The organism is Gardnerella rara, from assembly GCF_055452355.1.
The window spans coordinates 115,343-173,013 of record NZ_JBVBJP010000004.1 but is presented as its reverse complement, the minus strand read 5'-3'; the positions used below and the strand labels follow the sequence as shown (position 1 = coordinate 173,013).

Annotated in this window: 52 protein-coding genes (2 of these 52 running past the window's edge); 44 read left to right on the top strand and 8 right to left on the bottom strand. The window is 44.4% G+C overall.

Annotation, left to right across the window (positions count from 1 at the left end; all coding sequences use genetic code 11):
- On the top strand, nucleotides 1–78 hold the 3' end of the coding sequence (locus ACZ0NX_RS05115; RefSeq protein WP_464405918.1) for a glutamyl-Q tRNA(Asp) synthetase. 957 nt of this gene lie to the left of the window's left edge; the window shows 78 of its 1,035 coding nt (coding positions 958–1,035); the start codon falls outside the window, past its left edge; it ends in the stop codon at nucleotides 76–78.
- A gap of 34 nt (nucleotides 79–112) precedes the next feature.
- On the top strand, nucleotides 113–925 hold the full coding sequence (locus tag ACZ0NX_RS05110; RefSeq protein WP_464405916.1) for a YggS family pyridoxal phosphate-dependent enzyme: 813 nt from the start codon (nucleotides 113–115) through the stop codon (nucleotides 923–925).
- 23 nt (nucleotides 926–948) lie between these two features.
- Here the strand turns inward: ACZ0NX_RS05110 and ACZ0NX_RS05105 are convergent, their stop codons facing one another.
- A complete protein-coding gene (locus tag ACZ0NX_RS05105; RefSeq protein WP_464405914.1) occupies nucleotides 949–1,764 on the bottom strand; it encodes a fumarylacetoacetate hydrolase family protein in 816 nt (271 codons plus the stop codon).
- 219 nt (nucleotides 1,765–1,983) lie between these two features.
- Here ACZ0NX_RS05105 and clpB point away from each other — a divergent pair, with 219 nt between their 5' ends.
- From clpB to ACZ0NX_RS04915, 38 genes are all read left to right on the top strand, one after another.
- Nucleotides 1,984–4,578 (top strand): ATP-dependent chaperone ClpB, encoded by a 2,595-nt coding sequence (gene clpB, locus ACZ0NX_RS05100; RefSeq protein WP_464405912.1) that lies wholly within the window; start codon nucleotides 1,984–1,986, stop codon nucleotides 4,576–4,578.
- Nucleotides 4,579–4,758: 180 nt separating this feature from the next.
- Complete coding sequence (locus ACZ0NX_RS05095; protein WP_464405910.1) at nucleotides 4,759–6,099, top strand: DNA recombination protein RmuC; 1,341 nt, start codon at nucleotides 4,759–4,761, stop codon at nucleotides 6,097–6,099.
- A gap of 58 nt (nucleotides 6,100–6,157) precedes the next feature.
- Nucleotides 6,158–7,087 (top strand): type I phosphoribosyltransferase, encoded by a 930-nt coding sequence (locus ACZ0NX_RS05090; protein WP_464405909.1) that lies wholly within the window; start codon nucleotides 6,158–6,160, stop codon nucleotides 7,085–7,087.
- A gap of 51 nt (nucleotides 7,088–7,138) precedes the next feature.
- On the top strand, nucleotides 7,139–7,945 hold the full coding sequence (locus ACZ0NX_RS05085; protein WP_464405907.1) for a TrmH family RNA methyltransferase: 807 nt from the start codon (nucleotides 7,139–7,141) through the stop codon (nucleotides 7,943–7,945).
- Between the two features lie 111 nt (nucleotides 7,946–8,056).
- Nucleotides 8,057–9,064, top strand: coding sequence for an ATP-binding cassette domain-containing protein (locus tag ACZ0NX_RS05080; protein ID WP_464405905.1), 1,008 nt, complete (start codon nucleotides 8,057–8,059; stop codon nucleotides 9,062–9,064).
- A complete protein-coding gene (locus ACZ0NX_RS05075) occupies nucleotides 9,061–10,050 on the top strand; it encodes an ABC transporter permease subunit (protein ID WP_464405902.1) in 990 nt (329 codons plus the stop codon). The genes ACZ0NX_RS05080 and ACZ0NX_RS05075 overlap by 4 nt, the downstream gene beginning before the upstream one ends.
- Before the next feature lie 119 nt (nucleotides 10,051–10,169).
- Entirely contained in the window at nucleotides 10,170–10,466 is a 297-nt protein-coding gene (gene gatC / locus ACZ0NX_RS05070) for an Asp-tRNA(Asn)/Glu-tRNA(Gln) amidotransferase subunit GatC (RefSeq protein WP_004114131.1), read from the top strand.
- Between the two features lie 2 nt (nucleotides 10,467–10,468).
- The gene (gene gatA, locus ACZ0NX_RS05065; protein WP_464405900.1) at nucleotides 10,469–12,010 is read left to right on the top strand and encodes an Asp-tRNA(Asn)/Glu-tRNA(Gln) amidotransferase subunit GatA; all 1,542 of its coding nucleotides are present in this window, start codon (nucleotides 10,469–10,471) and stop codon (nucleotides 12,008–12,010) included.
- A gap of 32 nt (nucleotides 12,011–12,042) precedes the next feature.
- Nucleotides 12,043–13,542 carry an Asp-tRNA(Asn)/Glu-tRNA(Gln) amidotransferase subunit GatB gene (gene gatB / locus ACZ0NX_RS05060; protein ID WP_464405898.1) on the top strand — a complete coding sequence of 500 codons (1,500 nt, stop codon included), beginning with the start codon at nucleotides 12,043–12,045 and terminating at the stop codon, nucleotides 13,540–13,542.
- A gap of 178 nt (nucleotides 13,543–13,720) precedes the next feature.
- Nucleotides 13,721–14,686, top strand: a complete 966-nt coding sequence (locus tag ACZ0NX_RS05055) for a GNAT family N-acetyltransferase (protein ID WP_464405896.1) — start codon at nucleotides 13,721–13,723, stop codon at nucleotides 14,684–14,686.
- Nucleotides 14,683–14,997, top strand: a complete 315-nt coding sequence (locus tag ACZ0NX_RS05050) for a DUF2469 domain-containing protein (protein WP_004105898.1) — start codon at nucleotides 14,683–14,685, stop codon at nucleotides 14,995–14,997. Before ACZ0NX_RS05055 ends, ACZ0NX_RS05050 begins: the two co-directional genes overlap by 4 nt.
- Nucleotides 14,998–15,117: 120 nt before the next feature.
- Nucleotides 15,118–16,737 (top strand): NAD(P)/FAD-dependent oxidoreductase, encoded by a 1,620-nt coding sequence (locus ACZ0NX_RS05045; RefSeq protein WP_464405894.1) that lies wholly within the window; start codon nucleotides 15,118–15,120, stop codon nucleotides 16,735–16,737.
- Between the two features lie 174 nt (nucleotides 16,738–16,911).
- Nucleotides 16,912–18,795, top strand: coding sequence for a transcription termination factor Rho (rho, locus tag ACZ0NX_RS05040; RefSeq protein WP_464405892.1), 1,884 nt, complete (start codon nucleotides 16,912–16,914; stop codon nucleotides 18,793–18,795).
- A gap of 261 nt (nucleotides 18,796–19,056) precedes the next feature.
- The gene (locus ACZ0NX_RS05035; RefSeq protein ID WP_464405890.1) at nucleotides 19,057–19,554 is read left to right on the top strand and encodes an Lrp/AsnC family transcriptional regulator; all 498 of its coding nucleotides are present in this window, start codon (nucleotides 19,057–19,059) and stop codon (nucleotides 19,552–19,554) included.
- 31 nt (nucleotides 19,555–19,585) lie between these two features.
- The gene (locus tag ACZ0NX_RS05030; RefSeq protein WP_415689258.1) at nucleotides 19,586–19,945 is read left to right on the top strand and encodes a chorismate mutase; all 360 of its coding nucleotides are present in this window, start codon (nucleotides 19,586–19,588) and stop codon (nucleotides 19,943–19,945) included.
- A gap of 35 nt (nucleotides 19,946–19,980) precedes the next feature.
- Nucleotides 19,981–21,036 (top strand): class II fructose-bisphosphate aldolase, encoded by a 1,056-nt coding sequence (gene fbaA / locus ACZ0NX_RS05025; protein WP_060787054.1) that lies wholly within the window; start codon nucleotides 19,981–19,983, stop codon nucleotides 21,034–21,036.
- Nucleotides 21,037–21,167: 131 nt separating this feature from the next.
- Complete coding sequence (locus ACZ0NX_RS05020) at nucleotides 21,168–22,469, top strand: adenylosuccinate synthase (RefSeq protein ID WP_464405887.1); 1,302 nt, start codon at nucleotides 21,168–21,170, stop codon at nucleotides 22,467–22,469.
- Nucleotides 22,470–22,542: 73 nt separating this feature from the next.
- The gene (locus tag ACZ0NX_RS05015) at nucleotides 22,543–23,100 is read left to right on the top strand and encodes a fluoride efflux transporter FluC (protein WP_464405885.1); all 558 of its coding nucleotides are present in this window, start codon (nucleotides 22,543–22,545) and stop codon (nucleotides 23,098–23,100) included.
- Complete coding sequence (locus ACZ0NX_RS05010; RefSeq protein WP_464405883.1) at nucleotides 23,097–23,516, top strand: fluoride efflux transporter FluC; 420 nt, start codon at nucleotides 23,097–23,099, stop codon at nucleotides 23,514–23,516. Before ACZ0NX_RS05015 ends, ACZ0NX_RS05010 begins: the two co-directional genes overlap by 4 nt.
- A 111-nt stretch (nucleotides 23,517–23,627) precedes the next feature.
- Nucleotides 23,628–24,986, top strand: a complete 1,359-nt coding sequence (locus ACZ0NX_RS05005; RefSeq protein WP_415695455.1) for a ClC family H(+)/Cl(-) exchange transporter — start codon at nucleotides 23,628–23,630, stop codon at nucleotides 24,984–24,986.
- Nucleotides 24,987–25,116: 130 nt separating this feature from the next.
- On the top strand, nucleotides 25,117–26,322 hold the full coding sequence (locus ACZ0NX_RS05000; RefSeq protein ID WP_464405881.1) for a CpaE/TadZ family protein: 1,206 nt from the start codon (nucleotides 25,117–25,119) through the stop codon (nucleotides 26,320–26,322).
- Nucleotides 26,303–27,337, top strand: a complete 1,035-nt coding sequence (locus tag ACZ0NX_RS04995) for a TadA family conjugal transfer-associated ATPase (RefSeq protein ID WP_060787133.1) — start codon at nucleotides 26,303–26,305, stop codon at nucleotides 27,335–27,337. The genes ACZ0NX_RS05000 and ACZ0NX_RS04995 overlap by 20 nt, the downstream gene beginning before the upstream one ends.
- Before the next feature lie 28 nt (nucleotides 27,338–27,365).
- Nucleotides 27,366–27,992 carry a type II secretion system F family protein gene (locus ACZ0NX_RS04990; RefSeq protein ID WP_415688828.1) on the top strand — a complete coding sequence of 209 codons (627 nt, stop codon included), beginning with the start codon at nucleotides 27,366–27,368 and terminating at the stop codon, nucleotides 27,990–27,992.
- A 71-nt stretch (nucleotides 27,993–28,063) separates the two neighbouring features.
- Entirely contained in the window at nucleotides 28,064–28,681 is a 618-nt protein-coding gene (locus tag ACZ0NX_RS04985; protein WP_060787047.1) for a type II secretion system F family protein, read from the top strand.
- A gap of 119 nt (nucleotides 28,682–28,800) precedes the next feature.
- Entirely contained in the window at nucleotides 28,801–29,076 is a 276-nt protein-coding gene (locus ACZ0NX_RS04980; protein ID WP_060787046.1) for a DUF4244 domain-containing protein, read from the top strand.
- Nucleotides 29,077–29,311: 235 nt separating this feature from the next.
- Complete coding sequence (locus tag ACZ0NX_RS04975) at nucleotides 29,312–29,686, top strand: TadE family protein (protein ID WP_060787132.1); 375 nt, start codon at nucleotides 29,312–29,314, stop codon at nucleotides 29,684–29,686.
- Nucleotides 29,683–30,087: an Rv3654c family TadE-like protein gene (locus tag ACZ0NX_RS04970; protein WP_060787045.1), complete on the top strand. Its 405-nt coding sequence runs from the start codon at nucleotides 29,683–29,685 to the stop codon at nucleotides 30,085–30,087. Before ACZ0NX_RS04975 ends, ACZ0NX_RS04970 begins: the two co-directional genes overlap by 4 nt.
- A 129-nt stretch (nucleotides 30,088–30,216) precedes the next feature.
- Nucleotides 30,217–32,478, top strand: coding sequence for a DNA polymerase III subunit gamma and tau (locus ACZ0NX_RS04965; RefSeq protein WP_464405878.1), 2,262 nt, complete (start codon nucleotides 30,217–30,219; stop codon nucleotides 32,476–32,478).
- A 3-nt stretch (nucleotides 32,479–32,481) separates the two neighbouring features.
- Nucleotides 32,482–33,090, top strand: coding sequence for a recombination mediator RecR (gene recR / locus ACZ0NX_RS04960; RefSeq protein ID WP_415695451.1), 609 nt, complete (start codon nucleotides 32,482–32,484; stop codon nucleotides 33,088–33,090).
- 168 nt (nucleotides 33,091–33,258) lie between these two features.
- Entirely contained in the window at nucleotides 33,259–34,023 is a 765-nt protein-coding gene (locus ACZ0NX_RS04955) for an aspartate kinase (protein ID WP_415688826.1), read from the top strand.
- A gap of 82 nt (nucleotides 34,024–34,105) precedes the next feature.
- Nucleotides 34,106–34,687 (top strand): ACT domain-containing protein, encoded by a 582-nt coding sequence (locus ACZ0NX_RS04950; RefSeq protein ID WP_081090960.1) that lies wholly within the window; start codon nucleotides 34,106–34,108, stop codon nucleotides 34,685–34,687.
- A gap of 85 nt (nucleotides 34,688–34,772) precedes the next feature.
- A complete protein-coding gene (locus ACZ0NX_RS04945) occupies nucleotides 34,773–35,843 on the top strand; it encodes an aspartate-semialdehyde dehydrogenase (protein WP_060787041.1) in 1,071 nt (356 codons plus the stop codon).
- A 51-nt stretch (nucleotides 35,844–35,894) separates the two neighbouring features.
- Nucleotides 35,895–36,515 carry a DUF5701 family protein gene (locus ACZ0NX_RS04940; protein WP_060787040.1) on the top strand — a complete coding sequence of 207 codons (621 nt, stop codon included), beginning with the start codon at nucleotides 35,895–35,897 and terminating at the stop codon, nucleotides 36,513–36,515.
- Between the two features lie 51 nt (nucleotides 36,516–36,566).
- Nucleotides 36,567–37,268, top strand: a complete 702-nt coding sequence (locus ACZ0NX_RS04935) for an ABC transporter ATP-binding protein (RefSeq protein WP_119529093.1) — start codon at nucleotides 36,567–36,569, stop codon at nucleotides 37,266–37,268.
- Between the two features lie 19 nt (nucleotides 37,269–37,287).
- A complete protein-coding gene (locus ACZ0NX_RS04930; RefSeq protein ID WP_464405874.1) occupies nucleotides 37,288–40,038 on the top strand; it encodes an ABC transporter permease in 2,751 nt (916 codons plus the stop codon).
- Between the two features lie 65 nt (nucleotides 40,039–40,103).
- Nucleotides 40,104–41,576, top strand: coding sequence for an amino acid permease (locus ACZ0NX_RS04925; RefSeq protein WP_060787037.1), 1,473 nt, complete (start codon nucleotides 40,104–40,106; stop codon nucleotides 41,574–41,576).
- A gap of 42 nt (nucleotides 41,577–41,618) precedes the next feature.
- Entirely contained in the window at nucleotides 41,619–42,383 is a 765-nt protein-coding gene (nucS, locus tag ACZ0NX_RS04920) for an endonuclease NucS (protein ID WP_464405872.1), read from the top strand.
- Nucleotides 42,384–42,678: 295 nt separating this feature from the next.
- Entirely contained in the window at nucleotides 42,679–44,313 is a 1,635-nt protein-coding gene (locus ACZ0NX_RS04915) for an ATP-binding protein (RefSeq protein WP_060787035.1), read from the top strand.
- Nucleotides 44,314–44,387: 74 nt separating this feature from the next.
- On the opposite strand, the gene ACZ0NX_RS04910 is transcribed toward ACZ0NX_RS04915, so the two are convergent.
- Nucleotides 44,388–45,755: an ATP-binding protein gene (locus ACZ0NX_RS04910; protein ID WP_415695447.1), complete on the bottom strand. Its 1,368-nt coding sequence runs from the start codon at nucleotides 45,753–45,755 to the stop codon at nucleotides 44,388–44,390.
- A 272-nt stretch (nucleotides 45,756–46,027) separates the two neighbouring features.
- Between ACZ0NX_RS04910 and ACZ0NX_RS04905 the strand changes: the two genes are divergently transcribed.
- The 3 genes from ACZ0NX_RS04905 (at nucleotide 46,028) to upp (ending at nucleotide 48,834) form a co-directional block, all read left to right on the top strand.
- Nucleotides 46,028–47,224: an NUDIX hydrolase gene (locus ACZ0NX_RS04905; protein ID WP_464405869.1), complete on the top strand. Its 1,197-nt coding sequence runs from the start codon at nucleotides 46,028–46,030 to the stop codon at nucleotides 47,222–47,224.
- A 46-nt stretch (nucleotides 47,225–47,270) separates the two neighbouring features.
- Nucleotides 47,271–47,933, top strand: a complete 663-nt coding sequence (locus tag ACZ0NX_RS04900) for a hypothetical protein (RefSeq protein ID WP_060787032.1) — start codon at nucleotides 47,271–47,273, stop codon at nucleotides 47,931–47,933.
- Between the two features lie 262 nt (nucleotides 47,934–48,195).
- Entirely contained in the window at nucleotides 48,196–48,834 is a 639-nt protein-coding gene (upp, locus tag ACZ0NX_RS04895; protein WP_004120306.1) for a uracil phosphoribosyltransferase, read from the top strand.
- Nucleotides 48,835–48,933: 99 nt separating this feature from the next.
- Here upp and ACZ0NX_RS04890 read toward each other — a convergent pair whose 3' ends face one another.
- The 6 genes from ACZ0NX_RS04890 to ftsY form a co-directional block, all read right to left on the bottom strand.
- On the bottom strand, nucleotides 48,934–49,740 hold the full coding sequence (locus ACZ0NX_RS04890) for a type 1 glutamine amidotransferase (RefSeq protein ID WP_464405866.1): 807 nt from the start codon (nucleotides 49,738–49,740) through the stop codon (nucleotides 48,934–48,936).
- 14 nt (nucleotides 49,741–49,754) lie between these two features.
- Nucleotides 49,755–51,131 carry a DUF1727 domain-containing protein gene (locus tag ACZ0NX_RS04885; RefSeq protein ID WP_464405981.1) on the bottom strand — a complete coding sequence of 459 codons (1,377 nt, stop codon included), beginning with the start codon at nucleotides 51,129–51,131 and terminating at the stop codon, nucleotides 49,755–49,757.
- Nucleotides 51,115–52,578, bottom strand: coding sequence for a replicative DNA helicase (gene dnaB, locus ACZ0NX_RS04880; RefSeq protein WP_060787028.1), 1,464 nt, complete (start codon nucleotides 52,576–52,578; stop codon nucleotides 51,115–51,117). Before dnaB ends, ACZ0NX_RS04885 begins: the two co-directional genes overlap by 17 nt.
- A 102-nt stretch (nucleotides 52,579–52,680) precedes the next feature.
- The gene (locus tag ACZ0NX_RS04875; RefSeq protein WP_464405864.1) at nucleotides 52,681–54,036 is read right to left on the bottom strand and encodes an MATE family efflux transporter; all 1,356 of its coding nucleotides are present in this window, start codon (nucleotides 54,034–54,036) and stop codon (nucleotides 52,681–52,683) included.
- 322 nt (nucleotides 54,037–54,358) lie between these two features.
- Nucleotides 54,359–56,074 (bottom strand): ammonium transporter, encoded by a 1,716-nt coding sequence (locus ACZ0NX_RS04870; protein WP_464405862.1) that lies wholly within the window; start codon nucleotides 56,072–56,074, stop codon nucleotides 54,359–54,361.
- 176 nt (nucleotides 56,075–56,250) lie between these two features.
- A complete protein-coding gene (ftsY, locus tag ACZ0NX_RS04865) occupies nucleotides 56,251–57,390 on the bottom strand; it encodes a signal recognition particle-docking protein FtsY (RefSeq protein ID WP_415695438.1) in 1,140 nt (379 codons plus the stop codon).
- A 194-nt stretch (nucleotides 57,391–57,584) separates the two neighbouring features.
- On the opposite strand from ftsY, the gene ACZ0NX_RS04860 reads away from it, so the two are divergent.
- Nucleotides 57,585–57,671: the 5' portion of a mycoredoxin gene (locus ACZ0NX_RS04860; protein WP_060787025.1), read on the top strand. It continues 177 nt past the right edge of the window; the window shows 87 of its 264 coding nt (coding positions 1–87); it begins with the start codon at nucleotides 57,585–57,587; the stop codon falls past the right edge of the window.

The following is a 57,671-nucleotide window of genomic DNA, read 5'->3' as shown; positions in this document are numbered from 1 at the left end:
TTGTTTAAAAACGACGAAACGCCGTGGGACTCTATTCGCGCAAACCTAGCCGACAAATCCGTGCCCTTCCTCGACTAAACTATGTGTTTATACCGATAGATTGGGGCAATAAATGGCATATATGACGCAAAAAGATTTAGCGAATACTGAGGTTGATTGTGTTCGTGCGCGTCAAATTGCCGATGGTGTGCACAGCGTGCAAGACGCCATTGCTCAAGCCGAATCGCATTATGGGCGCAAACCTGAGTCGGTTACGCTGCTTGCTGCAACTAAAACGCGCGATGTTGGGGAGATTATGGCGGCGCTTAAAGCTGGAGTGCGCGTAATTGGGGAAAATCGACCGCAAGAAATTGTTGCAAAAGCCGAGATTTTACGCAAGGAAGCTGCTCGCGAGAATTTAAGCGTTGGCGTGAATGGCAGTATAAATAGCGAAATTCCGCTCTATTTAATAGGTCAGCTGCAAAGCAATAAAATAAACAAAGTTTTGCCACTCGCAAATGGTATTCAGTCGGTTGATGGCATTGATCTTGCGCAAAAAATATCTGCTCGCGCGCAAAATTTGGGACTTTGCGTAGACGTTATGCTGGAAGTGAACGTTTCGGGAGAAGTTACAAAATCGGGGTGCGCGCCAGAACGCGCAATTGACGAAGCTCTCGCGGTATCCAGCTTGCCAGCGCTTAATTTGTGCGGATTTATGACGCTCGGAGCGCGCGTGAATGATGAAAAAATAGTTAGAAGCGGTTTTGCTGCATTGCGAAAAATCAGGGATTGTGTAAGTGAGCAACTCTCGCAAGATCATGATGGAAACTCTACAAAACTGGAGCTTTCAATGGGAATGTCTGGCGATTTTGCGTGGGCGATTGCCGAAGGCTCAACAATAGTTAGGATCGGTTCGGCAATCTTTGGCCCGCGCGCATTTGTGTAGTCTTAAATCAAATCAATAATTTCTCACGCATGCATAATCACATTACGCAGCGAACCAATGCCGTCTACGTGCACAATCGCTTCGTCGCCAGCGTGCAAAGTTCCTGCTGGGTACGGCGTTCCAGTCAAAATAACATCTCCTGGAAGAAGCGTTGAGAAGCTTGAAATCGCAGCAATTTGCTCTGGAATGCTGTGAATCAATCGTGCTGTAGTGCCGCTCGCTTGTGGCACATCTTTGCCATTAAGCGTAAATGAGATATGGGAATCGCGCCAATTTAGCTCGGTTGTAATCCATGGACCAAGAGGGCAAGACGTGTCGAATCCTTTTGCACGCGTAAACATTGGGTCGCTGCCTGCGCAATCACGCAAAGTTACGTCATTTACACATGTAAAGCCAAAAACGTAGTCCATTGCCTTATCTACCGACACATTTTTGGCGATTTTGCCCATAACAACAGCCACTTCTGGCTCAAAATTCATATCGTTCGAAAAAGCAGGAATAACAATCGGATCGTCAGGTCCTATTACAGATGTGCTCGGCTTTGTAAAAATCACCATGTCTGCTGCAGTATGCGACGCGGCCGCAGCAGAAGATGCGCGCTCTTCAGCAGAACGCGTATCGTAGTTTTTTGCCAATCCGTAGACTTTTGAAGGAATCACTGGTGCAAGCAGGCGCACTCCGTCGGCGTCTAACTCGTAGCGCTTACCTGTTGGTTTAACTCCTTGAGGGCTTAGTGGATGGCCTTCCAGCGCTACTAAATAATCCTTGCCGTCTGCTTCGTCTTTTTGAACGAAAGCGTACTGCGGAACTTCATTATAGGAAAAACGTGCAATTCTCATATTTTTAAGATTACGACATATTTGATACTTAGGAAAATACTTAGAAAAAGTCGCAAGCTTACAAAGATTTAAGGAAACGCCACAAACATCTTGAAAACAAAACTTGAGTGTAGTAGACTCAAGTTTTAGAAATTGACAGAATGTGGTTTGAGCGCAATTGCAAAAAGTGCACGCAAATCACCTAAAATCCGCAGAATAGCGGTGCAAATGGGGGTAAATATGGAACAAAAGTTTACAACCTTAGCGCAAGATGCATTAAGCGATGCTGTACAAAGCGCGGCGGCGGCTGGCAATGCGCAAGTAGATACGTTACATTTGGCAGATGCCTTACTTCGCCAAGAGCAAGGCGTAGTGCGCGCGCTAATTGCTCAGGCAGGGGCGGACGCGCAACAAATCGGAGCCGAAATTCGCAACGCATTAGTGGCATTGCCTTCATCTACTGGCTCAACTACAACTAAACCAGATGCAAGTCGTCAGCTTTTGGCTGCGCTAAGCCAGGCAGAAAAAGAAATGCGCGCAATGGCAGATGAATACGTTTCTACAGAGCACATGCTTATTGGCATAGTTGCAAGCGCGCCGAATGCTGTTGCAGATATTTTCAAAAAGCACAATATTTCTGCAGACGCGTTGCGCAAGGCTGTGCCAACTGTGCGCGGAGGTGCGAAAGTTACCAGCCCAGACGCGGAAGGCAACTACAAAGCGCTTGAAAAATATTCGGTTGATATGACTGCGCGCGCTCGCGAAGGAAAGCTCGACCCAGTAATTGGACGAGACCAGGAAATTCGCCGCGTGATTCAGATTCTTTCTCGCCGCACAAAGAACAATCCTGTGCTAATTGGCGAGCCTGGCGTTGGTAAAACGGCAGTTGTAGAAGGATTGGCTCAGCGAATTGTTGCAGGAGATGTGCCTACAACTTTGCAAAACAAGCGTCTTATAAGCCTCGATTTGGCTTCGATGGTTGCAGGTTCGAAGTATCGCGGCGAATTTGAGGAACGCTTAAAGGCAGTGTTGAAGGAAATTCAGCAATCGGACGGTCAAATTATTACGTTTATTGACGAAATTCACACTGTTGTTGGAGCAGGATCCGCAGAAGGTTCAATGGATGCTGGCAATATGCTTAAGCCAATGCTCGCGCGCGGTGAGCTGCGCTTGGTTGGCGCAACTACGCTTAACGAGTATCGTGAGCATATTGAAAAGGATTCGGCGCTTGAGCGCAGATTCCAGCAAGTGTTTGTTGGCGAGCCGTCTGTTGAAGACACGGTGACGATTTTGCGCGGACTTAAGCAACGTTACGAAGCGCACCACAAGGTGACTATTAGCGACGATGCAATCGTAGCTGCAGCAACACTTTCAAACCGCTATATTACTGGCAGGCAGCTTCCAGATAAGGCGATTGATTTGGTGGATGAAGCGGCAGCTCACTTGCGTATGGAGCTTGATTCTCAGCCAGAAGAAATCGACGAATTGCAGCGCAAAGTTACGCGTCTTGAAATGGAAGAAATGCAATTAAAGAAAGCGGAAGATGCTGCTGCGCGCGAACGCTTAGAAAAGTTGCAGGAAGAATTAGCAAACTCGCGCGAAAAGCTTACTGGTTTGAAAGCGCGTTGGGATGCGGAAAAAGCTGGCCATAACAAGGTTGGTGATTTGCGAGCGCAACTCGATGCTAAGCGCGTAGAAGCCGACAAATTTACGCGTGAAGGCAACTTGGAACAAGCAAGCCGTATTTTGTATGGCGAAATCCCAAGCATTCAAAAAGCTTTGGAAGAAGCGGAGTCCGAGGCTGCTAATGCTAAGAGTGAAGAAAAAGAGCCGATGGTTCCAGACCAGGTTGATGCTGATTCTATTGCAGGAGTCGTTAGCGAATGGACGGGCATTCCTGTTGGTCGCTTGATGCAAGGCGAAAATGAGAAGCTGCTCAACATGGAAAAGGAGCTTTCTAAGCGCGTTGTTGGCCAAAGCGAAGCAATTCAGGCTATAGCGGATGCTGTGCGCAGAAGCCGTGCTGGAATTGCAGACCCTAATCGCCCAACTGGTTCCTTCTTGTTCTTGGGTCCTACTGGCGTTGGTAAGACGGAGCTTGCAAAGGCTCTTGCCGACTTCTTATTTGACGACGAGCGTGCAATGGTTCGCATTGATATGAGCGAGTACATGGAAAAGGCTTCTGTTTCTCGTCTTATCGGTGCTGCTCCTGGTTACATTGGCTATGAGGAAGGCGGCCAGCTTACTGAAGCCGTGCGTAGGCGTCCGTATTCTGTAGTGCTTTTTGACGAAGTTGAGAAGGCACATCCAGAAGTATTCGACGTTTTGTTGCAGGTTTTGGACGATGGTCGTTTGACTGACGGTCAGGGTAGAACGGTTGATTTTACGAATACGATTTTGATTATGACATCAAACTTGGGTTCGCAATTCCTTGTGCAGGAGGGCTTGGACGATGCTGCTAAACGCAAGGCTGTTATGAATGCTGTTCATGCTGAGTTTAAGCCAGAGTTCATCAACCGTTTGGATGAGCTTGTTATGTTCCATCCGCTTACTCGCGAAGAGCTTGGTGGAATTGTGGATATTCAAGTTCGTCAAGTGGCTGCACGCTTGAGTGATCGCCGTATTAGCTTGGATGTGAGCGATTCTGCTCGCGCTTGGCTTGCGGAGCATGGCTATGATCCAGTTTATGGTGCTCGTCCGTTGCGTAGATTGGTTCAGACAGAAATTGGCGATCAGCTTGCGCGATTGTTGCTTTCTGGAAAGGTGCATGATGGTGCTCGCGTAGTTGCGGATTGTGCAGAGAGCGACGACCATGTGACCCTAAAGATTGCGTAATATATGCATTATTTAATGTAGTCAAATAATGTAGTCAAATCGAACAAAGCGTGCTGTTTATTGGATTATTTTCCAGTAGACGGCACGCTATTTTTGTTGCATAACGCTTATTTTTCTATGCAATAATGCGCGTGTCTAGTTATGCTTCAAAAGTCGAATCAATAGTGTTTAATAGAACGTATGTTCGATAATATTGTGATGCTTGTTTTAATGGTGGTTGCTGTTGTAATAACCGCCATTGTTGTGCTGGTTATTGTTAAGCACAACTCTGGAACGCAAGGCGCTAATGGCGTAAACCAGCGCGAATTTAACGAATTGCGCTCGCAGTATGAACAAGCGCGCGCTCAAGCTCAAGAAAATGGCAATCAGGCTATACGGTATCGCACACAAGCAGAGCAGCTTGCTGAGCGATTGAAATTTGTTGAAGCAGAACTTGCTAAAGCGCAGCAGGCAGAGCAATTGCGAGTGAATCGCGAAGAACAATTGCGCACAGAGCGAGAAGAACGCGAACGGTTAAATCGTGAGAAAACTTTGAAAGAGCAAGGCAAAGTTTTGGAAGCGCTTGCTCCAGTAAAAGACAATCTCGAAGCATTGAAGAATAAAGTTTCGCAGATTGAAGAAGGGCGTAAGCAAGAAATGGGCGTACTGAGCACTCAGCTTAAAGGCTTAAGTGAGCAGCAAACAAGGCTTGACCGCGAAACAAGTTCGCTTTCTGCAGCATTGCGAAATAATAAGGTTCGCGGAGCTTGGGGCGAGGCTCAACTAAAAAATATTGTGGAATCTGCAGGCTTGCTTGAGCATGTTGATTTTGATACGCAGGTTGTTGTAACGGGAGTAAGTGGCGAGCAGCAGAGACCAGATATGGTTGTGCATCTGCCAGGAGGCAAAACAATTCCAGTTGATGCAAAAGTTCCGTATGCAGATTATCAGCGCGCTTGCGAAATACCAGATAATGCAAGTGACGAAGAATTAGCTAGAAGGAGCGAGCTTCTAAAAGCGCATGCTAAGGCTTTGCGAGAGCACGTTAGAGCATTAGGAGCTAAAGCATATTGGCAGGCTTTTGAAACAGCGCCAGATTTTGTAGTTGCATTTATTCCAAACGAAGCGTTGCTTCAGGCAGCTCTTGAGGCGGATCCAACGCTTATGGATGATGCTTTTGCACAAAAAGTAGCACTCACTTCACCAGTTACTTTGTGGGCTGTGCTTAAGTCTGTTGCGTACGCATGGCAGCAGCAAAGTCTTACAGATGATGCAAAAGAACTTTTCGATTTATCTCGAGAATTGTACGATCGCTTTGCGGTTCTTGGAGAAAATGCTTCAAAACTTGGCGTATCTTTGGCAAGAACAGTCGCAGCTTACAATAAGTTTGCTTCCTCACTTGAGTCTAGAGTGTTGGTAACAGCGCGTAAACTTCAGAAGTTAGACCAAAGTAAAGTTATTGCTTCAATAGATCTTATAGATTCCGATAAAGCTGATGTTAAAGAGCTGAGCGCTCCAGAAGTATCAGTAGAAGATCGTTAAGCATAAAAACATCAAAGCATCAAAAATTGAACAACTCTAAACGCTAAGGAGTGTAATAATGACGGAATTACAAGAGGAACGCGCGGAACTTAAGCGCATGCTTTGTGCGGATATGAGTGCGAAACCATTTAGCGAACTGTTTTCTGTTACTTTTGCTCAGCGCGGCTCCAAGTTGGTTGGTGATGTTCTTTTTGATGCAATTGAGAAAGCTGGGTATTCGTTAGAACGCGATGTTGACGCAGTTGGAGCGTTAACTGCTGCTGCAGTGCCTATGGTTTTTGCGCTTATTCATGCTGCAGAACGTAAAGGAATTGCACTCGATGGCTTTGTTATGGATTTTGTTTTTCCTGCAACAAAAGGTCCGTCAGTTAAAGGCAAACGAGTATTGTTGCTTGACTCTTGGCTTTCTGAAAAATCGTATGTTCAAACTTCTTCGCTTGTGACTTTACGCAACGGCAATGAATTAAGTCTTGATTTTGGCATTGTTAATCAGCAAGGCGCGCAAATTCTTGCTATAGTTGCATTAATTGGTGGTGTTGACGCCGACGAAGAAGGCACAAGGCATCTTCAATTAGTAAATCCAATAAGTGAGGAGAGTACTAAAATGGCATTTGTTCAAGCTTTCGGTGAAGAAGAATTACGTGCAGATGCAGAACACGAAGATTGCTGCAACGATCATTGCTGTGGCGGTCATTGTGAGGTTAAATGCACGGGAGATTGTGCTAACGATGGTTGCACTGAGCCATGCTGTGAGGATAATTGCTGCGGTGGCCATTGCAAAGTAGAGTGCACTGGTGATTGCAAGCATGACGGTTGCACCGAGCCTTGCTGCGAAGATAATTGCTGCGGCGGTCATTGCAAAGTAGAGTGCACGGGCGATTGCGCTCACGATGGCTGCACGGAGCCTTGCTGTGAAGATAACTGCTGTGGCGGTCACTGCAAGTCAGGTTGCACAGGAGATTGCGCAACTGACGGCTGCCAAGACTAGTTGCCAAGCCTCAAGCGCAAATTGATACTTTAAGTGGATCAAAACTCACACATGCACGAACCGAATCCAATTACTTTGGCTGCAAAAGCTTCCGATGAGCCAGAATTCCGACCTATAGGAGTTGGCCCGTGGGAAGAAGAGCATCCAGGTGAGCCTCGTCCAGATAATCCAGAATCGCCAAATTATGATGCGCGATTTAGCACTGAATTACTAAACGAAGGCGACCAGCGTAATGTTCTAGACCGTTATCGGTACTGGAAAGTAGAAGCTATAAAAGCGGATCTCGATTCTAAAGGCCGTCACGAGTTTGAAGTAGCTGTAGAAAATTGGACTCACGATTTCAACATAGGCTCTATGGTTCGCACTGCAAACGCATTTACAGCGAAAAAAGTGTATATTGTAGGGCCTCATAAATGGAATCGTAAAGGCTCGTTAATGACTGAGCTTTACCAATACGTTGAGTGCTGCCCAACTATTGAAACTCTAGTAACTAATTGGCGCGAAAATATGCTTAAAGAAGCAGAAGAAGCGCATCAACTTTTGCTTAAAGCACAAGCAGATGGCAATAAAGAAGCCGAACAAATCGCAAATACGCAGGAACAAGACGCTAAAAATGCGCGCGTTATAGCGCTCGATATTATTCCAGGCGCAGTTGCTATGGAAAACTACAAGTTCCCTAAACGCTGCCTTATGCTTTTTGGTGCGGAAGGTCCAGGTCTTTCTAAAAAAGCACTAGAAATGGCGGATGACGTTGTTTATATTTCGCAATTTGGCTCTGTTCGCTCGCTAAACGCAGGAGCTGCTGCGGCTGTTTCCATGCACGCGTGGATTGCGCAACATGCAGCAACAAATTGCTGATACAAGCTACAAACAAGCAAATAAACAATCGCATTACAAAATGCAGCAGCCTGTACTCATAAACACTTACATTTTAGGTGTATTTTTTTTTATTTGTGATATTGTTAATTTATGTTAGAATTTCAACATATTACAAAGCGTTTTGGCGAAAAAACAGCGCTTAATGACGTTTCTTTCGTCGCCGAAGACGGTAAAGTCACTGGCTTTTTAGGCCCTAACGGCGCTGGTAAATCTACTACCATGCGTTGTGCGTTAAATCTTATTCATGCCAATAGTGGCACTTCTCTTATTGACGGCAAACCTTACGCAAAAATTACCTCTCCAATGACGGAAGTTGGAGCAGTTCTTGATGCAAAGTCTGCTCACAGGGGCCGAACGGCTTACAATCACCTGTATTCACTGGCTTTAACTCACGGAATATCAAAAAAGCGCGTTGACGAAGTGATTGATATTACTGGTTTATCAAGTGTTAAAACCCGCAAAGCAGGCTCCTTCTCGCTCGGTATGAGCCAGCGTCTTTCCATTGCTGCAGCGCTTTTAGCAGATCCACACAATCTTATTTTGGACGAGCCAATTAACGGCTTAGATCCAGAAGGCGTTAAGTGGGTTCGCGAATTGTGCAAGTATTACGCAAGCGAAGGCCGCGCAATACTACTTAGCTCGCACTTAATGAGCGAAGTTGCGCTTACTGCAGATAACCTTGTGATTATTGCTCATGGCGAAATTTTGGAGCGCACAACAGTACAAGACTTTGTTGACGCACATTCGCAGCACGCTGTGCGACTTGTAACTCCAGAAGGCGAAAAACTAAAGTCTGTGCTTGCTCAAAATAATCCTGAATGCAAGATTTTGCAAGATACTCGCACTCCTCAAGATGTTCAAGAAGGCGAGCTTTTTAGGGTAACAGGTTGTGAGCTTAATCAGCTTGCTCACGAAATTGCGGATAATCAGATTTTGGTATATCAGCTAAATCAAGAGCACGCATCACTTGAGGAAGCATATTTGGCTCTTACGCATGGCCAGGAGCAGTACGTTACTAAGACTGTTCCTAGCAGCGATTTAAAGCCAGACAGCAAGCAGCATGCAGAGCAATCTAACAATAAGGAGAGTGCAAAATGAGTGAGCAAGTAGCAAATCAACAAGTGCAATCTTCTGAGTCCAACGCACGCCAATCCAACGCGTACAAGACTGGCCGCAGCATGAACGCTCAGCACTTACGCCTTACATTTATGCACACGCTTAAATCCGAGATTGTTAAGTTGCGCGGACTTGCATCAACATGGTGGTGCATGGCATTAGCTATTGTTTTGCCAGTAATCTTTAGCTTTATTATCGCGATTGTGCAAAAAGCAATGTCTAAAGTTGACATTAAGAATGGAGCAAATCAAGGTAGATCAAGCGCTGCAATTACTGTTGGGCCGAGCAATAAAGGCAGCCTTATTGCATCTCAAGATAGCATTTTCCACTTAGTTATTAGTTTTGCTTCTGTATCTTTGATTGTTTTGTCGATTTTTGCAGTGCTCGCTGTAACCGCGGAACATTCTACGACTTCAATTCAGGCTTCTCTTACTGCCGTACCTCGAAGGGGTATGTTCTTTACGGCTAAGTTTATTGCGGTTGCAATCTACGTTTTTGTAGTGCAACTTATTGCAATGGCAGTTTCGCTAGGCGCTGCAGAATTAGCTTTTATAGGAGATAGCACTTCTGGATTATCTGGAAGCAACGCGTGGAAATTGCCTCTTACGCTGTTCCTTGGCTCTCCTGCAATTATGGTTGTTGTAGCAGCAATGGCGTACGGTTTTGGCATGATTTGCAAGTCAACTGCTGGCGGAATTATGTGTGTTATTGGAGCTGTGATGATTTTGCCTAGTGTCGTTAGCATTATTATGTTTGCGAGCAATTTCGCGAAGTGGAATTCAATACTTATTCAGATTTTGCCAGCCGCAGCGGTGGAGAAATTCTTAGGCAGCTCCCCTAACTCGGGTGCACAGCTTCCACCAAATGCATATATTTTCACATGGTGGCAATCAGGCTTGGTGGTTCTAGCTTGGGGCGTAATCATGTATGCAATTGGCCACGTTGTTGAAAAGCACCGCGATATTTAACTGCAAATAATTTTGCAAAAACAATAAGGGCTTTATCTCGTAACCGACTACAAGATAAAGCCCTTTTTGCATAATTTTTGCTATAGCAAAGGTCACGCATCACACATATAGTTGAGGTTATGCCAACATTCACACGCGAAGAAATTGAGCATTTGGGCGTTTTGTCCCAGATTGCGCTTAGCGACGAAGAAATCAGTCGCTTGCAAGGCGAATTAAACGTCATTGCAGAATCTATTAACAAAGTGCAGGAAGTTGCTGGCGAAGATGTGCCACCTACTGCAAATCCAGTACCTCTTGAAGCGTATTTGCGCCCAGACGAGCCTGCTACGCCATTGACTCAAGAAGAAGCGCTTTCTGGCGCTCCTAGAAGTGAGTCTGGCATGTTTGTAGCACCTCGAATTTTGGGGGAGGAATAAACATGACTAATACTCAAGATTTAGTAAAGCTTTCTGCTGCCGATATGGCAAAAGCTGTAAAAGCTAAAGAAGTTTCTAGCCGCGAGCTTGTTGAAGCTCACTTGGCAGTAATCGAAGCAGCCGAACCAGAAATCAAAGCATTCTTGCATGTTTCTGCAGATGTTGCACTTGAACAAGCAGATGCTTTTGATAAAAAGAATGCTAATGGAGAAGCTGAAGGCTTACCTGAGCTTGCAGGCGTTCCAATTGCCATTAAAGACATGATTGTTACTAAGGGCATTCCAACCACTGCAGCATCTAAGATTCTTGAAGGCTGGGTTCCACCGTACGATGCTACTGTTATTGAAAAGCTCAAGGCAGCTGGCATGCCAATTCTAGGCAAAACTAACCTAGATGAATTTGCTCAAGGTTCTTCTACCGAGCATTCTGCTTACCAAACTACTTGCAACCCTTGGGATACTGAGCGCGTTCCTGGCGGTTCTGGCGGCGGTTCTGCTGCGGCCGTGGCTGCATTCGAAGCTCCTATTGCTTTGGGTACAGATACTGGTGGCTCCATTCGCCAGCCAGGCGCTTTAACTGGTACAGTCGGCGCAAAGCCAACTTACGGCGGAGTTAGCCGTTTTGGCGCAATCGCCATGGCAAGCTCGCTTGACCAGATTGGCCCTGTTTCTCGTACCGTTCTTGACTCTGCACTTTTGCAAGAAATTATTGGTGGCAACGATAAGCGCGATTCAACTTCGATTCCAGCTCCTGTTCCTCCAATGGCTAAGGCTGCGCGCGAGGGTGCTCGCCGCGATTTGAAGGGCGTAAAAGTTGGTCTTGTTAAAGAGCTTAGTGGCGAAGGCTTCCAGCCAGGCGTTGAAGCACGCTTTAATGAGGCTGTGCAATTGCTTAAAGATATGGGCGCAGAAGTAACAGAAGTCTCCTGCCCTCACTTCCCTTACTCGCTGGCTGCATACTACATAATCATGCCTTCCGAAGTTAGCTCCAACTTGGCTCGCTACGATGGCATGCGCTACGGTTTGCGCGTAATGCCACCAGCAGATAAGCCTCAGACGGCTGCAAACATGATGGCTGCAACTCGTGAAGCTGGCTTTGGCGACGAAGTAAAGCGCCGTATTATTCTTGGCACTTACGCACTTTCCGCTGGCTACTACGATGCTTGGTATGGCTCTGCACAAAAGGTTCGTACGCTTATTATTCGTGACTTTGAAGAAGCGTTTAATAAGGTAGATGTTCTCGTTTCCCCAACAAGCCCTACAACGGCATTTAAGTTTGGTGAGAAGATGAACGATCCACTCTCCATGTACATGAACGATATTGCTACGATTCCTGCAAACATGGCTGGCGTTCCAGCTTTGAGCCTCCCAGCTGGCTTAAGCGACGATGGCCTGCCTGTTGGCATTCAGATTATTGCTCCGCAATGCCATGATGAAAAGATGTACAAGCCTGCAGCAGCGTTGGAAGCAGCGCTCGAAGAAAAGTGGAGCGGCCCAATCTGGAAGTCGCTTAAAGCTGGCTGGCTCGATTCATTGGCTAAGTAAAGTTAAGCAAAGCTTAAGTAAGAAGGATTCTCATGGCTGAAAAACTTATGAAATACGCCGATGCTGTGGAGCAATTTGACCCAGTTTTCGGCTTGGAAACTCACGTTGAGCTTAGCACTTGCACAAAGCTGTTCTGCCCAGCGGAAGTATCTTTTGGCGGCGAACCAAACACTCAGCTAACACCTGTAAGCCTTGGTTTACCAGGCTCTTTGCCAGTTGTAAACAAGACTGCAGTTGATTACGCGATTAAGCTTGGCTTAGCGTTGCATTGCGAGATTGCCGAGTGGAGCCAGTTCGCTCGTAAGAACTACTTCTACCCAGATATGCCTCGTGATTACCAGATTTCCCAGTACGATAAGCCTACTAATGGCAACGGTTACTTGGATGTTGAGCTGGAAGATGGCACTGTGTTCCGCGTTCCGATTGAGCGCGCTCACATTGAGGATGATGCTGGTAAGAATACTCACGTTGGTGGCGCTGACGGCCGTATTGAAGGCGCAAATCATTCTTTGGTTGATTACAATCGCGCAGGTGTGCCTTTAATCGAGATTGTAACTAAGCCAATCGAAGGCGCTGGAAGCCGCGCTCCAGAAATCGCAGGTGCATACATGCGCGCTATTCGCGATATTGTTCGAGCTCTCAACATCTCCCACGCTCGCATGGAGCAGGGCAATATGCGCGCAGACGTAAACGTTTCGCTCCGCAGAAAGCCAACCGATCCATTCGGCACGCGTTCCGAAACTAAGAATGTGAACACATTCCGCGGAATTGAGAAGACGCTGCAATACGAGATTCGTCGCCAGGCTGCTATTTTGAGCGAAGGCGGCGAGATTTTGCAGGAGACACGCCACTGGGATGAGGCAACTCAGACTACTGCTGGCGGCCGCGTAAAGTCCGACGCCGACGATTATCGCTACTTCCCAGACCCAGATTTGGTTATGCTCCACATTACTAAAGAGCATATTGAGCAAATGAAGGCACAAATGCCAGAAATGCCTCGCGAGCGCCGTAACCGCTTGCAAAGCGAATGGGGTATTAGCGATCTTGAAATGCGCGATATTCTTAACGCGGATGCTCTTGATTTGGTTGAAGAAACCGTTAAGGCTGGTGCAACTGCAGCAGGTGCTAAAAAGTGGTGGCTTGGTGAGCTTGCTCGCGAAGCGAACACTCGTGGAGTCACTTTGGAAGAATTGCCTATTACTCCGCAAGATGTTGCGCAAGTCGAAAAGCTTATTGCAAGCGGCAATCTTAACGATAAGCTTGCTAAGCAAACTGTTGCAGGCGTTTTGGCTGGCGAAGGCACTCCAGATGAAGTTGTTAAGAAGCACGGCTTTAAGGTTATGAACGACGACGGCGCTTTGGAAGCCGCTGTTGATGCTGCTCTTGCAGCCGATCCAGAAGTTGCCGAAAAGCTCAAGGCTGGAAACATGAAGCCGATGGGTGCAATTATTGGCGCTGTTATGCGCGCAACTAAAGGTCAGGCAGACGCTAAGGCTGTTACTAAGATTGTAATGGCAAAAATCAAAGGCTAGTTTAGATTAGCTTTTACTTTGCACTTTTTGCGCTTTATACTTTGCTTTTTAACCTTGTGTTTTATAGCATTGTATAGGGTGCAAAAAGTGTGATTTTATATCACGGTTTTTTACTAATCGTTGTACGCTTTTTGTATGCTTTTGCAACACGTAAGTCGATTCTACGGAAAAGGTGAATATGCAGGGATTCAATGCTGATTCTACAAGCCGCCGAGAGCTTCCAGAAAGTATTGTGATTCCGCCAATCCGCGGCGAAATGGCACGACTTAGGCCAGCAGCCATCGAAGATTTGGCGAAGATGGACGCATTGCATGCTTTTGACGGAGCAGCCGTTATAACCGGCAAGGATTCACAGTCGGAACGCGCAATGGTTCATGCGTGGGTAAATCGTTCGGTGCAGTGGTCTTCGGCTGGAAGCACTGAGGAAAAATCTAATCAGAATGCCTCCGCTGGCGACGCTCAATCGCGCCCAACAATCGCATGGTCGATTGTGCCAGATTTTATTGATGATGCTAAAAACACCAATGGCGATATTATTGGAATGATTTTTTTGATTGACATTGATGGTTGGTCTAAATCCGCTAGAATTCAGGTAATTCTAGGACGCGATTATAGGGGTCGTGGGTATTCCAGAGATGCAATGCCTAGAGTTATGACTTACGGCTTTGCACCAAGCGAGGTTGGTCTTGCATTGCATAGAATCTGGGTTGGTGTTCCAGCAGCAAACACGCGCTCGCTTTCGGTATATCAATCGCTTGGATTTATGAAAACGGGAACTGCTCGCGACGCTCTGTGGGATTCTCAAAACCAAAAATATCAAGATTTTGTAGTAATGGACACTCTTGTAGATGAGTATGATGCCATTCGATCTCTAGACGCTTTTGGGCTCCACGTTATTGAAGATAATCCTGGCGTTTGCGAGGCTTTAAGCGCACACGAGCATTCGATTGCGATTCCTGTTAAAAATGGCGATTCTAACAAATCATTAGGCTACGAACCTGCTGAATCTAACGCTAAGCAGGCAGACGATACCTCTAAGCGCGCATGGTGGCGTATTATAGGACGAGGCCGCAAACGCAATCAAGCGAGCGAAGAATCAACTGCAACAGATGCAAAAGATGCAACAACGGAGGGGAATCTATGAGCGCCGAAGATCTCGACAATTACGAAACCGACGCCGAGCTTGCGTTGTATAAGGAATATCGTGACGTTATTAAGCTTTTTACATACGTTGTAGAAACAGAGCGCCGATTTTACTTGGCAAATAAGGTTGATTTTAACGTGCGTTCCGCGGGTCAAGATGTGTACTTCGACGTTCAATTAACAGACGCTTGGGTGTGGGATGTTTACCGACCTTCGCGATTTGTAAAAAACGTTCGAATTGTTACGTTTAAAGACGTAAATGTGGAAGAAGTTCAAAAAACGGATATCGATATTCCAGAATCTATCGCGTGATAAGAGTATGCTACGTATGGATTGGCTTGAATTCTAAGTAGTAGATATTCTAACAGCAGATGATTGTTTGTAATTTGTTGTTTTAGACTTTGAAAAATTGTTTTTAGGTATGGAGGAAAATTGACTGATACACAATCCCAGAAACAATCTGTAGTGATTATTGGTGGCGGTCCGGCAGGGTTGACGGCCGCTTGGGAGCTTGTAAAAGATGGCGGCGCTAGCAAGTACGATGTAACCGTTCTTGAGGCAACTAGTGAGTTCGGCGGCATTTCGCGCACCGTAAAATATAACGGAAACCGAATGGATATTGGCGGTCACCGATTCTTCTCTAAAGACGATCGCATTATGCAGTGGTGGCGTGAAATGTTGCCATTGCAGGGCGCTCCTTCTTACGATGACAAGAAGCTTGGCAGGCATCATGATTTAGAGGCTGGAGGCCCAGACCCAGAAGTCGAAGATGAAGTTATGCTTAAGCGTCATCGCGTTTCTAGAATCTTCTGGAATCACCATTTCTTTGACTACCCTATCTCTCTTTCTGCAGCAACTTTGCGTTCTATGGGCTTTGTGCTGACTATGAAGGTTGGTTTTAGCTACCTTTGGTCCATGATTCATAAGCTTCCAGAAACAAACCTCGAAAACTTTTACATTAATCGCTTTGGCAAAAAGCTTTACTCCATGTTCTTTGAAGGTTATACCGAGAAGCTTTGGGGTAGGCATCCAAGCCAGATTTCTGCCGATTGGGGCGCTCAGCGTGTTAAGGGCCTAAGCATTGTTGAGGTTTTAAAAAACGCTATTTCTAAGCTTATGCCTAAGAATAAGGCAAGCCAGAAAGAAGTTGAGACTTCGCTTATTGAAGAATTCTGGTATCCAAAGCTTGGTCCAGGCCAGCTTTGGGAAACCGTTGAACGCCGCTGCCGCGAAAATGGTGCCACTGTTTTAACTGGCTCTAAGGTTGTGGCCATAAAGCAGGCAGACGGCAAGATTTGCAGCGTTGTTGTTGAAAATCAAAATGGCGAGCGCAGTGAGCTTCATGCAGATCAGTTTATTTCGTCTATGCCAATTAAAGATTTGGTTGCAGCTCTCGAGCAGGGCGCAGATGGCAACAATAATGCGGAAGTTCCACAAGATTTGCAAAAGGTTGCATCAGGCTTGCCTTACCGCGATTTTGTGACTGTTGGCTTGCTTGTTAAGCGCATGCGCTTGCGCAACACAACCGATATTCCAACTCTTGGCAATCCCCCTATTGTTCCAGATTGCTGGATTTACGTACAAGACCCTGGTTATAAGGTTGGACGCTTGCAAATCTTTAACAACTGGAGCCCATACCTTGTTAAAGACGTTGACAACACTGTTTGGATTGGCCTTGAATACTTCTGCAGTGAAGGCGACGATTTTTGGAATATGAGTGACGAAGAAGCTCGCAAAAATGCAATTGACGAGTTGATTCGCATGCAGGTTATTGAAAGCGAAGACGACGTTTTAGATGCTCATCGCGAACGCGTTCCAAAGGCATATCCTGCATACTTTGACACTTACGCTCAGATGCCTGATCTTGTTAAGTATTTGGACGCTTTTGGCAACTTGTATTGCGTTGGCAGAAATGGCCAGCACCGCTACAATAACCAGGATCACTCAATGGCAACTGCTATTGAAGCTGTTCAAAATATTAACAACGGAAAGCAATCTAAAGATAACGTTTGGTCTGTTAATACCGAGAAATCGTATCACGAAAAGAAGTAGCGCTTGGCTTGCCACGCCGTGTTGTTGTGAGTCGTACGAGTGTAGTAGCATACATTTATCGGCGATTAATACACATTGATATGTGTTTATCGTTATATTCACAACGGATTTTCCGTAATCTTCCATGTAAAGCTCCAAGCAGTCTATTTCTTGGAGTTAGGGAAAGGCATAACTGTGGCAACAAGCCAAAATCTTGATGATATGAAGCTTTCGGAGCTTAAGGATCTTGCGAAGCAAATGGGTCTGCGCGGCACGTCTACAATGCGCAAGCCAGATTTGGTTGCTACGCTAACTGCTGCGCGAAATGGTGGGGATGCGCCAGCTGGTGTTAGCGTTCATGTTCCTAAAAACTCTGTAAGAACAAATCGTTTTTCACTAAACGATGATGAGTCTTCTAATTCAAATGATGCGGATAAGATTGTGCATCGTCGCAATTTTGCACGAGATAACCAGCCTCAGCGTTATCACAAAGCGGATGCTGCAGATAGCGCGCGCGAAAATAACTCTCGCGCAAACAGTGGCAATAATTTTGCTAAAGCAGAAGAGTCAGTTGCTGATTTAGACCAGATTCTTGCTACTTTACCAAGCGAAAAGCCTTCTGATTCCGCATCAAACCGAGACTTAGAATCGCGTAGAATGCGCTCTGCTTCTAGATCTAACGAAGAGAATGACTACGATTCTAGAGCAGATAGATCCGATAGAAGCGACAGAGGCGATAGATTCCAGCGCAGATTACGCGGACGAGACAGAAATGACTACGATTCTAGAGCAGAACGCAACTCCGAACGCAATGCAGAACGCAACTCCGAGCGCAATTTGCGTCAGGAGCGAGCCGATATTCGCGAAGAGCAAGAAATTCACGAGCCAGCTCCACGCCGCGAAGAACCAAAAGAAGAGCTCGTTCCAGTTGCTGGCATTGTAGACGTTCTTGACTCCTATGCTTTTGTGCGCACTTCTGGCTATTTGCCTGGCCCAAACGACGTTTACGTTTCTATGAGCCAAATCAAAAAATACGGATTGCGCAAGGGAGATGCTGTTCAAGGTTCCATTCGCGCACCTCGCGAAGGAGACCGCAGAAATCAGCGCCAAAAGTTTGTTCCTTTGCAAAGCGTTGACAGCATTAACGGCATGAGCGTTGAAGAATCTCAGAATCGTCCGCAATTTGCTAAGTTAACTCCTTTGTATCCGCAGGAACGCTTAAAGCAAGAGACTACGCCAAATCGCATGCTTGGCCGCATTATTGATCTTGTAGCTCCTATTGGTAAAGGTCAGCGTGGCTTGATTGTCTCGCCTCCTAAGGCTGGTAAAACAATCACCTTGCAAAATATTGCTAACGCTATTGCTGTTAACAATCCAGAAGTACATTTGATGGTTGTTCTTGTAGACGAACGCCCAGAAGAAGTTACCGACATGGAACGCACCGTTCAGGGAGAGGTTATTTCTTCTACATTCGACCGTCCAGCTACAGACCACACTACCGTTGCAGAGCTTGCGATTGAGCGTGCTAAGAGGCTTGTGGAGCTTGGACAAGACGTTGTTGTGCTTCTTGATTCCATGACTCGCCTTGCTCGCGCATACAATATTGCCGCCCCTGCTTCTGGCCGCATTCTTTCTGGCGGCGTGGACGCTCAGGCGCTTTACCCACCTAAGAAGTTCTTTGGTGCCGCTAGAAACATTGAAAATGGCGGTTCTTTGACTATTATTTCTTCCGCTTTGGTGGAAACTGGTTCAAAGATGGATGAAGTTATTTTCGAAGAGTTTAAGGGCACTGGAAACATGGAGCTGCGTTTGAGCCGCGACTTGGCCGATAAGCGCTTGTTCCCAGCTGTAGATATTAATTCTTCTGGCACGCGCCGCGAAGAGCTGATTACTCCAGCGCAAGAATTGCCGATTATTTATCGCTTGAGGCGATTGTTCGGCGGTTTGGAGCCAGAGCAGGCTTACCAGACTTTGGTGCCGCGCTTAAAGAAGACCGCTTCTAATCGCGATTTTCTTGCGGCGATTGTTCAGCAAGCCAATAACTCAACTAATGGCGGAACAGGCACAGTCGCAGCTTAACCGCGCAAAAATAGTTAAAATCTAGATTAAAAATACCCCTTGGTAAAAATCGAGGGGTATTTTTTATACAAATATCTCAAACCGTCAGACGTTTAGATGTGTAAACATGTGTTAAATAATGTGAAAAACCGTGATTTTTTATCTAATTTTGTTCTTTTTCATTAAAAAATACGATACGATTAGATAAACTGCAGGGGGCGCAGCTAAAGTCGAAGAAGAAAAACAAAGATTTTAGATGCGCTGCATGAGGATGGAGGTCGTATGACAGGAAGCTCTCATAAGATTGAAAACAATATTCCTTCTGGCTTGGAAGCCAGCGCGAGCACAGCTGCTCCAATAGATTCTACAGACGCAATTATTGTAGACATTCTTGAGCACGATGGCCGTGCAACACTAACCAAGCTAGCTAAAGCATCTGGATTATCTGTTTCCGCAGTGCAATCCAGGGTTCAAAAGCTCGAACGACGCGGAATTATAACTGGGTATCGTGCTTTGATTGATTACGAACGCAGAGGTTTGCCTGTAAGCGCGTTCGTAGCGGTTACTCCTCTTGACTTTGAGCAAGAATCTAGCATTCCAAACAAGCTAAAAGACATTGAAGGCATTGAAGCCTGCTATTCAATTACAGGAAGCCCAAGCTTTATGCTTGTTGTTCGCGTTGCAACTCCTAGCAAGCTGGAAGAATTAATTAACACAATTCACCGCATTGTTCCAGTTAGCACGGAAACAACAATGGTTTTGCAAACTTATTTCGACTAGAAATATTGTGTGCAATATTGTGTGCAAAAACATGTGCAACTCTTCTAAAGAATCGATTGACGCGCGCAAGCGTTTGACTGAATCAGATTGTAGCGATGACTGCGATTCAGTAAGCGAGATTTTTGCGTTGCGTCAGTCGATTGACAATATTGACAATGCGATTGTTGCGCTTTTAGCTGAACGTTTTAAAGTCACAGAAAAAGTTGGGGAAATAAAAGCGCGCGCAAATCTTGCTACAGAAGATAAATCGCGAGAAAACCGCCAGGCAAGTCGACTAAAAAAGATTGCCGAAGAATCTGGATTAAAAGAAGAAATCGCACTCGAATATCTACATTTTGTAGTAACTGCAGCAAAAAAACGTCATCAAGAAATCAAAGATAATCAAAAATAGCTAAAAATATGCGCGCTTAGAGCAATAATAAGAGTATGACTATTGCAACCGTTGAACGTTACGCACAAATGCTTGATGCCGCAAGCAAAGGCGGCTATGCCTACCCTGCGATTAACGTTACTAGCACGCAAACATTAAACGCCGCACTCCAAGGATTTGCCGAAGCTCAAAGCGACGGTATTATTCAAGTATCTGTTGGAGGGTCCGCATATTTTTCGGGTCAGTGCGTAAATAATCGCGTTGTTGGATCAATCGCATTTGCGCAATTCGCGCATCAAGTTGCAGCACAATACCCAAATATTAGCGTTGCATTGCACACGGATCATTGTGCAGAGCCTTATTTAGACGATTGGATTAAGCCACTTCTTGCGCACGAGGCAGATCAAGTTGCACACGGCGAAGAGCCGATTTTCCAGTCGCATATGTGGGACGGTTCCACGGTTAAACTTGAGCATAATCTAGATATTGCCGAAGAATTGCTAGAGGCTTCGGCAAAAGCGCACACAATTTTAGAGATTGAAATCGGCGCAGTTGGCGGCGAAGAAGACGGCCACAGAGCAGATATTGACGAAAAGTTGTACTCCACTCCCCAAGACGCTATGCGCGTTGTTGAGCGATTAGGTTTAGAAGACCGCGCAAAATACATGGCCGCTTTTACGTTTGGAAACGTGCATGGCGCGTACAAACCAGGTGTTGTTAAGCTTAGGCCACAATTGCTAGACAACATTCAAAGCGCTGTGTACAACAAGTACAAGCTTGATTTGTGCAATCGCAAGTTTGGTGTGCCAACAAAGCCATTTTTGCTGGTGTTCCATGGCGGGTCTGGCTCTACGGCCGAAGAAATCGCGCAAGCTGTAAAATATGGCGTTGTAAAAATGAATATTGACACAGATACGCAATATGCTTTCACGCGCGCAATCGCAGACCACATGTTCCACAACTACGACTCGGTTCTTAAAATCGACGGCGAAGTTGGGGCAAAAAAGCTTTACGACCCAAGATCTTGGGGCAAAGAAGCAGAAAAAGCCATGGCTCAGCGTGTTGTAGAAGCTTGCGTACAGCTTGGTTCCGCTGGAAAAGCTTTAAAATAGCTTTAAAACAGCTCTAAAATAGCGCAATCGCAAATATTTATTAACATTATTCGGTATTGGCTTTGCGCTAGTCTTAACACGTAGGAATTGTGTTTGTTTGGGCAACGTTAGCCCAAAAATGGAGGTGCAGCATGCCTGGAATTGTGCTTATTGGCGCTCAATGGGGTGACGAAGGCAAAGGTAAAGCAACTGATTTAATTGGTTCTAAGGTAGATATTGTTGCACGTTTTAATGGCGGCAATAACGCTGGCCACACTGTTGTTGTAGGAAACGAATCTTACGCACTGCACTTACTCCCTAGCGGCATAATCAGCGCAAACGTAACTCCTGTTATTGGAAACGGCGTTGTTATAGACCCAGAAGTTCTTTTTGAAGAGATTGACGCGCTTGAATCTCGCGGCGTTGATTGCTCGAGGTTGCTTGTTAGCGAGTCGGCGCATGTTATTACACCGTATCATCGCGTAATCGATAAAGTTACAGAGCGATTCCTTGGAAAGCACAAGATTGGCACAACGGGTCGCGGAATTGGCCCAACTTACGCAGATAAGATTAATCGCGTTGGTATTCGCGTGCACGATTTGTTTAACGCAGATCATTTGCGAGATAAGGTAGAAGCCAGCTTGCATCAAAAGAATCAGATGCTTGTTAAGCTTTACAACCAGCACCCAATTGACATTGATATTGTTACCAGCCAACTTGTAGAGCTTGGAAAGCGACTAAAGCCATACGTTGCCGATACTTCGCTTGTACTAAACCAGGCAATGGAAAATGGCAAAACCGTGCTTTTTGAAGGCGGCCAGGCAACTATGCTAGACGTTGATCACGGAACATACCCATTTGTAACGTCTTCTAATCCTACGGCTGGCGGTGCTTGCACGGGCACGGGCGTTGGCCCTACTCGCATTAATCGCGTAATCGGTGTTGCTAAGGCCTACATTACGCGCGTTGGCGAAGGCCCGTTCCCTACAGAGCTTTTGGACGAAAGTGGCGATTGGCTGCGCGAGCAAGGTCACGAATATGGCGTAACAACTGGTCGCCCTCGCCGTTGCGGATGGTTTGACTCTGTTGTTAGCCGCTATGCAACTCGCGTAAATGGCCTAACAGATATTGTTCTTACAAAGCTAGATGTTTTGACTGGCCTAAAAGAGATTCCAGTTTGCGTAGCTTACGATGTGACTTTAGCAGACGGAAGCGTTGAGCGCGTAAACGAGATGCCAGTAGATCAGTCTCTGTTTGCTAGCGCTAAGCCAGTTTACGAGATGCTTCCAGGCTGGAGTGAAGATATTTCTAAAGTCCACAAGTTTGAAGACTTACCTGCCAATACTCAAAGCTACGTAAAGCGCTTGGAGGAGCTTTCCAATTGCCGCATTTCGGCAATTGGTACCGGCCCTCAGCGCGACCACATTATTAGTGTTCATTCACTGATTGATTAATGCTATTAATGCATTAATGGCTAGTTAAGGCTGATTAAGGCTGATTAAACTTCGATTTAAGGCGGCTAAAGCTATGAGTATTCCAAGCAGAAATCACCCAGACTTGCCCTCAGCACAACCACATAAAACACTTGGTGCAAAAATCTATTTTGTTGTGTTTGTTGGCGGCGTGCTCGGCGCTTTTGTGCGTAGTGAAATAGGCGTTTTTACGCATGGCATGCATTGGGATTCGGGATATTCTATGCTTTTTAGCCGCTTTACTTTTGCAACTCTTTTGTCTAACGTTTTGGCATGTTTTATTCTTGCTTTAGTGAGTTCTCTTGTTGCAAATAGATTGCGCTGCAAAAATAGAGACTTAATAAAATACGGTTTGTGCACAGGATTCTGCGGCGCGCTTTCAACAATGTCCACTTTTGCTTTTGAAGGTGCATACTCCGCATTTAGTGCAATGAACATTGTAAAAGTAATTGCAATTATGGCATTATCTATGATTTTTGGCGTTTTAGCAGTGCTTGCTGGAAGCCTAATCGGAGATAGAATTTTTGCTTTTAATAGCAATAACAGCGTAAAAAATGCTGACGATGCAAAAATCAGCAATAAAATAGACGCTAACAAAGGCGGTGCAAAATGATGTTTTACGCATACGCTCTTTTTTGGCTACCTCTTGTTTTTGCAGGACTTGGCGCCGTTCTTCGTTGCGCAGTATCTGCTGCAGTCGGGCGCGTTTATAACCACGATTTTCCAATCGCAACCTTGCTAATCAACGCTTTTGCATCTTTTATAATGGGCTTAGTTACATCCCTAAGCTCTGCAATTATATACAATTTAACTTTTGCTTCAGCTATTGTTTACAGTTGCGCTTTGGGATTCTTAGGCGGATTCTCAACGTTTTCAACCGCAATCTTAGAAGTCGTAAGCCTGTTTAAGCTAAAGAAAATCAAGCTTGGACTATGGCTTTTTGTTAGCGAACTAATAGTGCCATTCTTGTGCGCATTTATTGCATACGCTGGAACGTGTTTTGTACTGTTTTTGCTTCTAACGTCTTAGTTTTTAATTTTATTAATTGATGTATTTTATTAATTGATATTTATTGTGTTATTAAAAATGTTAGAATGCTTTGTGTATTTGTTTGCGATTTGATTTAAGAATAGGTTTATTGTGACTTTAAAGAACGTAGGCGGTTCTATACGCGATTTTTTGCGCGACCTTTCGGATCGCATTCTTAAAACACTTAAGCATCTTAGATGGAAGATGGTTCTTGCGGGCGCAGTTGTTGGCCTTGTTTCGGGCGCGCTTGTGGCAACTTATAGACTTGGGATTGAGTGCGGAACCGATTTTGCGCGATGGATGTATGCGCGAATGTTGCAAAACATGCTTTGGGTTGTACCGTGTGTGGTTTTTGCGATTGTTGCTGGACTTTTTATTGGCTGGATGAGTCGCAAAGAAAGTATGGCATCTGGAAGCGGTATTCCGCAAGTTGTTGGATATATTCAGCGCGGACTAAAAATGTGTTGGAACACCATTTTGCCTGTACGATTTGTAGGCGGATTGTTGGGGTCGCTGTTTGGCTTGTCTCTTGGGCGCGAAGGCCCTTCGATTCAAATCGGAGCTTGCGGCGCGCAAATGATGTCTAGAATTTTTAGAAAAGGCAATAAAAACGATACACAAGAACACTATGTTGTAACCGCTGGAGCAGCAGCTGGCTTATCTGCTGCCTTTAGCGCACCACTTTCGGGACTAATGTTTGCTATGGAAGAAGTCCAACACGGGCTATCTTCAACAGTTCTTATGGGAGCGGCAGTAGCATCTATTTGCGCGGACTTTGTGTCTCAAACATGCTTTGGACTTCGCCCTGTTTTAGACTTTGGAATGATTCCAGACTTGCCAATGGCACTTCATTTTTGGCTGATTCCGCTTGGCATTTTTGCAGGTCTTGTTGGATCTTTAATGAACCGCTCTTTACTTGGATTACAAACGCTGTATAAATATTTGCCCAAATGGGCTCCTGTATCTGTAGCATGTTTAATCGCAATTCCTGTTGGCTTATATTTGCCAGAGGTTCTTGGTGGAGGCTCAAATCTTGTTAAACTTTCCGAATATGGAAAGGTAAGCATAGCGCTTCTGTGCCTTCTGTTTGTTGCAAAAATGCTGTTTACTTCTACAAGCTTTGGATGCGGCGCTCCTGGCGGTATTTTTATGCCAATTCTGGCTGTTGGAGCGCTTGCAGGCGGCGTTGCTTCGCGAGCAATTATAAACACTCCTCTACTTGGCATTAACGCAAAACTAATGCCGATTTTTACAGTGTGCGTTATGGCTGGCACGCTTTCGGCTTCGGTAAAAGCTCCGCTCACTTCGATTTTGCTAACCGTAGAAATGTCGGGAACAATGATTCACACTCTGCCAGTTGCCGCCTCTGCGTTTATTGCGCTTCTTGTATCCGACATTTTGCACACTAAACCAATCTACGGTGAGCTTCTGGAAAGATATATGGCTTCCAATCCAAAACTTGTACGCTAATGCTTATACAGCAATAAGCTAAAACAGCAATGTGGATAACTTTTTGGCGGAATTGCAACGTTTATTAAGCCTTTAACCACATTTTTACAAAAGTATTGCTTATTTGTTTTGCATGCTATTCAATAGCTGCATGAGCAATATGAATATTGATAATTACGATGCACCTTCGTGCGTGGCTAGGGCACTTAACACGTACCCACCTCAGGCAAGCGCGCTTAAAAACGCGATTAACCAAGCTAAGCAAGTTAACATTGTTAGCCAAGTTAATCAGGCAAATAAGAGTGAAGACTCAACTATTATTGCGTCTTTTAATCGCAGTTATGATTTTCTTGCAAGCCCTGCGGTTAGCAAAGATTTTGGCGTTATAAATAATCGTATGCTTCAAGACAATCGCAATAGTGGCGAAAATTGCAATAATAACAACAATCGCAATAATCATGTTGTTCAAGAAACTATTGGAAGCTTGAACTATTCGCTAAAGCCTTTTCCAAAAAATGTTGTAATTGGTTCTGCCGCAAATAGCGGAATTGGTTTAAGCACTACTCTTGCGCTTCTGGCAAGCAATATAGCTAGTAAAAAATACGTTGTAGCTTTAATCGATGCAGATATTTCAAATGGCGGTTTAGATGTTTTGCTTGGATTAGAGCAAGATGAAGGCAGAAGATTGCAAGAGGTTCAAGCTCCTTTAGGAAGATTAGACGGCTACGTTTTGCGCTGCGAGCTTTTGCACTGGAACAATGTGGATATTTTGGCTTATTCGCCTTGGAAAAATCAGGAGCCTAAGCCATGGGTTATTGAGGCCGCAATTAGGGGTCTTGCTAAAGCTTGCGACGTTGTGATTGTAGACATTGGATCTGGGCTTTCGGCAAGAAAGCTTTTAAAAGATCTTCCAACTTTGGCAGAGGTTCCAACAATTTTTGCAGCAGAGCTTAGCGTTTTAGGCCTTGCACGATTGCGAGCGCATTGGCGAAATCTAGAGTTAGATAATAAAAATTATGCCAAGAATCTCACTTCTATTGTTGCAGGTTTAAACCCACGCGGACTTTCTAGCAGATTTTGCCCTGTAGAAGTTGGGGAAGCTTGCGATTATTTACTTTGCAATGTAGAAGGGCCAATTGGCCACGATTCTAAAATGTACGAAGACATAATTGGCGGGTATGGAATTAGAAGCGTACCTAAATGTGCGCAAGCAACCGTGGGGAAAATCACCACTTGGCTGCTTGGCACTTCTCGCGAATCGGGTTTAATGGCGTCTACTGCGCAAGGCAATCAATCTTGTAAATATGGAAGATTTTCAAAAATATTGGGCGGTAAACATGGTTCTACAAGATATTGATTTTGGCGTTTTGCAAGATCTTGCAAACAATCCTAAAACAACTGATATTGTTGTTACAGATACTGGCCGCGTTTGGGTGGATTTTGGATTAGGCCTACAAGAATACAATCCAAGGATTCCGTTTGATAATCCCAGCGTTTTGCGCGAATATGCTGTTTGGCTGTGCGCTCAATTAGGTAAAAGATTAGACGACGCATGCCCAATTGCAGACGCTTCTAGCCCGCTAGGAGTGCGCATTCACGCGCTTATTGCCCCAATAGTTTTAAGCGGAGCTGCTATTTCGATTCGTTTTCCAGCGCTAAAACGCTATTGTTTAACGGAGTTAAGCAGCAAAGGCATGTTTCCAATTGAGCTATCTAGAATTCTTTATTTGCTGGTTGAAAGCCGCGCAAATATTTTGATTACAGGCAGTACAGGTTCGGGCAAAACAACGCTTATGAAGGCTCTTTTAGCTTCTTGCAATCCAAAAGACAGAATAGTAACTGTTGAAGAAACACGAGAATTGGGCTCTGTTTCCAACGATCACGTTTCTTTAGCCACAAGGGAAGCGAATGTTGAAGGTGCTGGCTGCATTGATTTGCCAGATCTTGTAAAGGCCACTTTGCGCATGCGCCCCGACAGAATTATTTTGGGCGAGTGTAGAGGCAAGGAAATAGCTGATTTGCTGCGCGTTTTTACATGCGGTCACAAGGGAGGAATGACAACTTTGCACGCCGATAAAGTGCAAAAGGTTCCAGCACGATTAATGGCCCTGGGTTTGCTTGCAGGGCTAGAACCAATGGCACTTTGCGCTCTAGCTGCAGATGCATTCGACGTTGTTATTCACGTTGAGCGAGTAAATGGAGCGCGCGTTGTAAAAGAACTTGGATTGCTAAAGTCAAATGATTCTGGCGCGTTAGAAGGTGTTCCTGTTTTAAGAGTTAAAGACTCACAAATAGAGACCACTTTAGCGTGGAAAGATTTTGCAACTAAATGGCATTTGCCTCTAAATTCGCAAATTGTTTTAAAGGCTTAACTGTTAAAAAGCTAACAAAGGATTTGATATGGGTATTGAAGAATCGCTAGCAGCTCTTGTTGCATCTTTAAAATCGGGGTCTTCTTTTGAATCGATTATTAGAGGCAGCGCTGAACGCAATAGCAACACCAGCATCGTAAGCAGCAAGGCGCACAGCCAGCAGATAAATGCAGAATCCATATTAAAGTGGATTAATTCTAGACTAGAGTCAAGCAATAATACCGCTGATGTAGCTAAGTCTTTTAAAAATGCAAAAACTTCTAAAAAGACCAAAGATCAAAAAGATGCGCGTAGAATTGCACAGTCGCTTATGTGCGTGTACAACTTAAGCAACTCAATTGGCTGCCCTATGGCAGATTGCGTTCAAGCTGTTTCGGATTCTTACTACGCAAATAAAAGAGTTGACGACTTAAGCGAGGAGGTTTTTGCAATGCCAAAAGCCACTATAAAGTTGCTTATTGCTCTTCCCTTTTTGTCACTTTTAACAGGCCAACTTTTAGGGGCAAACCCAATATTAATGATTCTTACAAGCTACAAGGGCTATACGCTTTTAGGCGTTGGAATGACCTTTTACACAATTGGCATTATTTGGGTTGCACGCATTCTTAATTCCTCTAAAAAAGCGATGAGCACTCCTTACCTTAGTGGAGCTTAGAGCGAATTGGCAACAGTTACCAACAGTTAAAAGTTTTTACGTTAAAACTTAGAGCTTATATAGGAGGTTAAATGCTAAAGGCAATTATTATTTGGATTATTTTAGTTGCATACATAATTGTTTTGTGCAAACTTTTTTCTAAGCAGGTGGCAGTTAGCTCACTGTATAATCGCGCATGCAAACCTGCTATTTTTATGCAAGAGACTTACGAGTTTAGGCAGAACACAATAAACGATATAGACCCGATTCTTGGTTTGCAAATGATAATAGTGGCGCTAAAAAGTGGTGTTGCAATAACTAGAGCACTTGACGCAGTTGGCTGCGCGCTGCCCGCTTCTAAGGGAATCTGGCTAAAACGAGTTTCTAAAGCGCTTATTTCTGGTAGCACTTGGCGAGAAGCATGGAGCGCGCCACACGTGTACTTTAATAAAAAAGATAAAAACTCTTATTCTTCTTTAGTTTTAAGTGCGTGGCTAAAAAACTCTTTAAGCGAGTCCTGGAGTTATGGAAGCTCGCCAGTTCCAGTGCTTAACGCCGTTTTACAAAACTATGAGCAATCGATGAAGAACATTGCAAAGAAAGAAAGTTCTAGACTTTCCGTTCGTCTTCTTTTGCCCGTTGGATTGTGCTTTTTACCAGCGTTTATTTTTGTTGGAATTTTGCCAACTGTTGCAGCATTTATGCACTAATATCAAAGGTTTTTGCAAATTTATAATCCAGCGCAAAAGTCGCGTATAAAATTTGTGCCCCAAACGGGTACATAAATAAAAAAAAAAATAAACAATAAAAAGAAAGGAAGGTAAGTAACATGAAAAAAATTGCTAACACATTTTCAAACCTTTGTTGCACATTTGCAATAAAGGCAAACGAAGGGCTGATTAAAGCAGAACAAGCATGCAATAGCGTGCAAAATCGCTTGAATCACAACCTAAAGCAGCTAGATGAAGGAGCGGTTACTGCAGAATATGCGGTTGTTCTTATAGCTGCTACGGCTTTTGCTGCTGTTCTTATTGCAGTTGCTAAATCAAATGCTGTACGCACCGCTATTGGCGAACTAGTTAAAAGAGCTTTGCACGTTAGCTAGGGCAATAAGCGATATACCAAAATAGATTACGTGAAACATTGCGTGAAACATTGCGAAGCTCTTGATGATATAAGATTTACAAAATTTGAATTGATTAAAAGCACTAAAGAACTAGCACAAACACTAATAAATGGAGATTTAACTAATGCAAAAGAAATGAGAAAAAATGAAGAATTATATATTTTTGAACATTTTTAATAAGAAGGATGCAAATAAAAAAGATACAGAATTAACTATGCGCACTAAAGTCGCTAAATTTGCTAAAAATATTAAAGATACTAAAGATTTTGGGGCAGTAACCGCAGAATTTGCGATTATTTTGCCTGCAGTTGTAATTCTTACTGTGGTGTTAATTTTTGTAGGGAAATCAGTTGTAAATACAATGAATTGCAACGACGCAGCAGGCCAGGTTGCCTATTATGTAGCATCCACACACGATTCTAAAGAAGCACAAAACATAGTGCATAAAGTATCTGGAAACAATAGTTCTGTAAAAGTTGAATATGTTGGAAATATGGCAAATATTGTTGTTAGTTGCCCAGTTGTGCCAGACCCGCTGAAGGTTTTGCCATTATCTATTGAAGCACGCATTAGTCAGGTTTTAATATGAGATCAAAAAGAACTAAGCGATTAATAACGCAATGTTTTTGTTTTAAGCATTTGAACGGGGCGGATTGCGGTTCTGGAACTATGCTAGGCATAGGATTGGTAACCGCAATCTGCTCTATGCTGGTTCTTTGCGCTGTTATTGGGTCAATTCTTGTTTCTAAACACCGCGCATACGCGCTAGCAAATGCGGCGGCAATATCTGGAGCTGTTGCCATACAAAACATGCAAGGAGACGCCTGCAAAATCGCACAAAACACAGCTAGAGCAAACAATGCAAAAATCGAGTCTTGTGTTGAAAAAGACAACGACATATCGCTAAAGTTAAGCGTTCCTTTACACCTTCCAATGGCAAATAGTATAAGCGTAAGCGCTAAAGCAGGCTTAGTGGATTGTAGCAAGTAAATGCATAATGTAGCATGTAATAGCGTGCGGAAACGTTGCATGTTTGATTAAAAGATTAAAATAAAACAGAAGCTTGCTTAAGCAAGATTAAGTGGATTCAAGTTAATGTCTAGTTGGCGGTAGGTTATTATGGCACTTGCGTTGTATCGAAGATATAGACCAGACACTTTTGAAGGTGTTATTGGTCAGAATCAGGTTACAGTTCCGCTTATTAGAGCACTTGATCAAGGCAAAATAACGCACGCTTATCTATTTTCAGGGCCTCGCGGATGCGGAAAAACAAGTTCGGCACGCATTTTAGCGCGATGCATTAATTGCGAACAAGGCCCAACTTCTAAGCCATGCGGAAAATGCCAAAGCTGCAAAGATCTTGCAACAGGCGGCCCAGGTTCTATAGACGTTGTAGAAATAGATGCAGCAAGCCACAACGGTGTTGATGACGCTAGAGAACTGCGCGAGCGCGCAGGATTTGCGCCAGCTAGAGATAGATACAAGATTTTTATTCTAGACGAGGCTCATATGGTTACTCCGCAAGGCTTTAACGCTTTGCTTAAGATTGTGGAAGAGCCGCCTGAGCACGTTATGTTTATTTTTGCTACAACAGAACCAGATAAGGTGATTGGAACAATTCGCTCTAGAACTCACCACTACCCGTTTAGGCTTGTTCCACCAGAAGTAATGGGTCCTTACTTAGAGAGCATTTGCCAAAAAGAGGGAATTCAAGCACAAAAAGGCGTTCTGCGTCTTGCTATGCGCGCAGGCGGCGGATCAATGCGAGATACGCTTTCGGTGTTGGACCAGTTGATGATTGGCTCCGTAAATGGCGCTATATCATTAGATTCTGCTGTTGCGCTTCTTGGATTTACGCCTTCTAACTTAATTGGAGACGTTGTTGATGCTCTTATTGAAAAAGACGGAGCAAAACTTTACGAAACTGTGCAAAAGGTTATTGTTGGAGGCTTCGATAGTCGCAAGTTTGTAGAAGATTTGCTTGGTCGCTTGCGCGATTTGTTGCTATTGGCTTCTGCAGGAGTTAATAGCGCTAAAAACTTGTTGGGAGATTTATCTCCAGAAGACATGCAAGATTTACAACGCCAGTCAAGTCAGCTTACTTTGAGCAACTTGTCTAGAATGGCAGAAATCGTAAATAATGCTTTTGCGGGAATGGCAAATGCTGTTTCGCCTAGAATGAATCTTGAAATTCTTGTTGCGCGCCTGCTTTGCACTAGAACAGATTCTACCGAAAATGCTCAAACGCAGATTTATGCAAAAAATGTTGAAGCGCCAAAAACTAACGTAAAGCATTTTATTGGCTCGGCAAACAAAGAACAGAACAATAAGCAAGTGCCGCCACAGATGAAGCAGACGCAGACGCAAGAGCCAGCACAAGAACAGATACAAAAAGAAGAAATACAGCCAGAACAAATACAGCCAGAACAGATACAATCGCAAGCAGAAGCACAGCTTGATCAGCCAGCTAAGATTTTAGACGTTGACGAGGCGTGGAATAATCTGGTTAAAGATCTTCCAAACGATGTTCGCGAATACGTAGAGCGAAATCATGTTCCAAAGGTTAGATTAGACGAAAGTAATCCGCTAAAAAGAAAGCTTGTTCTAACTTTTGACGAGCCTATAAGCCAGCATGCTTTTGCGCTTGCGATTTGCACAACTGCTCCTTACGATGGCAAAAAAGTACCCGTTGTTGTTATGAGCAAAGTAAAAGACGTTTTTGGCAAAGACGTTTCAATAGCGCCTGATTCTGTTGCAGAAAATGGCCAAAAAGTTGAATCCGTAGCAAAAATGGATTCTCAAAAGCTTGCTCAAGTTAAGCGCGAGTTGCTTATGCGCAAGGCTGGAATTGTAAAAGGATTTGGCAAAACAGCCAGCGAAGAAAGCGAGTTGGCTGACGATAGCCCTTTAGATAACCCTTTAGGTGAGCCTTCAGGTAGCCCTTTAGGCGGCGATAGCCCTTTAGATAGTTCTTTAGATAGTTCTTTAGACGCATCGCAAGATGACGCATGGGCAAGCATGGCGTCTGCACCAATGGGAGATGCACTTGCGGCAGCACAGGCACAAGCACAGGCACAAGCTCAAGCTCAAGCACTGCAAGAATCGCAAGAAACACAACACGTGCAGCAAGCGCAATCGCAATCAATAGAGCAGGAGCAATCGCCAGCCGCATCGCCAGCGCAATCGCAGCAAGATGAAGTCATAAATGGCGCTCAAGAAGACGAATGCTCAATGCAAGACGCGTCTTTAGAATCTGCAACAAACATTGGCATAGACGACTTAGAAAAAATGTTTGAAGTCAAATCTGTAAAAGAATTCGGCGCAAGCGACCCAAATAATCCTAAAAACGCACACGCGCGCAGGCGAAAGCAAGAGGAGTAAAAAGTGCATAATGTGTCATCGTACGAAGGCGCAATTGGCAGAGTTATAGACGCATTTTCTAGTCTTCCTGGAATTGGCCCAAAAGGCGCACAAAGAATCGCATTTTACATACTTTCGTCTTCTAACGCGCAAGCGCAAGAACTAATCGACTCAATTAACGACTTAAAAGAGAACGTGCGGTTCTGCGAAATTTGCGGAAACGTGTGCGAGCAAAGCCCGTGCGTTGTTTGCCTAGACCCTAGAAGAGACCACACAAAAATCTGCGTTGTAGAAGAGCCAAAAGACATTATGAGCATTGAGCGCACGCACGAGTACGCGGGCGTTTATCACGTTTTAGGCGGAGCGATTAATCCAATGGCAAACGTGGGGCCTGCAGACTTAAAAATAACGCAACTACTTGAGCGCTTAAAAGACGCACAAGTAAAAGAGGTTATTTTAGCGCTCGATCCAAATATAGAAGGCGAAGCAACAGTTACGTATTTAGCGCGACTGCTTGAGCCGCTTGACATAAAGGTGACTAGGCTCGCAAGCGGGTTGCCAGTTGGCGGAGATCTTGAGTATGCAGACGAAGTGACGCTTGGAAGAGCGTTTGAAGGCAGACGAGAGGTATAGGAATTCCCATCGCGGAAAAATCGAAAGCCGCCGCGCGCCAGAATATACACCACTAACGTATTGCAAAATAAAAATAAAAATAAATAGAGCACGCTTGGTAGTCTGATTTTAGATTAGTTCTTCTAACGTGCATGCTTTAGAAGCATAACCTGAACATAAGGGGTTAAAGTGGCTCTTATAGTGCAGAAATACGGCGGTTCTTCTGTAGAAGACACGGACGCAATCCAGCGCGTAGCCAAAAGAATTTTAGACACAAAAGCGGCTGGAAACGACGTTGCGGTTGTTGTTTCAGCTATGGGAGACACCACAGACAACTTAATTGATCAGGCAATGAGTGTAAATGCGCATCCGCCAGCCAGAGAAATGGATATGCTTATGACTGCGGGCGAGCGCATTTCCATGAGCCTTCTGGCAATGGCCATTCACGCGCAGGGGTCGCACGCCTACTCTTTTACTGGTTCGCAAGCTGGATTTATGACAGACGCTCAATTTGGAGCGGCTCATATTCGCGCTGTTAAGCCAGATCGCGTTACGCACGCGCTTAAAAAAGGCAGCGTTGCAATTGTTGCAGGATTCCAAGGAATTAGCGAAGTTGGCGACGACACAACGCTTGGCCGAGGAGGCTCAGATACTTCTGCTGTTGCGCTGGCAGTGGCATTGGGCGCGGATATTTGCGAGATTTACACAGACGTTGACGGCGTTTTTACCGCAGACCCTAGAATCGTTCCAACAGCAAAGCGAATCCCCGTTATTGACTACGACTCAATGCTAGAGATGTCATCTTGCGGATCGCGCGTTTTGGCGTTGCGATGTGTTGAATATGCACAACGATTTAGCATGCCATTGCATGTTCGCAGCTCGTTTTCTCACAGAAATGGCACTTTGGTTGTTCCTAACGGAGTGGATCCAAAGAGCCTGCCAAATCTAAGTTAATTATTTATTAAAAAGACATAGACATAAAGCACAACATAACACACAGTAAATAAGCAAAGACAATAGATAGAAGGCGGCAAAAATGGCAAATAAAATGGCAAACATTGATATTCGCTCCACAATGGGCGATTTATTCCCAGACTTAGGCCCAGAGACCCCTGTGATTTCTGGAGTTGCACACGATAGAAGCGAGTCCATGATTACTCTTCGAGGCGTTCCCGATAAGCCTGGAAACGCTGCAAAAGTATTTACAACTCTTGCTGCTGCAGACGTTAACATAGACATGATTGCTCAGGCAAGTGCATCCACCGAAACAGCAGACATATCTCTTACCGCCCCAAGCTCGGCATTAGATGCCGTTTGCAAGGTTTTGCAAGGCGCGCGCGGCGAGTTGCAATTTACGTCTATGGATGTGGATCCTTCGGTTGGAAAAGTCGCAGTTGTTGGCGTTGGAATGAAAACTTATTCTGGGCTTGCCGCCACATTCTTTACAGCGCTAAGCGATCACGGAATTAATATTCTTATGATTTCCACATCAGAGATTCGCATTGCAGCAATTGTTCCAGTAAAGCAGCTCGACGAGGCGGTTCGCGCGCTTCACACAGCCTACGGATTAGACGCAAGCAAAGTGGAAGCTGTTGTTTACGGAGGAAGCGGCCGCTAGAATCGCGTAAAATCGCGTAAAACCAGGGAAAATCACACAAAATCAATCACACAAAATAAAAAAATCGCAAAATAAGGGAGACAAAATGGCAATTATAAGCAACACAGGCGTAAACCTTGCGGTTTTAGGTGCCACTGGCCAAGTTGGAATGGTTATGCGCCGAGTTTTAGATGAGCGCGACTTTCCAATTAAAAACTTGCGATTTTTAGCTTCCGCACACTCAGCTGGAACAGTTTTAAACTACCGAGGCAAAGATGTTGTTGTAGAAGACGTAGAAAAAGCAGATTTAAGCGGAATTGACATTGCGATTTTCTCTGCAGGCGGCGGAACGTCCAAAGTGTGGGCGCCGCGATTTGCGGATGCGGGCGCAATAGTAATCGACAACTCTTCGCAATGGCGCATGCATAACGATGTTCCACTTGTGGTTGCAGAGGTAAATCCGCAAGATTTGAACGATATTCCGCGTGGAATAGTTGCTAATCCAAATTGCACAACAATGGCGTGCATGCCTGTTTTAAATCCGCTTTCGAAAGCTTTTGGCTTAAAACGACTTATTGTATCTTCTTATCAAGCGGTTTCTGGAGCTGGAAGAGCGGGCGCGTTGCAGCTTATGAACGAAGCGCAAGCGGCTTTAGATCAGGGCGCAGATAAGCTTGTGTTTGACGGAGATGCGATTGATTTTCCGCAGCCAACCAAAGTTGCGCGCACAATCGCATTCAACGTTGTTCCATTTATTGGCGCGATTGTTGATGACGGGTCGCAAGAAACCGACGAAGAGCAAAAGCTTCGCAACGAAAGTCGTAAGATTTTGCACCTTCCAAACCTTGCAGCAAGCTGCACTTGCGTGCGTGTAGGCGTTTTTACAGGCCACGGAATGAGCATTAATGCCGAATTTGAGCGCGATGTAACACCAGATATGGCTCGCGAGGTGTTAAAATCGGCCGATGGCGTTGCGCTAGACGATATTCCTACGCCTCAGCTTGCTGCAGGAAAGTCTGCAAGCTACGTTGGCCGCATTCGCCAAGACCAGGCAGTTGATGGCAAGCGCGGTTTGGCAATGTTTGTTACAAACGACAATCTTCGCAAGGGCGCGGCTCTTAACGCTGTACAACTGGCGGAAATCGTAGCTAAAAATCGCAGTCTAATCGCGTATTAATTAAGTTGAGCCAGACTCGCAATTGTAGAAAATTTTACGTAAAATATAAATATGTCTATAGCCTCGCAAGAAATACAAAAGCAACTTGACCGCATTGTTGCTCTTGGTTACCCAGACGTTGCCGATATGAGCGCAGCGTCGTTCCGCGCTTTAGCATTGCCACTTATTCGCGCGCTAGAGCAAAGTGATTTGGGAACAAACATTCTTCTTGTGCCTACTCGCGAGCTGGTTTCGCCAGAGTCTTTGATTTCTCGAACCAGCATTGAAAGAATGGCTGGCTTTACAACAATGCCTCCTAGAGATATTGCTAGCTTCCTGCCACAAGATGGTTTTGAGCCTCCAGAAGGGCCATTTTACCTTGCGATCGACCCACATACGGGTACATCGTATTTAAATCGCGAGCCAGATGTTGCCAGAAAGCTTATAGACTCCGACGAGCGCCTTCCTTTGACTTTAGAAGAAGGATTGGCAATTGCCACGCAGCACCCTGATTGGCTTGAAAGCAAGAATGGCTTTAATCTTTTAGGATCAAAAAGCTCCGACGGAAGGGTCCCAAGTATTTGGATAAGTCAAGGCGCCGCGCGTCTCGGTGCTGTTTGGCCAAATTCAAGGCACACTTGGCTTGGTAACGCATATTGCATTGCTCGACGAGGAGTATCACTGTTTCAATAAAGCATCCACAAACCCAGCAAACCCAGCAAGTCCCATAAGTAAGGTGTAATTTTGGCATACATAACATTTGATCATGTTGTAAAAGAGTACCCATCTGGTACAGGCGTCGTGCGAGCGCTAGATGATGCCAGTTTTACAGCCGAGCGCGGCAAACTAACCGTTATTTTAGGCGCTTCGGGAGCTGGAAAAACTACGGCATTGAATATTTTAGGCGGCATGGATACAGCAACAAGCGGTAGCGTAACTGTTGGCGATTTAAATGTTACAAAGCTCAATGGCCGTGGGCTTGTAAAGTATCGCAGAGAAGATATTGGATTTGTTTTTCAATTTTATAATCTTGTTCCAAATTTAACGGCATTAGAAAACGTGGAGCTTGCTTCCCAAATTTGCGCAGATCATTTTGACCCAGCTCAAACACTTATTGACGTAGGTTTGAAAAACAGACTTAACAATTTTCCAGCCCAGCTTTCGGGCGGCGAGCAGCAGCGAGTTTCTATTGCGCGCGCACTAGCTAAAAAACCTAAGCTGCTTTTATGCGACGAGCCAACGGGCGCATTAGATTACGAAACTGGAAAAGCTGTTTTGCAATTACTTCAAGATATTTGCCAAAAAGAAGGCATGACGGTTCTTATTATTACGCATAACGCGGCGATTGCTCCTATGGCACACAAAGTTGTGCGATTCCATTCTGGAAAAGTCGTAAGTGAAACTGTTCAAGAAAATCCCGCTGCAATCGCAGACATTGAGTGGTGATGCAGAGTGGTGATTTATAGTGAATAACAAAACCGTAAAATCCAAGATAATCAAGCGTAAAACTGCGATTCGCACTAAGCGCGCACACTCCATTTTGCCAATAGTTTTTATTAGCGCCGTACGAATGTGGATTCATGAATGGCGCCGTTTTTGCGTACTCGCCGTTATAGCAATGCTTGGGGTTGCTGTTATGACAGGCATCTACGCAGGCTGCAACGATATGCTTCTTGGCGCAAACAATGTTTACACAAATCTCAAAGCTTACGACTTGCAAATCGTATCTACTCTTGGATTAACCAACAACGATGTTAAAGCAATCAAAAAATTGCCCATTGTTAGCGAAGCCGAGGGCGAAAAGTCTTTTAAAGCCACCGCCCACCCGCTAAATAATGACAGTTTGTCTTACGCAATGAACCTCGTTCAATATAATCACAATTCTAAAAATCTAAATCGACTGCATCTACTGCGCGGCAATATGCCAACTAATAATCGCCAAGCTGCCGTAACTGAACGATTTTTGCACGATAGTGGCTTGCATATAGGTAGCACGCTGTTTTTAAACGTACAACAAAACTCTGGTTTAGCTAATGGTACTAATCAAAAGCAAAAATATAAGATTTTAATTACGGGAAGCGTGTTGGATGTTAACGATTTAGACAATCCAAACGGGTATCAGTCAAAAGCTTTCCGTAACTCTGTTATATCGAGATATTCAATTTTCACATCTGCTGCTAGCAAAAGCACTAATAACCACCCATACACATCTATATCGGTGCGATTAGCAAAGCCTAGCCGCGTTAATAATTTTTCGCAAAAGTATCGCGCAATTGTGGCAGATGCTTCAAATCAGATTAAAAATAGCGTGCAAAGCGATTGCCAAAAAACGCGCAGAAATCAAGTTATAGAAGACCAGACAAATCAAAAAGTAAATCAGACTATAACTTCCACTGCAATGCTAAAAAATGCGCCTGCCTCGGTGCTAACTAAGGCTCGTGCGCAGATTTACGCAAAAATTAAGCCAGAAGTGCAAAAACTTGTTCCTCAAGCAAGATGGCATATTGCTACACGCATAGAAAATGGCAGCTACACGCGATTGCGCTCGGATGTGGCTTCAATTCAATCACTCGGCTACGCTTTTCCAGTGCTGTTCCTTATAGTGGCAATGATGATGAGCCTAACGGCAATGGCAAGAATGGTAGAAGAGGAACGAGGACTAATCGGAACCTACTTAAGCCTAGGCTATGGCCGCTGCGCAGCTGTAACAAGACATGCTTTCTTTGCGATTTTCGCCTGCTTTATAGGCGGCGGAATCGGCGATATTCTAGGATTCTTAGCAATACCATCCTTGTTGCTTAAGATTTTGCGCGGATTATACACAGTTCCAGGAGTTGTTTTACGCTACGACTGGCTTTACGGCTCGCTTTGTGTGCTCGCGTTTGTAATACCAGTTGCCATATGCACAATAATCGTAAGTTGGAAAGAGACCAAGCAAGTTCCAGCAACATTGCTGCGTCCAAAATCACCAAAAGCGGGCGCTCGCGTGCTTCTTGAACGTCTGCCATTTATTTGGAATCGCCTAAGCTTTTTAAACAAGGTATCTATAAGAAATCTGGCTCGTTTTAAAGGCAGATTATGCATGACAATCGGCGGCGTAGCTGGGTGCACGGCGTTAATTGTGTGCGCACTGGCACTAAACGATACCGTTGCAACCCTTGGTATTCGCCAGTATGACGGCATTTACCACTACGACATGATTTCTATTTCCACTCCAGATGCATTCCAAAATATGAAGAAAAGCATGCAAAAAGATAAATCCAACAATCTTGTTGATACCATTTTGCCTGCCTACATCAGCTCTGGAGAAATCGCAAAAAGCAATGCAAATAGCGGAAAATCCAACAAATCCAACGCTAGCAGCGTTGAAAATTCCGAAAGCGTGCAAATTGTAGTTGTTAAAGATTCAGCAACGTTGTCTAAAATGGTTAATCTTCAAGACGTTAATAACAATTTGCAAACTATTTCGCTTAACGATGACGGGCCTCTTCTTTCTCAAAGCGCAGCATCATCGCTTAACGTTTCTCGCGGAGATTATATTAAAATAACTAATTCCAACTTTAAACGCGCAAAAGTAAAGTTGCGAGCCGTAGTTCGCAATCTTATTGGATCAAATATATACATGACTTCGCGCTGCTACGAAAAAATATTCGGCTTTAAGAATGGAAAAACCATTAAGCACAACGCTTTAATGCTACAACTTTGCGGAAAAGACGACGCAAAAATGCGTTACGCCGATAATGTTGCTAACCGAGAAGGTGTTCTTGCTGTTATGAGCATTACGCGTATGAAACACGCTTTTAGCTTCGATTTAATGAATGCAGTTGTTGCGCTTATAGTGACTCTGGCCGCTGGTTTGGCACTGGCCGTACTCTTTACGCTTGCAAGCACCAATATTTCGGAAAGATCTCGAGAGATAGCTACGTTGAAAGTTCTTGGGTTCTATCAAAAAGAAGTTCATGCCTACGTGCATAAAGAAATGTTTGCACTCACCGTAATAGGCGTTCTAGTTGGTTTACCACTAGGAAGACTAGTTGCTGGCTTGCTAACAAACGCCTTGCGAATGCCAGCGCTGTATTTTGAAGTCGAGGTATCTTGGCTAAGCTATGCGATTGCTGGCTTTGCAACGCTGATTTTTGCTCTTATTGTTCAATGGTCAACCAGCCCAGCACTAGACCGCATTGACCCCGTAAGCTCGCTTAAAAGCGTGGAATAATAATCCAATATTTACGGGTTCTTATAAAATTGAAAGCTCAAGTCTAAAAGAATGGAGTTATAGCAATGAGTGATATTGACCAAACTAATAATGGTCACACTAACAAGATGGAGCGCAGCCTTACAAAAAGACACGTTCAATTCATTGCTATAGGTGGAACAATCGGCACTGGCCTATTCTTGGGTTCTGGCAAATCCATTAGTCTTACAGGCCCTAGCATTATGTTTGTATACATAATCGTTGGCCTAATCATGTTTTTGCTTATGCGTGGCATTGGCGAACTAATGTATAAAGACCCAAACCAGCACACTTTTATTAGCTTTATTACGAAATATTTAGGCAAAGGCTGGGGCAATTTTGCAGGATGGTCGTATTGGATAGTGCTTGTGCTTATTGGCATGAGTGAGATTACAGCCGTTAGTACGTATTGTATTACATTCTTCCAAACTTTTGGAATAGACGTTAGCGGATGGAAATGGCTTATAGAAGTGGCATTTTTGGGCGCTTTGGTATGCATAAATCTGATTGCGGTTAAGCTGTTTGGTGAAACAGAGTTTTGGTTCTCAATGATTAAAATCACGCTAATCGTTGCCCTTATTGCAACTGCCGCCGTAATGGTTATTATTGGCTACCATTACCCTGCAACGGAGATTAGTGGCGTTGTAAATCCTGCAGGCCACGCAGGCTTTGACAATATTTTCAACAACTTCTCGCTTATGCCAAATGGATGGCTGGCATTTTTGATGAGCTTCCAAATGGTGTTCTACGCATACCAGCTTATTGAGTTTGTAGGCGTTACCGTATCGGAAACCAAGAATCCTCGCCAAGTTTTGCCAAAGGCAATTAACGAGATTATTATGCGAATCTTGATTTTCTACGTTGGAGCGCTCGCTTCAATCATGTTAATTGTTCCTTGGCAACAATTTAAAGCTACCGATTCTAAAGGCGTTTACATGTCTCCGTTTATTATGGTTTTCCAATATGCGGGACTTCATTGGGCTTCGGCGCTCGTGTTCTTTGTAGTAATCACGGCTGCATCTTCTGCGCTTAATTCGCTGCTTTATTCTGCAGGAAGGCACATGTATCAAATTGCTCTGGAATCTAATTCCCCTGCTCTTTCGCATTTGCGCAAAGTTTCGCGTACTAAGGTTCCTGCAAGGGCAATCATTTTCTCCGCTGCGCTAATTCTTTTCTCGCCGCTTATTAACTCAATTCCTGGAGTGCATGGCGCGTTTATTGTGTTTGCTTCTGCGTCTTCGGCAGTAATAATCATGATTTACATTTTGATTATGGTTACGCACAGAAAGTACCGCGCTTCGGCTGATTTTATGCCAGACGGCTTTGTTATGCCGCACTATAAGCTGCTTAATTCACTAACGATTGCATTCTTTGTGTTCGTTTACATAACGCTATTTATTAGCGAAGACACTCGCGGATCTGCGATTGGCGGACTTATTTGGCTCTTGCTTTTTGGAGGCTATTGCGCACTGCACCAGCGCTGGCAGAATCGCGATTTAGCGGCGGCTTTGGGCAGATAGTTTTTGTGCAAGTAGTTACGCGATTTATGCTACGCTTTTTGTGTGCGAATTATTGTTGCGGATTGTAGTGCAGAATACACGGGTAGGCTTAATGCAAGTCTTCCAATGTCTAAACGCGTCTTGCTAATTAAAGAAGACGGAAGCGTACTCATTTTTTCGGAGCTTGGATCATACAAGCCGCTAAATTGGATGGTTGCGCCTTGCACAATGCGCGTTGAAGGAAAATCTAGTGAGGGCGAAGCAAAAGCCGAAGCAAAAGCCGAAGCAAAATCTAAAGCAAAAGCCGAAGCAAAATCTAGCTCCGAGTCTATTTTTGCAGACGGAACGATTTTAAAAATCGCAGCCAAAAAAGGCAACGACATACTTCGCATTGTTTTGCAGCATGTTTACAGCGATTCTTCTTACGATTTAGGCGAAGACCCAGGCCTTGTTAAAGACGGAGTGGAAGAGCATTTGCAGCATTATTTAGCAGAGCAGATTGAACGCATTGGTAAAGGCGCAAAGCTTGTTCGCCGCGAATACCCTACTGCGATTGGTCCAGTGGATATTATGGCTAAGGATTCTAACGGCGTTCACGTTGCCATTGAGATTAAACGAAATGGCGGTATTGACGGCGTTGAGCAGCTTACGCGATATTGCGAGTTACTAAACCGCGACCCGCTTCTTAAACCCGTTCGCGGCATTTTTGCGGCGCAAACGATTAGCGCACAAGCACGCACTCTTGCGCAAGATAGAGGATTTACTTGCCTTATTTTGGATTATGACGATATGCGCGGTGCGAATTCGGACGAGCTGCGACTTTTTTAGGATGCTCGCAAACCACAAATCGCTATCCTAGCGCATCCACACAGTCACAGTCGCGCATACACACAGTCATGTCAGCCAGAATGACTGTCATAAATCAGCACATCTCGGTCAAAATGCATAAAATCACAGTCAAAATATAGTAGATGACAGTCATATATACGAAAATCACTGTCATGAACGAGAAAATGACAGTCACAACGCTTTTATCACAGTCATGACTGTGATATGATGACAGTGAAGGTGACCGTAAAAGCATCTAAGCATTGGCAAATCACAGTTAACCGAGGAGTCAAAAATGGCAATCCTAAATGAACAGATAAAAGAAGCCATAGAGCGATTGCGCATGCAAAAAACAGATGACTCCAATTATGAGGCAAAAAGCTGTGATGCAAAGCTTAGCGTAAGTGTGTGGGAAACAGTAAGCGCCTTTGCTAATACAAATGGCGGCACGCTACTACTCGGGCTAGATGAAAGCAACGATTTTTCTCCAACAAAAAACTTCGATATTAAAAAAGTTCGCGATCAATTTATTGAAGGGATAGGCGATGGCGGAGTCAATGGAGCACGACTAACATACCCCCCAAAATATGACTTAGAAAGAGTAATCGTAGACAATAACTATCAAATCCTGGCTATAAAAATCTACGAAAACGCTGCCGATAAAAAGCCTTGCTACATTACAGCTAAAGGAAGTAAAGGCGGAAGTTACAAACGTGTTGACGACAAAGACATTCGCATGTCGAATGATGAAGTCTACGAAATAGAAAACGCGCTACGCCCAAGCGATATAGATTTGTCGATTGTTAAAGAAGCTACAAAATCTGATTTAAACAAAGATTTAGTCGAAAATCTTATAGCAAAGCGAGCAAATTCCAAAGCTTTACGCGGAACTACAACAGAAGATGAAAAGCTCACGCGTCTTAACATTACAGATAAGCAAGGGCGCGTACGCATGGCAGGACTTTTAACTCTTGGCAATTATCCGCAGCAATTTTTCCCGCGATTGTTTATTGACGTAACAGCTCATGCAGGAACAGAAAAATCTTCGACTGGAGTACAGCGTTTTATAGATCGCGAAGAATGTAGCGGCGCAATATCCGAAATGATTGAAGATGCCGTAAATGCGGTTATTAAAAATCTTCGAGTTAGCACATTTATTAATGGCGTTGAACGCATAGAAGAATCGGAGATTCCGCGCGAAGTTCTACGCGAAGCCATAGCCAATGCGGTAATTCACAGAGAATATCACGAATATTTTCAAGGTCAGCCTGTAAGCGTTGACATTTTCCCCAACAGAGTTGTTATAACAAATCCTGGGGGATTATGGGGAGGGAAAACGCTTGATAACATTGACGACGGCGAATCGAAGTGCCGAAACGCCGCGCTTATGCAATTGGCTCAATACACACCAATCGAAGCAAATAGAATTGGAGCAGGGCCAGTTGAAGGCCAAGGTAGCGGAATTGCATTTATGATTAACGAAATGCAAGCATGGTCGCTGCCAAAACCGCAATTTATACCTAAGCTGGGCTCTTTTAGCGTGATTTTGCAGCGCGCAAAAGCAAAATTCCCTCGCAACATGAATTATGTAAATTACGTAGACTACACAAACCGCTCTGAGATAATGGATTCTAACAAAAACTATGTTGAGGAATTCGCTAATACTAAACAAACTAAACAAACGTTGGAAAATTACACTCAAGAGGAACGCACACAAGCGGATAGCAAAAGGAATCTATTAAATGACGATATTTTGCTAGCGCTTATACCTGTTGACTCTACAATAACAACACAAGAATTAGCAGCACTAACTCAAAAGTCTCCAGAAACAGTCAGACGACATTTGCGCAAGCTAATTGCAGAAAATAAAGTAAAAGCACTAGGAAAAATAACAAGTAAGCAGCGCAAATATACGAAAACTGGCAACTGACTTTCTCTAAGCCAATACTAAACTACGCGCGGCCGCACGCCCGCCTTCGCTCCCGCAAACGCCACTCACTTACACTAAATCTCAAGCGTTCCAGCAGCCAAATCGCTAGCCACGAACGTCATAAAATAAAATGGCATAGTCGCGATTTTCTGATTTGCATCATAGCCATAATTATTTTTAGAAACTTTTATTGCAAACTCAAACTTGTTGTGCATTGCAAACTTATTTAAAGAATTAAGAGTTCCTCTGCCTTTTTTAACATCAATCGGGAAAAGCTTATTATTTGATTCAATTATAAATTCCAATTCTGAATCTGATTTCCCGCGCCAATAAAACAGTTTTAAACCATTTGCGCTAAGTTCGTTTGCAACGTAATTTTCGAAGAAAATACCAGATAGCGTATTGTCTCTTTCGTTTGAAATAAAAGATGCTGCATTAACTCCGCTTTGATACGAGAACATGCCAATATCGCACAAAAATAGTCGGAAATTGCTTTCATTCTCTTGCATAAGTGGCATAGTTATATGCTCTTTAAGCTGGAACGACTGATTAACAATATGAGTCATAAGCAGCCATTGAATGGATGTCGCAAAATCTCTAGTTCTACTATCTTTTTTAATAAGACCAGCTGAAAAGTTTTTTGATTCCTTGTTAAGCTCTCTAAAAATATTCTCAAATAAAAGTCGAGATCTTAAAATCGATTCGCTACTTGCTTGATACAACTCCATATCTGCAAGATAATTGTCATAAAGCGAGCGCAAAACCTCACGCGATTCTAGTAAATCTTTGCGCTCAATATATGCTCCTACTGCTTCTGGCATACCCCCAATCAGCAAATATTTATACACTTCATTTAACGCAAGATTGTGAATTTCTGTAGGCAGCGCTTGCTTAGAATCATATGCTTCGCGCACCTTTGAATATAGAAGACTGTTATTGTTTAGTAGGAACTCACCAAAAGTCATTGGATAGATTGTTATCTGGTCAATTTTGCCTACTGGAAATAGGAATTGGTCAACTGCTGATTTAGACGAATTTTGCTTGTGAGCTTCGCGATGCAATTTGATTCGCACCATTGAACCCGTTGCAATTACGTGAATTCTTCTAAAATCTTGGCAAAAATATTTAAGCGACGAAATAATATTTGGGCATTCTTGGATCTCGTCAAAAATCAGCAAAGTGCCTTCATCTATAGCCTTGGAAAATCGCAAAGACAAGTATTCTATAATCTTTTCTGCGTTTGCTGTGCTTTCGCAAAAGTTACGAACCTCATCTTCTTTTTTAAGATCGATGTAAATATAACTATTTTTATAATATTTTTCCGCAAAAAGTTCTTTTACTAGATACGTTTTGCCAACCTGACGCGCACCCCATATAATTAGCGGCTTACGATTCGGCTTGCTATTCCAGGCAATTAATTTTTGTAATGCTAGTCGTTCCATGGCTTACTCTTTTTAATGTTGATATTACAACGATTATAGCATTATTTGCCAGTTTTAGGATGTTTTTTGAATAATAATTTGCCAGTTTTGGGATGTTTTTTACGCCATAATTTGCCAGTTTTGGGAGAATTGGAGTATTGGCAAACAATAACAGCACTTTTGCTTCGCACGTTTATACAAGTAATGACTGTGTACAAGATATAAAACATTAAAAATATAAAACATTAAAGCACAACTAAAAGTTACAAAAGAAAAACGCTAAAATAGTGAATATGAGTGCAACAGCAAAGCAATACGTTGAAGCGGCTGGCGGAATCATCTACCGCTTGCGCAAAACTACTAGCAAAGAAAGCAAGCCGAGCAAACCGAACAGCACAAATCCAAATGAAGATTTCGGCAATGTTGGCAGCGAATCCAACACTTGCAATCAAGTGTTAAACGAAAGCAACATAGAACTTTGCCTTGTTTACCGCCCAAAATACAACGATTGGAGCTGGCCAAAAGGCAAGAACGAGGCGAATGAATCGCATCGTCACACTGCTGTGCGTGAAGTTGGCGAAGAGACTGGCTACGCGGTTACACTGGGCCCACATATTGCACAAATCGAGTATCCGCTCGAAAACGAAGGCAAAAAATCGTCTGCAAAAAACGGCATAAAAAGCAACGCAAAGAGCGGCGCACAAAACAACAGTCAGCCAGAAGTAATTAAGCGAATCCACTACTGGATGATGCAAGAAATAAGCGGAAGTGCAGCATTAAAACGCTTACCAGCATTTGGTCCAATAAAACCAGCAAAGCCTACGGAAATCGGCAATGTTATTTGGCTCACGCCTGAAAAAGCGCGCAAAAAACTTACGCACGATAGTGATCAACTTGTTTTAGACGCATTCCTTGAGCGAATCAAGTCTGGGCAAGCAAATTATAAAACGCTGATTCTTGTACGACACGGTAAGGCGGAATCGAGAAAAGCTTGGCAAGGCAGCGAGGCCACTCGCCCAATCACACCACTTGGTTCTGCAGCATCTTACGCGCTTGGCCGCGAACTTGCTTGCTATGCTCCAAACAAAATTGTTTCTTCTCCTTGGAAGCGATGCTTGGAAACAGTCGCAGCTTTTGCGCGCGATTCTTCACTTCCTATAGAGCAGGTTGCGGAACTTACTGAAGATCATCACGAGAAACAACCAAAATCTACGTTATCTGTGCTGATAAGCGAAATACAAAATCTTGAGCATAATGAACAAAATGCAAACACAGTCAACAATGCAACAGTCATATGCCTGCACCGTCCAGTGATTGGCACTTTCTTCGATTATTTGCGCGAAATAACAAAACCTAGAGCACACAAACGCATACTCAGCCAAAAATCGCCATACATGCCTACAGGAAGCGCAGTGATTTTGCACATTGTAAGCACCGAAAAAGGCCCTAAAATTGTAAACATAGAAAAGGTTTTGCCAATTGTCTACTAATATTAATTCGCAATCGGGTTCAATTCACTCTAGCAGATCCGCGTTTATGCCAAGCCCAATAGGCTCCAATCGCCCTAGCAGGCCAGCGCAAATGGATCCAGCAATGCTCGCGCAAATTGAAGGCGGCACAGACCCACAAATCGTAAACGAAATTAGCCGCACGTCGGCAGCTGTTTTGCTAAATCGCGTTCATAAAACGCAGACTCCAGAGATTGTTGAGCGCGTGCTCAACTTGGTAGAAAACGAAGGCATTGAGATTATTGCGGATTTGTGGAGTAAAGCAGAAGCTCAGTCTCTTCCTGGAATGCTTTGGAGGCTGTATTTGCTTCGAACATCGCTGCGCAAGAATGGCAATGCCTACGCTGCATATTGGCGTCTTGGCGAGCCAGAGGCCACTAGCGCTTCGGCGATTACTGGAGTTGACGAGTCTCCTACAAAAGAAGATATTGAACGCCTTGCGGATTCAATTCTTTCTGGCGCGTTTACTGGCGACTTTGCGGTTGCACTATACAGAGCTTGTGCATTTAGCGCGATTATTTCGCGCGGAATGCGTGCGTACGCAAAAAAACTAAGCCAAAATGCGCAAGACTCTAGCAGCAACAACGCGCAAAAAATTGCCAACATTTTACACACCTGCGCTAACATGCACGCGCTTTCTTTAGACTTTGCTAGCGGCGCAAAATTATGGCAGGCAGGCAAGCTTGATTAGATTATTCGCGGCGCGCTGAAATCGAAAAGCATGTATACTCGGGAGTGACGCTGGCTTGTGCTTAAGCCCCGGGCTCCATTTTTTGCCGCTGCGAGCGGCGTTTGCGCCGACAGGCGCTTTCGCAAGTCAGCGTTTTTAAAATATTTAATATTCTCCAGCAATTCACAAAATTCAACCTTCATTAACACTTGTTTATATTTTTTCTAAATATTCACGGCACGCCGCTAGCTTAACGTGCAATGCTTGCACTAATCTAGAAGGTATGGATCTTCATGTTTTACATCATCCGCTGGTGGACCACAAGCTCACCGTTTTGCGAGATAAGAATACACCATCTAACATTTTCCGCGAGTTAGTTTCCGAATTGGTAACACTCGAAGCATACGAAGCAACCCGCAATCTAGAAGTTAGCGATCGAGAGATTGAAACTCCTATTTGCAAGATGACTGGCAAGCATTTAAACCGCCCACGCCCAATGGTTGTGCCGGTTTTGCGCGCTGGCCTCGGTATGCTCGACGGCATGACTCGCCTTCTTCCAACCGCTGAGGTTGGATTCCTTGGCATGAAGCGAGACGAGCAGACGCTCGACATCGTCACTTATGCTAACCGTTTGCCAGAAGATTTGACTGGTCGTCAATGCTTCCTTCTTGACCCAATGCTTGCTACTGGCGGCACTCTTATTGCCGCTACGCATTATTTGGCAGAGCGCGGCGCTAAAGATGTTACCGCTATTAACATTTTGGCAGCGCCAGAAGGCTTGGAGCGCATTGAGAAGGAGATTGATCCTTCTATTGACTTTAAGGTTGTTGTTTGCGCTGTAGATGAGCATCTGAACGACAAAGCTTATATTGTTCCAGGTCTTGGCGACGCTGGCGATCGTTTGTACGGCTTGATTGACTAATAGTCACTAGCTAAATCAAACGAAAACTAGAATCAAAAGCTAGACAACAAAAAGCCTGCTGATTTTGCAACACTTTGCGATTTCAGCAGGCTTTTGTATTTACCGCGGACGAGTTATGGCGATTTTGCGAGCGCAATCTGCTAATTCGTCTAATTTGGCAAGCTCCGCGCGCTGGGCGTCTGTTTGCTTTGGCTCAAATTCTCCATAACGATTTTGCGCAGCAGTGCGGATCAAAAAGTCAGCCAAACGCGGATTTTTTGGCAAAACCGAACCGTGCATATAAGTGCCAATAACGTTGTATTTTCTAGCGCCTTCTGTGTGGTCTTTGCCATTATTCCCGCAATCTTCGCCATCAACCAATCCAAGCGGCTGAGTGCCATCTTGCAAGCTTGTGCGCCCAGAATGATTCTCGTAGCCAACAATATCGCCAAAATCGGCGCTATGCTCTACTAGATTTCCAATCATGCGCACATCTTGGCCAATCGTATGCTCGCCGAGTACACCTATGCCTTTAAGCTTTTGCCCCTCAATAGTCTCAAAGTACTCTCCAAAAAGCTGGTAAAGCCCGCAAATCATAAGCATTGGAACGCCATTTTTTGCAAGCTCGCGAATCGCGTCTGCACGCGTAAACAAATCCTCAGTAACTCTGCTTTGACCATGGTCTTGGCCACCTCCGCCAAGAATCATATCTACTCGCTTTGGCCAAGCATCTCCAACGTTATACTCGTGCAACACGGGCTTGTAACCATACAATTCCACTCGGCGCATAATCGTAAGCACATTGCCGTAGTCGCCGTAAATATTCATGTCTTTTGGATACAGCGACACAATATCTAGCACGCGATTTGCGTCTTTATTAGTAGCATCCGCTTGACTAATATCATTAACATCACTCATATTATTCATAACGGCTACTTTCTTTACTTTCCAACACCAACGTCTTTAACGCTTGCGATTTGCCCCAACATAGCTCGCACGCGAAGCATGGCAGTATATGTGCAATATATGCGTTTTGCGTTTTTAGCATTGCTACTAAAATCGCCATTTACAAAGGCCTTAGCGTCTTCTTCTAAGTTAGTGTTCACATTTCTAGAAGCAACTTTGTCGTATTGCAAGCGCAAAGCCATATCCCACGCGCGTGTGCCAGAAACGCAAGCAACTCCAGTGCCGCTAAAGCACGTAAAATCAACGTCCCACAGCCAGCTCATGTCTCGCCCGTCCGCGTATTCGTCGCAAATCGCAATCATTGTGTCGTGATTTTGCACATTATCCGAAGCAAGCGCAAGTCTAAATCCAATAGGATTTTTCACTAGAACAAGCTCCACAGCAGCGCCGTTAACTTCGATTATCTCGCCTCGCCCAAACGCTGGCGTTACGCGAGAAATCGCTTCCATAAGCGCATCGTCATTAAATTTTGTAAGCGACGCATCTTTTTTAGCAGCATCCGACAAAATAGCGCGAACAACTGTAGCGGCAGCGGCCGCATTAAAAACGTTGTACACGCCTCGCAACTTAACGCTGGTGGTTTTTCTATTCCCATCAATCAAAAAATCGGCTTTATTGCCATCAACTTTTGCCAAAACAACATCTGCTTGTGGAAGATTGCGCGAATCACTACGCGAATCACTACGCGAATCGCCATTAAAATCGCCAGACAAATCATTGTGCAAATCGTCGTCGGTTGGGAACATGCTTTTTAGCGAATCATCCAAACCAAAATAGCGCACGCTAGCGCCCGAAGAAATTACATCTGCTAAAGCCAAAATTCTTGGATCTTCGCGGTTTAGCACAACCACTCGCTTGGTTGCACGAGCCACATTGCTCAACAATTTAGCCGTAGTATCAATCTCGCCAAATCTATCTAACTGATCTCGCATAACGTTTAAAAGCAGCGAGTAGCGCGGACTTATCTGTTTTACAAAATGCACCGCATAGGCTTCGTCAAGCTCTAAAACAGCTATATCTGCATCTAACTTTGCGCCAAAAACTGGCATTTTCTGCACAAGCGCCGCCACAACTCCGCGCGTAAAATTAGACCCCGTAGGATTTGTAAACACGCGCAATCCAGCGTCTCTAAGCATAGAGGAAACCATACGCGTTGTAGTGGTTTTGCCATTGGTTCCAGAAATTAGCACAACACCATAAGGCAATTTTCCCAGCGTTCTTGCTAAAAACCCTGGGTCTAGTGTTTCTACAACTTTGCCCGGCAAAGCGCTTCCGCCATGATGCAAAGCCCTAGAAACCGCCCGAACCAGCTTTCCTACGGCTGGCATCAACGCATCAAGCAGAAGGGCCATCATAGCCTCCAACAGTATCGTTACCCTGCGCATACGACTGCGGTTGGTAGCCTTGCGGCATATCTTTAAACTTAGACGTTGCTCCAAGAAAAGCTAAATTAAACGTTTCCGTAGGGCCATTACGATGCTTTGCCATAATAATGTCTGCTTCGCCAGGGCGATCTTCTTTGTTGTAAAAATCAGGCCTGTGCACAAGAAACACAACGTCTGCATCTTGCTCAATAGAACCCGATTCGCGCAAATCCGAAAGCTGCGGCTTTTTATCATTTCGCATTTCTGGGCCGCGGTTCAGCTGGCTTAGCGCAACAACTGGCACTTCTAGCTCTTTTGCTAGCAGCTTTAACGCGCGAGAAAACTCGGAGACCTCTTGCTGCCTCGATTCAACCCTTTTACCCGAAGTCATAAGTTGCAAGTAATCGATTACAACTAGCTTTAGGTCGTTCGTCTGCTTTAGTCTCCTGCATTTTGCGCGGATTTCCATAAGACTCATATTTGGGCTATCGTCTATAAACAGCGGCGCGTCCTTCATTTTTGACCAAAACGCGTTTAGCTTAGTCCACCTATCGGTTGTAATGTCTTCTGGAGTTCCGCGATGCATTGCCGTCATTGGAATATCTGTTTCGGCTGCGATTATTCTTTGCGCAAGCTCCAGCTTGTTCATTTCTAGCGAGAACACGATTGTTGTCATATTGTGATGCAGCGCAGCGGAACGCGCAAAGTCAATTCCAAGAGTTGACTTTCCCATTGCAGGCCTACCAGCTACCACTACCATCTGCCCAGGCTGCAAGCCTTGCGTCATGTCGTCAATATCTCTAAATCCTGTTGGAACGCCTTTTTCAATCTCGTTGCTTTGCAACTTGTCTAACTGCTCGAGAGCGTCTTGAACAACAGGTCCAATAGCGGAATAATCCTGATGAACCTTGCCAGAACTCATCTCATAAACTTCAGATTGAGCAAGGTTCACAACATCTTCCGCTTGGTCTCCAGTGGCCGAATAGCCCATTTGCGCAATCTTTGTTCCAGCAGCAATCACGTTTCGCAAAATCGCATTTTTATGCACAATATCCGCGTAATATAGCGCATTTGCAGCCGTCGGCACGCAGGCCACTAGGCTGTGCAAATAGTCTGCTCCACCAATCTTCTCTAAGTTTTCGTCTTTTAGAAGCTCATTTGCAACTAGAACAACGTCTACTGGCTGCGACCCCGAGAACAAATTTATAATCGCATCGTAAATCGTCTGATGCTTTGGAACGTAAAAGTCGGAAGTTTCTAGAATTTGCGAAACTTCGCCAATGGCATCTTTGCTCATTAGCATTCCGCCTAAAACGGCCATTTCCGCGTCTTCGTCATGAGGTGGAACCTTGTCAAACAAGCTAACATTCCCATTAGCGTTGTTTAATCGGTTCGCGTCATTTCTACTTGACTGCCACATATCATTATCTGCCATAAAATCGAGTATAAACGCCTGCACGGAGCATGCCAACACAAGTTGATATTAGACAACATAAGTCAACACAAGCTGCAATGCACAAACTGTAGCTTACGCAAATCACAAGGTTGCGCACTTCATCCAATCGTCCGTTTTAACTCTAAGCGAATTTCCAAGAGCTCGCCCGCCAATATAAACGACATTAAGAGAAGCCCAAAGCGATATTGTTTTAGTAACATCTCCCGCAAAAAGCGCCACATTTACCACACAAACCGCGCTAATTACAAGAAGATACACAACCGCCGTAATAGAGCACGATTTAGCCAAATATTTGTGATCTCCAGCTCCGATTAACACTCCGTCTAGCGCCCACATAAACCCAGATAGCGGCAAGAAAATTCCAAGAATCGTCATTCCTATTGAAACCAAAAGCTGAACTTCGGCATTTGGGCTAAACAGCGGCGAACATAACCAACCTGCAAGTATCATTAGAATTCCAACAATTACGCTACTTAACGCACCTACCTGCGCACAAATTTTTGTTATTACATTAGCGCGTTTTACTAATCCAGCTCCAAGCGCAGAGGCGACTATTGTTTGAGCCGCAATCCCTATAGCGTCTAATATATTCATAACAAAATTCCAGCAAGAATTTGCAACCTGATATGCAGCTAGCGTGTTTGTTCCAAGACGTGCAGCCGCCGCAACGGTTGCCACCATGCACGCACGCAACGCCAGTGTGCGTATAAACAGCGGAATTCCACTTCCAGCGCTTTTAAGTATGCTACGCGCACGCGGGCTAAGCCGCGCTTTTTCTCGAGCCGCCCAAAAAATCGCTGGCACCGTTAAAACAACACCCATATACCACTGTGCTAGCATTGTGGCAATTCCCGACCCAGCAATGCCAAGGTTCATTCCAAACACAAATAGAATATCTAAAATCGTATTTACTACAGCCCCACTCACTGCTGCAAAAAGTGTGATTCTTACTTTGCTAAGACCTCTAAAAATGCCATTTGCCGCGTAAATTAGCAGCATTGCAGGCAAGCCTGGCATAACAGTTTGAGTGTAGATTACAGCATTTCTAAGCGTTTCTCCGCTTGCACCAAAGCTTTGGCAAAGTGGGCGCGCAAACACCATTAATGCAAGCGTTAAAACAATACCCAGCCCAAGTGCCAGCCACAATCCATCCATCCCAACGCTTAAACCTTGGCGATTTTTGCCAGCTCCCAAAAGCCTTGCCACTTGGCTTGTTGTGTTGTACGCCAAAAACAGGCATAATCCCGTTGTTGTTAAAAGCACGGTTGAACCTATTGAAAGTCCCGCAAGCTGCGTTTTACCTAAATGCCCAACTATTGCCGTGTCTATTAAAACAAACGCTGGCTCTGCAATCAGCTGACCGAATGTTGGAATTGCTAGCGAAAATATATGTTTTAGTAAGTCTTTTTTATTAACATCTTCGCTCTGATTGCTCATATTAGTAACCCGTTCTGCTCCATCTTGGATTATTCAAATCTTCTTATGCTGATTGCTTATAATCTGCTATCATAAATTTTTTTGAATTGCAAACTAGATTTGATTTCAAAAAAGTTATCCGCAGGATATCCACAAAGTTATCCCCCATTTGTGTATAACTTTTATAGATATGCACAGCAACACGCCTAAAATGTGGATAACTAAAAGTTTTATCCACATTGCGCAATCCGTGTGTGTCATATCTTCGTCAATTTACACAAATAAAAGCATAATTTTTACACTAATTGTGCATAACTTTCAAAGAATATTCTGTTTTTACTCTTTAGTTAGATTTTTTGGATTCATCTTTAGGTTTATCGCTAGAATCATCAGACTCGCCAGTATCTTCTTTAGACTCGTCTTTAACATTCAAATCAGATTCTTCTTGAGCATTAATGACCTCTTGAACAGCTTCGATTTGCTCTTCGCTTAATTCAACATTAGAATCCGCCGCCTCAGCAGCCTCAGCAGCCTCAGCCGCTTCCACAGCCTCCACAGCTTCCGCAACAGACCCAGCTCTAGCCTGAGCAATGCTAGAAAAGTCATACGCACGTTCACCTTGATCTGCTAAATCAACGCCCTTACGCTCTTTAGCTTCCGATATTCTCCACCCAAAAAGCTTCTCTAAGCCAAACGCCAGCAACGCGCTAACAGCTCCCGAGTAAAGAATGGTGATTGCAAGAAGGCAGATTTGCGCAATAAGCTGATGCCAATCGCCAGTAGAAAGCAATCCACTTGCATCCGCAAATAATCCAACTGCTAAAATTCCAATAAACGCAGCAATGCCATTTACGCTCACAACATGGAGAGCGCCATCGTAGCGAGAAAAAGTCTTAGAATGTGTAGCAAGGCATGTAGCAACACCAACAATCACACCCAGTATAACCGCCCACAAAGGCGCGATGACGTCTGCAGCAGCCGCGCTAGCTGCCAAACCAGCCATAATTCCACTAGCCGCACCAACAGCGCTAAAGCACCCCGAGCGCAGGCGTTCGGTAACGCCCCAAGCAAGCATAGATGCCGATGCTGTAATAGTTGAGCTAACCCACGCATAGCCAGCAACTCCTGGAAGACCTGCAGAAGAGCCAATCATTAATCCAAGCCAGCCAAACCAGATGATGAAAATTCCAAGAACAACAAATGGAACGTTGTGCGGGGCGCGCGAAGAAGCTGCTGGCAAATGTCCACTAACCGCCGATTCTCCGGCATTGCTTAAGGAAGAATCGCCCTTAGTTTTAAAGTCCGCGCTGGAATCTGCGGCATTGTTGGTCTTATTAGACTTTGCAACTTCCGACCAAAGCGCGCGAACCAAATTGCCCTTATGCTCAATATTGCCAACGCCCAAAGCCGTTAAAGACTTAGTGCTTAAACCGAACTTTTTTAGCGGAAAATGTGCGTGACCGCCAATAATAAGCACAATCGACAACGCCGAAACAGCCGCGGCTACATGCAGCAAAGATCCGCCTGCAAAATCGTGAACCTGAATTCCAAGAGCCTGAGATATAGCGCCATTTGGCGAAAGCAATCCGCCTCCGCAAACCATATGAGCAAGAGGTGCAAACACAAGAGTTACCCAAACGGCTACAAAGATTAGCCAAATCGCGTAGCGCACACGGCCAGCAAGAGCGCCAGTTATAAGAGCCACAGCAACAACCGCGCACGCAAGTCTAAACGCCGCTGGAATGCCACCAGCAAGGCCCGTGTTTGCATCCATTGAGGTAAAAATGCCGTGATCGGCAACCATTGAATCGCGCAACAGTAAACCACTTACTGGGTCGCCAACAACTCCGCCAATCATGTCTTTGCCAGCAAAGGCCATTGACCAGCCCCAAAGCGTCCAAACTATAGTTGTTACCGCAATTGCGCCAGCGGAAAGCATCATCATATTAACCATTGATGTTGCGCGCTCGCGGCCGCCGTAAAACAGCGCGATTCCTGGCGTAATTATAAACACTAAGGCAGCAGCCAGTAATGCCCATTGCGGATCCATTGCGGTCATGTTTCACCTCACAATACGCAGCCATCGGTGGTTGCGAACTAACATATGCAAACCAATGCAAACTAATTCTGCAGACTAAAATCTGCGAACTAATAAACTAATATCTGTTTATATTCTAATAGACTCAAGCTAAAATCGACCAAAACCAACTAAAATCGACCAAAACCAAAATCAACTCAAGCTAAAATGCCGTCTACAAAGCTTTCTGGATCAAACGGCGCAAGGTCGTCTGGGCCTTCTCCTAAACCAACAAGCTTTACTGGAACTCCAAGCTCGCGCTGCACAGAAATCACGATTCCGCCCTTTGCAGAGCCGTCTAGCTTTGTTAACACTACGCCAGTAATTCCAATTGCCTGAGCAAAAACTTTTGCCTGCACCATGCCATTTTGCCCAGTTGTAGCATCAAGAACTAAAAGAACTTCGTCTACTGGAACGGTTTTTTCAATCACACGGCGAATTTTGCCAAGCTCATCCATAAGATTTGCTTTATTTTGCAACCTTCCAGCCGTGTCTACAATCAAAACATCTGCATTTGCTTCTTTGGCAGCTGTAGCCCCGTCAAAAGCTACAGACGCTGGGTCTGCGCCGTCTTTTTGGCTGCGAACAATTTTAACGCCTGCAGCATTTGCCCAAGTTTCAAGCTGATCGGCAGCAGCCGCGCGGAAAGTATCTGCAGCCGCAAGAATTACCGAACGTTTTTTAGCAACCATTAGTCGCGCAAGCTTGCCAGCAGTAGTGGTTTTCCCAGTGCCATTTACACCAACCATCATTATTACACTCGGCTTATTTGCATCTTGCAAATCTGCTTTTAGGCTTCTATCGGTTTTGCTGCCAACAATATCCAACAGTTTTGTGCGAAGCGTTTCACGAACTTCTTGAGCGTCTGCAGCCGCAGAAATCTTAGCGTCTTTTTTAAGTGCATTAACAAGTTCTTCGCTTGCCTGAGTGCCAACATCTGCCATTAAAAGCGTGTCTTCTACATCTTGCCAATCATCTTCACTAAGATTATCTTTGCTTAAAATGTTGAATAGAGCACGACCAAAAGGATTTTGACTATTGGCAAGCTTGCCCCTAAGTCTAGCCATTCTAGATGTTGCGTTTTCTGGCAATTGCACACTAGAGTTAACATTGTTTTCGGCGCTACTATTGTTTTCGGCGCTACTAGTTAATGGGTCTTCTTTGCTAGTAGGTATTACAGGGCCTCGCGATTTGCTAACAATTCGCAAAACAACAGCTACAGCCACTAAAGCAACAGCTAAAACAACCGCGCCAATAGCAAACCACATAATCAAATTTAAGTCCATAACCATGTTCATATAAATAAGCCTATGAAATTAAAGGGACACATTAAAGGGAATTTGCTTAAATTATAGTCAAAATTGTTGATAACTTAGTAAAAATCACGCAAATATTGGTGTTCTAATACAATAATTTTACAAGCCGATATTTGGCGCTTTAAGTGTAACTTTATAGGCCACTTTAAAATCAAACTGAATTGGGGTGTTTATTTATGGAAAATCTGCCATTGGTCAATGTTTACGGAGCCGATTGGTGTGGCGACTGCATTCGCGCAAAAGCTGCACTAAACCAGTTTAAT

What these genes read in the sequence shown, in the direction of transcription:
- ACZ0NX_RS04995 (WP_060787133.1), top strand. Translation starts at nt 26,303, where the DNA reads ATGGTTCTACAAGATATTGATTTTGGCGTTTTGCAAGATCTTGCAAAC.
- ACZ0NX_RS04890 (WP_464405866.1), bottom strand. Translation starts at nt 49,740, where the DNA reads ATGAATAATATGAGTGATGTTAATGATATTAGTCAAGCGGATGCTACT.
- ACZ0NX_RS05030 (WP_415689258.1), top strand. Translation starts at nt 19,586, where the DNA reads ATGTGCAACTCTTCTAAAGAATCGATTGACGCGCGCAAGCGTTTGACT.
- ACZ0NX_RS05090 (WP_464405909.1), top strand. Translation starts at nt 6,158, where the DNA reads ATGACGGAATTACAAGAGGAACGCGCGGAACTTAAGCGCATGCTTTGT.
- ACZ0NX_RS04915 (WP_060787035.1), top strand. Translation starts at nt 42,679, where the DNA reads ATGGCAATCCTAAATGAACAGATAAAAGAAGCCATAGAGCGATTGCGC.
- ACZ0NX_RS04885 (WP_464405981.1), bottom strand. Translation starts at nt 51,131, where the DNA reads ATGGCCCTTCTGCTTGATGCGTTGATGCCAGCCGTAGGAAAGCTGGTT.
- ACZ0NX_RS05110 (WP_464405916.1), top strand. Translation starts at nt 113, where the DNA reads ATGGCATATATGACGCAAAAAGATTTAGCGAATACTGAGGTTGATTGT.
- ACZ0NX_RS05105 (WP_464405914.1), bottom strand. Translation starts at nt 1,764, where the DNA reads ATGAGAATTGCACGTTTTTCCTATAATGAAGTTCCGCAGTACGCTTTC.
- ACZ0NX_RS04975 (WP_060787132.1), top strand. Translation starts at nt 29,312, where the DNA reads ATGCGCACTAAAGTCGCTAAATTTGCTAAAAATATTAAAGATACTAAA.
- ACZ0NX_RS04905 (WP_464405869.1), top strand. Translation starts at nt 46,028, where the DNA reads ATGAGTGCAACAGCAAAGCAATACGTTGAAGCGGCTGGCGGAATCATC.
- fbaA (WP_060787054.1), top strand. Translation starts at nt 19,981, where the DNA reads ATGACTATTGCAACCGTTGAACGTTACGCACAAATGCTTGATGCCGCA.
- ACZ0NX_RS04910 (WP_415695447.1), bottom strand. Translation starts at nt 45,755, where the DNA reads ATGGAACGACTAGCATTACAAAAATTAATTGCCTGGAATAGCAAGCCG.
- ACZ0NX_RS05095 (WP_464405910.1), top strand. Translation starts at nt 4,759, where the DNA reads ATGTTCGATAATATTGTGATGCTTGTTTTAATGGTGGTTGCTGTTGTA.
- ACZ0NX_RS04875 (WP_464405864.1), bottom strand. Translation starts at nt 54,036, where the DNA reads ATGAGCAATCAGAGCGAAGATGTTAATAAAAAAGACTTACTAAAACAT.
- gatA (WP_464405900.1), top strand. Translation starts at nt 10,469, where the DNA reads ATGACTAATACTCAAGATTTAGTAAAGCTTTCTGCTGCCGATATGGCA.
- gatC (WP_004114131.1), top strand. Translation starts at nt 10,170, where the DNA reads ATGCCAACATTCACACGCGAAGAAATTGAGCATTTGGGCGTTTTGTCC.
- ACZ0NX_RS04980 (WP_060787046.1), top strand. Translation starts at nt 28,801, where the DNA reads ATGAAAAAAATTGCTAACACATTTTCAAACCTTTGTTGCACATTTGCA.
- ACZ0NX_RS05085 (WP_464405907.1), top strand. Translation starts at nt 7,139, where the DNA reads ATGCACGAACCGAATCCAATTACTTTGGCTGCAAAAGCTTCCGATGAG.
- ACZ0NX_RS05055 (WP_464405896.1), top strand. Translation starts at nt 13,721, where the DNA reads ATGCAGGGATTCAATGCTGATTCTACAAGCCGCCGAGAGCTTCCAGAA.
- ACZ0NX_RS05020 (WP_464405887.1), top strand. Translation starts at nt 21,168, where the DNA reads ATGCCTGGAATTGTGCTTATTGGCGCTCAATGGGGTGACGAAGGCAAA.
- ACZ0NX_RS05075 (WP_464405902.1), top strand. Translation starts at nt 9,061, where the DNA reads ATGAGTGAGCAAGTAGCAAATCAACAAGTGCAATCTTCTGAGTCCAAC.
- ACZ0NX_RS04965 (WP_464405878.1), top strand. Translation starts at nt 30,217, where the DNA reads ATGGCACTTGCGTTGTATCGAAGATATAGACCAGACACTTTTGAAGGT.
- ACZ0NX_RS04925 (WP_060787037.1), top strand. Translation starts at nt 40,104, where the DNA reads ATGAGTGATATTGACCAAACTAATAATGGTCACACTAACAAGATGGAG.
- gatB (WP_464405898.1), top strand. Translation starts at nt 12,043, where the DNA reads ATGGCTGAAAAACTTATGAAATACGCCGATGCTGTGGAGCAATTTGAC.
- ACZ0NX_RS05080 (WP_464405905.1), top strand. Translation starts at nt 8,057, where the DNA reads ATGTTAGAATTTCAACATATTACAAAGCGTTTTGGCGAAAAAACAGCG.
- ACZ0NX_RS05010 (WP_464405883.1), top strand. Translation starts at nt 23,097, where the DNA reads ATGATGTTTTACGCATACGCTCTTTTTTGGCTACCTCTTGTTTTTGCA.
- ACZ0NX_RS04950 (WP_081090960.1), top strand. Translation starts at nt 34,106, where the DNA reads ATGGCAAATAAAATGGCAAACATTGATATTCGCTCCACAATGGGCGAT.
- ACZ0NX_RS05050 (WP_004105898.1), top strand. Translation starts at nt 14,683, where the DNA reads ATGAGCGCCGAAGATCTCGACAATTACGAAACCGACGCCGAGCTTGCG.
- ACZ0NX_RS04990 (WP_415688828.1), top strand. Translation starts at nt 27,366, where the DNA reads ATGGGTATTGAAGAATCGCTAGCAGCTCTTGTTGCATCTTTAAAATCG.
- ACZ0NX_RS04870 (WP_464405862.1), bottom strand. Translation starts at nt 56,074, where the DNA reads ATGACCGCAATGGATCCGCAATGGGCATTACTGGCTGCTGCCTTAGTG.
- ACZ0NX_RS04900 (WP_060787032.1), top strand. Translation starts at nt 47,271, where the DNA reads ATGCCAAGCCCAATAGGCTCCAATCGCCCTAGCAGGCCAGCGCAAATG.
- ACZ0NX_RS04945 (WP_060787041.1), top strand. Translation starts at nt 34,773, where the DNA reads ATGGCAATTATAAGCAACACAGGCGTAAACCTTGCGGTTTTAGGTGCC.
- ftsY (WP_415695438.1), bottom strand. Translation starts at nt 57,390, where the DNA reads ATGAACATGGTTATGGACTTAAATTTGATTATGTGGTTTGCTATTGGC.
- ACZ0NX_RS05015 (WP_464405885.1), top strand. Translation starts at nt 22,543, where the DNA reads ATGAGTATTCCAAGCAGAAATCACCCAGACTTGCCCTCAGCACAACCA.
- ACZ0NX_RS05000 (WP_464405881.1), top strand. Translation starts at nt 25,117, where the DNA reads ATGAGCAATATGAATATTGATAATTACGATGCACCTTCGTGCGTGGCT.
- ACZ0NX_RS04940 (WP_060787040.1), top strand. Translation starts at nt 35,895, where the DNA reads ATGTCTATAGCCTCGCAAGAAATACAAAAGCAACTTGACCGCATTGTT.
- ACZ0NX_RS04970 (WP_060787045.1), top strand. Translation starts at nt 29,683, where the DNA reads ATGAGATCAAAAAGAACTAAGCGATTAATAACGCAATGTTTTTGTTTT.
- upp (WP_004120306.1), top strand. Translation starts at nt 48,196, where the DNA reads ATGGATCTTCATGTTTTACATCATCCGCTGGTGGACCACAAGCTCACC.
- dnaB (WP_060787028.1), bottom strand. Translation starts at nt 52,578, where the DNA reads ATGGCAGATAATGATATGTGGCAGTCAAGTAGAAATGACGCGAACCGA.
- clpB (WP_464405912.1), top strand. Translation starts at nt 1,984, where the DNA reads ATGGAACAAAAGTTTACAACCTTAGCGCAAGATGCATTAAGCGATGCT.
- ACZ0NX_RS04985 (WP_060787047.1), top strand. Translation starts at nt 28,064, where the DNA reads ATGCTAAAGGCAATTATTATTTGGATTATTTTAGTTGCATACATAATT.
- ACZ0NX_RS05035 (WP_464405890.1), top strand. Translation starts at nt 19,057, where the DNA reads ATGACAGGAAGCTCTCATAAGATTGAAAACAATATTCCTTCTGGCTTG.